The sequence below is a fragment of the Paenibacillus sp. Pae15 genome (genome assembly GCF_024519685.1).
GTDB lineage: Bacteria > Bacillota > Bacilli > Paenibacillales > NBRC-103111 > Paenibacillus_G > Paenibacillus_G naphthalenovorans.
On record NZ_JALJRM010000011.1, the window covers coordinates 1 to 56,801 of the forward strand.

The 56,801-nt window shown below is 51.2% G+C and carries 57 protein-coding genes, 1 rRNA gene and 2 pseudogenes (1 of these 60 running past the window's edge); 21 read left to right on the top strand and 39 right to left on the bottom strand.

Annotation, left to right across the window (positions count from 1 at the left end; translation table 11 throughout):
* The 8 genes from NR121_RS11215 to NR121_RS11250 form a co-directional block, all read right to left on the bottom strand.
* Positions 1-132: ribosomal RNA gene (locus tag NR121_RS11215) — 16S ribosomal RNA — on the bottom strand; the annotation flags it as partial.
* A 357-nt stretch (positions 133-489) separates the two neighbouring features.
* The gene (locus NR121_RS11220; protein ID WP_062409932.1) at positions 490-1,350 is read right to left on the bottom strand and encodes an inositol monophosphatase family protein; all 861 of its coding nucleotides are present in this window, start codon (positions 1,348-1,350) and stop codon (positions 490-492) included.
* A 155-nt stretch (positions 1,351-1,505) separates the two neighbouring features.
* Complete coding sequence (locus tag NR121_RS11225) at positions 1,506-3,179, bottom strand: putative ABC transporter permease subunit (RefSeq protein ID WP_256831200.1); 1,674 nt, start codon at positions 3,177-3,179, stop codon at positions 1,506-1,508.
* Positions 3,172-3,897, bottom strand: coding sequence for an ABC transporter ATP-binding protein (locus NR121_RS11230; protein WP_062409934.1), 726 nt, complete (start codon positions 3,895-3,897; stop codon positions 3,172-3,174). Before NR121_RS11230 ends, NR121_RS11225 begins: the two co-directional genes overlap by 8 nt.
* Positions 3,898-4,104: 207 nt before the next feature.
* A complete protein-coding gene (locus tag NR121_RS11235) occupies positions 4,105-4,620 on the bottom strand; it encodes an ABC transporter permease (protein ID WP_309144123.1) in 516 nt (171 codons plus the stop codon).
* A gap of 197 nt (positions 4,621-4,817) precedes the next feature.
* Positions 4,818-5,585 carry an enoyl-ACP reductase FabI gene (gene fabI, locus NR121_RS11240; RefSeq protein WP_054819545.1) on the bottom strand — a complete coding sequence of 256 codons (768 nt, stop codon included), beginning with the start codon at positions 5,583-5,585 and terminating at the stop codon, positions 4,818-4,820.
* 312 nt (positions 5,586-5,897) lie between these two features.
* Positions 5,898-6,215, bottom strand: coding sequence for a hypothetical protein (locus NR121_RS11245; protein WP_054819544.1), 318 nt, complete (start codon positions 6,213-6,215; stop codon positions 5,898-5,900).
* A 218-nt stretch (positions 6,216-6,433) separates the two neighbouring features.
* Entirely contained in the window at positions 6,434-7,456 is a 1,023-nt protein-coding gene (locus tag NR121_RS11250; RefSeq protein WP_054819543.1) for an amidase domain-containing protein, read from the bottom strand.
* Between the two features lie 225 nt (positions 7,457-7,681).
* On the opposite strand from NR121_RS11250, the gene acnA reads away from it, so the two are divergent.
* Positions 7,682-10,390 carry an aconitate hydratase AcnA gene (acnA, locus tag NR121_RS11255; protein WP_074727637.1) on the top strand — a complete coding sequence of 903 codons (2,709 nt, stop codon included), beginning with the start codon at positions 7,682-7,684 and terminating at the stop codon, positions 10,388-10,390.
* 113 nt (positions 10,391-10,503) lie between these two features.
* Here acnA and NR121_RS11260 read toward each other — a convergent pair whose 3' ends face one another.
* Positions 10,504-11,247: an IclR family transcriptional regulator gene (locus tag NR121_RS11260; protein ID WP_054819542.1), complete on the bottom strand. Its 744-nt coding sequence runs from the start codon at positions 11,245-11,247 to the stop codon at positions 10,504-10,506.
* 328 nt (positions 11,248-11,575) lie between these two features.
* On the opposite strand from NR121_RS11260, the gene NR121_RS11265 reads away from it, so the two are divergent.
* Both NR121_RS11265 and NR121_RS11270 read left to right on the top strand, forming a co-directional pair.
* On the top strand, positions 11,576-12,595 hold the full coding sequence (locus NR121_RS11265) for an alpha/beta hydrolase (protein WP_054819541.1): 1,020 nt from the start codon (positions 11,576-11,578) through the stop codon (positions 12,593-12,595).
* An 84-nt stretch (positions 12,596-12,679) separates the two neighbouring features.
* Complete coding sequence (locus NR121_RS11270) at positions 12,680-13,906, top strand: Fe-Mn family superoxide dismutase (protein ID WP_137670971.1); 1,227 nt, start codon at positions 12,680-12,682, stop codon at positions 13,904-13,906.
* A 125-nt stretch (positions 13,907-14,031) separates the two neighbouring features.
* Here NR121_RS11270 and folE read toward each other — a convergent pair whose 3' ends face one another.
* The 9 genes from folE to xylA all read right to left on the bottom strand — a co-directional run bounded on the left by folE (position 14,032) and on the right by xylA (position 20,711).
* Positions 14,032-14,622, bottom strand: a complete 591-nt coding sequence (gene folE / locus NR121_RS11275; protein ID WP_137670970.1) for a GTP cyclohydrolase I FolE — start codon at positions 14,620-14,622, stop codon at positions 14,032-14,034.
* Between the two features lie 70 nt (positions 14,623-14,692).
* The gene (locus NR121_RS11280; RefSeq protein ID WP_062409939.1) at positions 14,693-14,908 is read right to left on the bottom strand and encodes a YneF family protein; all 216 of its coding nucleotides are present in this window, start codon (positions 14,906-14,908) and stop codon (positions 14,693-14,695) included.
* Positions 14,909-14,997: 89 nt separating this feature from the next.
* On the bottom strand, positions 14,998-16,026 hold the full coding sequence (locus tag NR121_RS11285; RefSeq protein WP_062409940.1) for an HD-GYP domain-containing protein: 1,029 nt from the start codon (positions 16,024-16,026) through the stop codon (positions 14,998-15,000).
* A complete protein-coding gene (locus NR121_RS11290; protein ID WP_074727641.1) occupies positions 16,023-16,553 on the bottom strand; it encodes a methylated-DNA--[protein]-cysteine S-methyltransferase in 531 nt (176 codons plus the stop codon). Before NR121_RS11290 ends, NR121_RS11285 begins: the two co-directional genes overlap by 4 nt.
* Position 16,554: 1 nt before the next feature.
* A complete protein-coding gene (queG, locus tag NR121_RS11295; protein WP_249929657.1) occupies positions 16,555-17,724 on the bottom strand; it encodes a tRNA epoxyqueuosine(34) reductase QueG in 1,170 nt (389 codons plus the stop codon).
* Positions 17,724-17,975: a S26 family signal peptidase gene (locus tag NR121_RS11300; protein WP_235594170.1), complete on the bottom strand. Its 252-nt coding sequence runs from the start codon at positions 17,973-17,975 to the stop codon at positions 17,724-17,726. Before NR121_RS11300 ends, queG begins: the two co-directional genes overlap by 1 nt.
* Positions 17,976-17,995: 20 nt before the next feature.
* Positions 17,996-18,568, bottom strand: a complete 573-nt coding sequence (locus NR121_RS11305) for a DUF402 domain-containing protein (RefSeq protein WP_375162524.1) — start codon at positions 18,566-18,568, stop codon at positions 17,996-17,998.
* 189 nt (positions 18,569-18,757) lie between these two features.
* On the bottom strand, positions 18,758-19,195 hold the full coding sequence (locus tag NR121_RS11310; RefSeq protein WP_054819539.1) for a GNAT family N-acetyltransferase: 438 nt from the start codon (positions 19,193-19,195) through the stop codon (positions 18,758-18,760).
* A 349-nt stretch (positions 19,196-19,544) separates the two neighbouring features.
* Positions 19,545-20,711 carry a xylose isomerase gene (gene xylA, locus NR121_RS11315; protein WP_256831201.1) on the bottom strand — a complete coding sequence of 389 codons (1,167 nt, stop codon included), beginning with the start codon at positions 20,709-20,711 and terminating at the stop codon, positions 19,545-19,547.
* A gap of 185 nt (positions 20,712-20,896) precedes the next feature.
* On the opposite strand from xylA, the gene NR121_RS11320 reads away from it, so the two are divergent.
* Positions 20,897-21,106: a hypothetical protein gene (locus tag NR121_RS11320; RefSeq protein WP_054819538.1), complete on the top strand. Its 210-nt coding sequence runs from the start codon at positions 20,897-20,899 to the stop codon at positions 21,104-21,106.
* Between the two features lie 105 nt (positions 21,107-21,211).
* Positions 21,212-21,826 (top strand): superoxide dismutase, encoded by a 615-nt coding sequence (locus NR121_RS11325; RefSeq protein WP_074727645.1) that lies wholly within the window; start codon positions 21,212-21,214, stop codon positions 21,824-21,826.
* 59 nt (positions 21,827-21,885) lie between these two features.
* Here the strand turns inward: NR121_RS11325 and NR121_RS11330 are convergent, their stop codons facing one another.
* Positions 21,886-22,509 carry a LysE family translocator gene (locus NR121_RS11330; protein ID WP_054819537.1) on the bottom strand — a complete coding sequence of 208 codons (624 nt, stop codon included), beginning with the start codon at positions 22,507-22,509 and terminating at the stop codon, positions 21,886-21,888.
* A gap of 172 nt (positions 22,510-22,681) precedes the next feature.
* On the opposite strand from NR121_RS11330, the gene NR121_RS11335 reads away from it, so the two are divergent.
* The gene (locus NR121_RS11335) at positions 22,682-23,365 is read left to right on the top strand and encodes a Crp/Fnr family transcriptional regulator (protein ID WP_062409951.1); all 684 of its coding nucleotides are present in this window, start codon (positions 22,682-22,684) and stop codon (positions 23,363-23,365) included.
* Here NR121_RS11335 and mutY read toward each other — a convergent pair.
* Positions 23,362-24,528 (bottom strand): A/G-specific adenine glycosylase, encoded by a 1,167-nt coding sequence (mutY, locus tag NR121_RS11340; protein WP_062409953.1) that lies wholly within the window; start codon positions 24,526-24,528, stop codon positions 23,362-23,364. The genes NR121_RS11335 and mutY overlap by 4 nt on opposite strands.
* A gap of 69 nt (positions 24,529-24,597) precedes the next feature.
* On the opposite strand from mutY, the gene NR121_RS11345 reads away from it, so the two are divergent.
* The 3 genes from NR121_RS11345 (at position 24,598) to NR121_RS11355 (ending at position 26,588) form a co-directional block, all read left to right on the top strand.
* A complete protein-coding gene (locus NR121_RS11345; RefSeq protein WP_062411060.1) occupies positions 24,598-25,452 on the top strand; it encodes an AraC family transcriptional regulator in 855 nt (284 codons plus the stop codon).
* Positions 25,453-25,665: 213 nt separating this feature from the next.
* Positions 25,666-26,205 (top strand): hypothetical protein, encoded by a 540-nt coding sequence (locus NR121_RS11350; RefSeq protein WP_062409955.1) that lies wholly within the window; start codon positions 25,666-25,668, stop codon positions 26,203-26,205.
* 2 nt (positions 26,206-26,207) lie between these two features.
* A complete protein-coding gene (locus tag NR121_RS11355; RefSeq protein ID WP_082660884.1) occupies positions 26,208-26,588 on the top strand; it encodes a c-type cytochrome in 381 nt (126 codons plus the stop codon).
* Between the two features lie 114 nt (positions 26,589-26,702).
* Here the strand turns inward: NR121_RS11355 and acpS are convergent, their stop codons facing one another.
* Positions 26,703-27,131: a holo-ACP synthase gene (acpS, locus tag NR121_RS11360; RefSeq protein ID WP_062409957.1), complete on the bottom strand. Its 429-nt coding sequence runs from the start codon at positions 27,129-27,131 to the stop codon at positions 26,703-26,705.
* A 114-nt stretch (positions 27,132-27,245) separates the two neighbouring features.
* Between acpS and bioA the strand changes: the two genes are divergently transcribed.
* Positions 27,246-28,601: an adenosylmethionine--8-amino-7-oxononanoate transaminase gene (bioA, locus tag NR121_RS11365; RefSeq protein WP_256831202.1), complete on the top strand. Its 1,356-nt coding sequence runs from the start codon at positions 27,246-27,248 to the stop codon at positions 28,599-28,601.
* A 150-nt stretch (positions 28,602-28,751) separates the two neighbouring features.
* Positions 28,752-29,025 (top strand): annotated as a pseudogene (locus NR121_RS11370) (manganese catalase family protein); the annotation flags it as partial.
* Between the two features lie 101 nt (positions 29,026-29,126).
* Here NR121_RS11370 and nadE read toward each other — a convergent pair.
* The 4 genes from nadE to NR121_RS11390 form a co-directional block, all read right to left on the bottom strand.
* On the bottom strand, positions 29,127-29,936 hold the full coding sequence (gene nadE / locus NR121_RS11375) for an ammonia-dependent NAD(+) synthetase (protein ID WP_062409960.1): 810 nt from the start codon (positions 29,934-29,936) through the stop codon (positions 29,127-29,129).
* 119 nt (positions 29,937-30,055) lie between these two features.
* Positions 30,056-30,490 (bottom strand): BrxA/BrxB family bacilliredoxin, encoded by a 435-nt coding sequence (locus NR121_RS11380; RefSeq protein WP_062409961.1) that lies wholly within the window; start codon positions 30,488-30,490, stop codon positions 30,056-30,058.
* Positions 30,491-30,604: 114 nt separating this feature from the next.
* Positions 30,605-31,030, bottom strand: coding sequence for a DUF3905 domain-containing protein (locus tag NR121_RS11385; protein ID WP_062409962.1), 426 nt, complete (start codon positions 31,028-31,030; stop codon positions 30,605-30,607).
* A gap of 26 nt (positions 31,031-31,056) precedes the next feature.
* Positions 31,057-31,197 (bottom strand): hypothetical protein, encoded by a 141-nt coding sequence (locus NR121_RS11390; protein ID WP_171006001.1) that lies wholly within the window; start codon positions 31,195-31,197, stop codon positions 31,057-31,059.
* Positions 31,198-32,056: 859 nt separating this feature from the next.
* On the opposite strand from NR121_RS11390, the gene NR121_RS11395 reads away from it, so the two are divergent.
* Together NR121_RS11395 and NR121_RS11400 are read left to right on the top strand one after the other, a co-directional pair.
* The gene (locus NR121_RS11395; protein ID WP_062409963.1) at positions 32,057-33,382 is read left to right on the top strand and encodes a hemolysin family protein; all 1,326 of its coding nucleotides are present in this window, start codon (positions 32,057-32,059) and stop codon (positions 33,380-33,382) included.
* Positions 33,383-33,567: 185 nt separating this feature from the next.
* Positions 33,568-34,789, top strand: a pseudogene (locus NR121_RS11400) (BaiN/RdsA family NAD(P)/FAD-dependent oxidoreductase).
* 66 nt (positions 34,790-34,855) lie between these two features.
* On the opposite strand, the gene NR121_RS11405 reads toward NR121_RS11400, so the two are convergent.
* The gene (locus tag NR121_RS11405; protein ID WP_062409964.1) at positions 34,856-35,212 is read right to left on the bottom strand and encodes an aminoacyl-tRNA hydrolase; all 357 of its coding nucleotides are present in this window, start codon (positions 35,210-35,212) and stop codon (positions 34,856-34,858) included.
* A 171-nt stretch (positions 35,213-35,383) separates the two neighbouring features.
* Between NR121_RS11405 and NR121_RS11410 the strand changes: the two genes are divergently transcribed.
* Positions 35,384-35,677 (top strand): hypothetical protein, encoded by a 294-nt coding sequence (locus tag NR121_RS11410; RefSeq protein ID WP_256831203.1) that lies wholly within the window; start codon positions 35,384-35,386, stop codon positions 35,675-35,677.
* Positions 35,678-35,824: 147 nt separating this feature from the next.
* Here the strand turns inward: NR121_RS11410 and NR121_RS11415 are convergent, their stop codons facing one another.
* From NR121_RS11415 to NR121_RS11425, 3 genes are all read right to left on the bottom strand, one after another.
* Positions 35,825-36,703, bottom strand: a complete 879-nt coding sequence (locus NR121_RS11415; RefSeq protein WP_256831237.1) for a cation diffusion facilitator family transporter — start codon at positions 36,701-36,703, stop codon at positions 35,825-35,827.
* A 279-nt stretch (positions 36,704-36,982) separates the two neighbouring features.
* Positions 36,983-37,402 (bottom strand): hypothetical protein, encoded by a 420-nt coding sequence (locus NR121_RS11420; protein ID WP_054820244.1) that lies wholly within the window; start codon positions 37,400-37,402, stop codon positions 36,983-36,985.
* A 133-nt stretch (positions 37,403-37,535) separates the two neighbouring features.
* Entirely contained in the window at positions 37,536-38,057 is a 522-nt protein-coding gene (locus tag NR121_RS11425) for an NUDIX hydrolase (RefSeq protein WP_256831206.1), read from the bottom strand.
* A 227-nt stretch (positions 38,058-38,284) separates the two neighbouring features.
* Here NR121_RS11425 and NR121_RS11430 point away from each other — a divergent pair, with 227 nt between their 5' ends.
* Together NR121_RS11430 and NR121_RS11435 are read left to right on the top strand one after the other, a co-directional pair.
* On the top strand, positions 38,285-39,247 hold the full coding sequence (locus tag NR121_RS11430; protein WP_054820242.1) for an aldolase catalytic domain-containing protein: 963 nt from the start codon (positions 38,285-38,287) through the stop codon (positions 39,245-39,247).
* Between the two features lie 103 nt (positions 39,248-39,350).
* On the top strand, positions 39,351-40,184 hold the full coding sequence (locus NR121_RS11435; RefSeq protein ID WP_256831208.1) for an SPL family radical SAM protein: 834 nt from the start codon (positions 39,351-39,353) through the stop codon (positions 40,182-40,184).
* A gap of 94 nt (positions 40,185-40,278) precedes the next feature.
* On the opposite strand, the gene NR121_RS11440 is transcribed toward NR121_RS11435, so the two are convergent.
* Both NR121_RS11440 and NR121_RS11445 read right to left on the bottom strand, forming a co-directional pair.
* Entirely contained in the window at positions 40,279-41,682 is a 1,404-nt protein-coding gene (locus NR121_RS11440) for an NAD-dependent malic enzyme (RefSeq protein ID WP_256831210.1), read from the bottom strand.
* Positions 41,683-41,812: 130 nt separating this feature from the next.
* On the bottom strand, positions 41,813-42,862 hold the full coding sequence (locus NR121_RS11445; protein ID WP_256831212.1) for a peroxiredoxin family protein: 1,050 nt from the start codon (positions 42,860-42,862) through the stop codon (positions 41,813-41,815).
* 165 nt (positions 42,863-43,027) lie between these two features.
* Between NR121_RS11445 and NR121_RS11450 the strand changes: the two genes are divergently transcribed.
* Complete coding sequence (locus NR121_RS11450; RefSeq protein ID WP_062409969.1) at positions 43,028-43,813, top strand: C40 family peptidase; 786 nt, start codon at positions 43,028-43,030, stop codon at positions 43,811-43,813.
* Positions 43,814-43,935: 122 nt separating this feature from the next.
* On the opposite strand, the gene NR121_RS11455 is transcribed toward NR121_RS11450, so the two are convergent.
* The 6 genes from NR121_RS11455 to coxB form a co-directional block, all read right to left on the bottom strand.
* Entirely contained in the window at positions 43,936-44,397 is a 462-nt protein-coding gene (locus tag NR121_RS11455) for a DUF420 domain-containing protein (RefSeq protein WP_062411064.1), read from the bottom strand.
* Between the two features lie 45 nt (positions 44,398-44,442).
* Positions 44,443-45,315 carry a cytochrome c oxidase assembly protein gene (locus NR121_RS11460; RefSeq protein ID WP_062409970.1) on the bottom strand — a complete coding sequence of 291 codons (873 nt, stop codon included), beginning with the start codon at positions 45,313-45,315 and terminating at the stop codon, positions 44,443-44,445.
* 122 nt (positions 45,316-45,437) lie between these two features.
* Complete coding sequence (locus NR121_RS11465; protein ID WP_062409971.1) at positions 45,438-45,749, bottom strand: cytochrome C oxidase subunit IV family protein; 312 nt, start codon at positions 45,747-45,749, stop codon at positions 45,438-45,440.
* A 1-nt stretch (position 45,750) separates the two neighbouring features.
* Positions 45,751-46,374 (bottom strand): cytochrome (ubi)quinol oxidase subunit III, encoded by a 624-nt coding sequence (locus NR121_RS11470; protein ID WP_074727657.1) that lies wholly within the window; start codon positions 46,372-46,374, stop codon positions 45,751-45,753.
* On the bottom strand, positions 46,371-48,182 hold the full coding sequence (gene ctaD / locus NR121_RS11475) for a cytochrome c oxidase subunit I (protein ID WP_256831238.1): 1,812 nt from the start codon (positions 48,180-48,182) through the stop codon (positions 46,371-46,373). The genes NR121_RS11470 and ctaD overlap by 4 nt, the downstream gene beginning before the upstream one ends.
* A 69-nt stretch (positions 48,183-48,251) precedes the next feature.
* Positions 48,252-49,277, bottom strand: coding sequence for a cytochrome c oxidase subunit II (gene coxB, locus NR121_RS11480; RefSeq protein ID WP_062409973.1), 1,026 nt, complete (start codon positions 49,275-49,277; stop codon positions 48,252-48,254).
* 341 nt (positions 49,278-49,618) lie between these two features.
* Between coxB and NR121_RS11485 the strand changes: the two genes are divergently transcribed.
* From NR121_RS11485 to NR121_RS11500, 4 genes are all read left to right on the top strand, one after another.
* A complete protein-coding gene (locus NR121_RS11485; RefSeq protein WP_054820232.1) occupies positions 49,619-50,329 on the top strand; it encodes a hypothetical protein in 711 nt (236 codons plus the stop codon).
* Between the two features lie 185 nt (positions 50,330-50,514).
* Positions 50,515-51,936 carry a DEAD/DEAH box helicase gene (locus NR121_RS11490; RefSeq protein ID WP_137670964.1) on the top strand — a complete coding sequence of 474 codons (1,422 nt, stop codon included), beginning with the start codon at positions 50,515-50,517 and terminating at the stop codon, positions 51,934-51,936.
* Between the two features lie 102 nt (positions 51,937-52,038).
* Entirely contained in the window at positions 52,039-52,629 is a 591-nt protein-coding gene (locus tag NR121_RS11495) for a guanylate kinase (protein WP_062409975.1), read from the top strand.
* 104 nt (positions 52,630-52,733) lie between these two features.
* The gene (locus NR121_RS11500) at positions 52,734-53,927 is read left to right on the top strand and encodes a conserved virulence factor C family protein (RefSeq protein WP_062409976.1); all 1,194 of its coding nucleotides are present in this window, start codon (positions 52,734-52,736) and stop codon (positions 53,925-53,927) included.
* A 153-nt stretch (positions 53,928-54,080) separates the two neighbouring features.
* On the opposite strand, the gene NR121_RS11505 is transcribed toward NR121_RS11500, so the two are convergent.
* Both NR121_RS11505 and NR121_RS11510 read right to left on the bottom strand, forming a co-directional pair.
* Positions 54,081-56,168: an ABC transporter ATP-binding protein gene (locus NR121_RS11505; protein ID WP_256831213.1), complete on the bottom strand. Its 2,088-nt coding sequence runs from the start codon at positions 56,166-56,168 to the stop codon at positions 54,081-54,083.
* Positions 56,169-56,207: 39 nt separating this feature from the next.
* Positions 56,208-56,801, bottom strand: partial view of an ABC transporter ATP-binding protein gene (locus NR121_RS11510; protein WP_074727751.1) — the end only. Its footprint extends 1,158 nt past the window's final position; 594 of the gene's 1,752 nt are visible here — the last part of the coding sequence; its start codon lies off the right edge, out of view — the gene reads right to left on this strand; it ends in the stop codon at positions 56,208-56,210.

Here is a 56,801-nt window from a genome sequence, read left to right on the forward strand (position 1 = left end):
GTTGCCTACGTGTTACTCACCCGTCCGCCGCTCCAGGAGGTCTCCCCTAAGGGAGAACCCCTAGCGCTCGACTTGCATGTATTAGGCACGCCGCCAGCGTTCGTCCTGAGCCAGGATCAAACTCTCCAATAAAGAAAAGCTGATTAGCTCATCATCTACTACTGGCGAGAATCTTTCGATTCTCTATCTTTACACTCACTCGTTGTTCAGTTTTCAAAGGGCAATTTTATGCGCCGTTTTTCGACTCTGTTTTTTCAACCTCGTCGAAAGCGACTCTAATAATATACCACATTCACACACTTCAATGCAAGAACTTTTTTTATTTTTTTTACCATAACGCTTTAGCTTGTCCTCTGCATTGCCCGTCCTTATCGGCCGGAAAAATAATATAGCATGGATCGAAACCAAAATCAAGCCCTGAAAATAAAAAGCACAAACCCAAAGGTTTGCGCTAAAAACAACAACCTATAAGCCCGCGAGCCCGCGTTTTTAAAAACCGGTTGCGTTTGCCGCTCCAAGCTCCCGTACCATTTCATCATGGATATGTCCGTTGCTCGCGAGCACATGGCGAACGTTCAAGCTGTAGGGATTTCCCAGCGTATCCGTTACCCTGCCGCCGGATTCCGTAATGAGAATAGCCCCCGCAGCCATATCCCACGAGTTCAGTCCAATTTCCCAAAAACCGCTTAAGCGCCCCGCGGCAACATAAGCCATATGCAAGGCGGCCGAACCGGCTACGCGAAGATTCCGCACCTTGGGACCCATTGCTTGAATCCCCCGCATATTTACAGGCATCGCATGTGAACGATCGGCCGATAAACCGGTCGCAATAAGGCTGTGATCCAGCGTCAGCTCGGACGATACCCGCATCCGTTTTCCTTTCAGATAGGCCCCTTTGCCCTTTTCCGCAACATATAGTTCATTATGAACAGGATTGTATACCACGCCTACGATGACCTCGCCTTTATGCGCAAGAGCGATGGATACCGAAAAAAAGGGAAAGCCGTGAACGAAATTGGTTGTACCGTCCAACGGGTCCACAATCCATAAATATTCGGCATGGCTGACTTGCTCCAGCGCTTTCCGGGATGCGTCCGGTCCGGGCTCTACGCCCTCTTCACCGAGAATTTCATGATGCGGAAAATGGGTTTGAATCAAATTGCGGATCATCTTTTCCGCGCCTTTATCGACTTCCGTTACCAGATCATGCATGGAGGATTTGAGCTGCAGATTATTGAAATCTCCAAGCTTACTCACAATCCATTCCCCGGCTTTCGATGCGGTATTAATGGCAACCGCGGTAAAACTCTTGCTTCCGACAGCAGAGGATATGGGATTTTGATTTGGCATCCATAATCATTCCTTTTCTATACCGATAAATAAAAAATCTGATGATATTGTTTGTAATCGGATTGATTATTTCCAGTATAGATAATATACGAAAAATTTGCTACGAAATTCACAAAAACGTTGCTGAATGTAACAAAAGAGTGATTGGAGGCAGATTAAACCTCTATCTTCAAAAACCACTTCCGCCCTTTGGTCATCAGAAGGCGATACAGCAAGAGATCCGCGCCAATAAATAAAACCAGAAGAGCAAGTGCGGTAGAGAGCAAGCTGAGCTCCAGCTTAAAAACAACGAAAAAGATAAGGCCGGCTGCCAGAATGCCGATCAGCATATTATATATGCCGTTTAAATTTTGCTTCACCGCTTTTTGTTCATTGTCCCAATGCAGCTTCGGCATCAGAAGATCGATCAGAACGCCGGTCAAACAGCAAAACAGCGTGGCCGGAATACTCACCAGAAGCAGCAAAAGCACAAGCAGCAGCGGCAGTTGAAGCAGAAGATAGGCTAAAGCCGTAAGCAGAAATGCGCTTGAAAGCGTCAGGAGCCATCCGGCGAGCATTTTCGCCGAAATCATTTTCCCATACGCGACCGGCAAATATTTATTTACAAAGAACCCGGTGCCTTCTCTGGAGATCGAAGTGGAGGCCGTAGGGTTCGTTCCGGAGACAAAGAGAAATATACCGGCACCGCCCGCAAGAATAAGAGCCGCCATACCGTCATGATTAACTATGCTTTCCGCTGTCCTTAAACTTTCCATCAAATTCGGCTGTGTCAGAACCGGAATAAGAAAAAACACCGGCCACAAAAAAGACATCAGTACACAGTTCAGGAAGTAGGGCGGGGTTCGAAACAGAATACGAAGTTCTTTGATCAAGTAAGCTTTTAGTACAGACTGCTGCACAGTCAACTTGTCATACCGGGATGCGCTAAGCCGTTTCCGCCGCGCCGACGATTCCGAAATGCCTAACACGCCTTTAAAATACAGGCGCTGTCCAAGAAAGACAAATCCGATAAAGAACAGACAAGAAAGGCTTAAGAAAAGCGTCAGATTCGCCAACCCTGCCAATGACGTCTCCTTCAACAGTGCATCAGCCGCCAGCTTGGCGCTTGGAAATGCCCGGGCCGCCAAATCGATGAAGGCGTTATGGCCGTTCTGCAGCATGTCTTGCAGCTGTTCGGGATTCATCGATTTGTTCATCGTACGTTGAAATAAAATATTGCCCCCGACAGAAAGAATAACCGCCACAATTCCCGCCAACATCCTAAAACGGTCTTTGTTGCGGGCGATACTGGAAAAGCTCATGGTGATCATGGCTACAAGGGAAGACAACACCAGCGGAATGATAGGGAGCGCCAGGAAGATAAGCCCCGAATAGATATAGTAGACGATTCCGCTGCCATTCTTGATCCCAAAGGTCAGCAGCACGGGCAAAAGCAGAAGCAGCTGCGTCAAATACTCATAAAGCAGCGTTACGATAAATTTGGCCGTCAAGATCTGGGCAGGCTTCAATGGAAGCGGCAGCAAGTGCTCGACGTCCTGAGAGAAGTAAAAGACGTTGATGACATAAAAAACGCCGAAAATGAAGATGACTACACATGTGACTGCCAGGCCAAGACCCGGGATCATCCCTTCGAGTCCAAAAGACGCAAGTCCGTCGTACATAAAAGAGACCAACGAAACCAAAGAGAACATCAAAGGCAAGAAGGCGGCCAATAGAAGCACCGGCAAAAGAAACCGTACGGAAAGCCTGCGTTTTTTCCTGCCTGCCCCCGTTAGCTGTCCTCCGCCGTTCTTGAGCAGGATGCGTGTTAGCAGAAGCGTTTTATTCATGATTCGTCAGCTCCAAAAACAGGCTTTCCAAGGACTGATCCGATTGGAAGCGCTCCTGCATGTCCTTAAATGTTCCGCAGAACAAGATCACGCCCTTATTGATGATCGCCACACGGTCACACAGCTTTTCAGCCACCTCAAGCACATGGGTGGAGAAAAGTACCGTTTTGCCGCTGTCCGTATGCTCCCGCATCATTTCCTTCAGCGTGTACGATGATTTGGGGTCAAGACCGGTCAGGGGCTCGTCGAGAATCCATACGGCCGGGTCATGCACAAGGACACCCATAATAACGATTTTTTGCCGCATGCCGTGAGAATAGCTTTGGATCGGGTCAGATAACGCATGCAGCATATCGAAACGCCGGGCGAGCGCCTCTATACGTTCCTTTCTCAGCTCTCGCGGCACATCGTACATGTCGGCCATAAAATTCAAATATTCCAACCCCTTGAGCCGTAAAAACAAATCCGGACTATCCGGAACGTAGCCAAACTGCTTCTTCGCTTCAAGCGGCGATTGGGATATGTCCTTCCCGTTGATCCGGATCGTGCCTTTGTCCGGCTGAATAATGCCGGTGATCATTTTGATCGTTGTCGTTTTCCCGGCGCCGTTCGGTCCGAGAAAACCGAAGATTTCGCCGCCCCGGACAGTCAGCGTCAGGTTATCCACCGCTTTTACCGTACCGTTATAGCTTTTGGTCACGTCCATGAGCTCGATCATAACCATTCTCCTTCCCGATATGCCTTTATGTTCGTTAACTTAGTATCGTATTATATATGCCGGGTTTAACCGTCGCGAACAGAATCATGGTTCGCTTTTGGCGGGCCGCTTGTCCCGATCCGCACTCCCAATATCATCAGCCGGGATACGGCATAAGCCAGGCCTGTCCCGGCCGAAAGCATCAGCGGTACACCCAGCCACAACCTTTCAGGCCATGCAGTGCAAGCGAGAGCAACGCTCATGGCTAAGGTTGCCGGGAGCAGCAGCGTAAATACCGCACGGCTCATGCCGTCGGACAAATCCGCGGCCTCCCACCGGAACAGCCGGAGAACGGGAATCCAGCAGCTCCTGCCCGCTAATCCTAAGCCATGAAGCCAGCAGAAAAGCTACAACGCCCCAAAGCAGCCACTTCAACCATGAGGGCACGATCGCCACTGCATACATCACAAGCACCACAAACTGCACATAAAGCTTCATTCGCGGCCCGCTTCTGACAAACGCCTTCAAGGCCGCTTCCGCCACCCCTGTCCCCGGTGTCCGCCGGTGAAACAATCTGCCGGACCTGCGGAATAACAAGGGCCGGGAACGAGGGGTGCTCGGCGGTTTCTCTATCCCTTGGCTCAGCACAAGCGCAGCAATCTTCATCTTCTCTTTATGTTCGCGTTCGATATCGCCGAAGAAAGCCCCTTTACACGGATTCGGCGGCGAATGAATAACGATAATGTCCCCGCTGACAAGAAGCTGAGAAGCACCGGCACTACGCCGGCATCAGGCAATAAGCAAGTTTTGCCGGATACAAATGAATGGTATATTATAGTATAAATTTTATACACTTTCCCCAAGAATACCATATACCATAAAGCACAAAAAAACCACCTGTCAATAAAACAACAGGTGGTCCACTATTTGGAAATCTCGTATTACACACCAACGATGTGATACCCGCTATCTACATAAATTACTTCGCCAGTGATGCCCCGGGACAAGTTACTCATCAGGAACATAGCCGTATCGCCAACTTCGGCGGTTTCCGTCGTCCGGCGAAGAGGTGCTTTTTCCTCTACGGTTTTCAGGATGGAGTTAAAATCCTTAATCCCTTTCGCGGCAAGCGTCCGGATCGGACCGGCGGAGATGGCGTTCACGCGAATGTTGAATTGGCCCAGATCGTTCGCCAAATAACGCACGCTGGCTTCCAGAGCAGCCTTGGCAACCCCCATGACATTGTAGTTTTTCATGGCGCGTTCAGCCCCGAGGTAGGTCATCGTCATAATGCTTCCGCCCTCGGTCATGAGCGGATACAGCTTTTGTGCAACAGCAACCAGCGAATACGCGCTGATGTCGTGCGCCAGAGCGAATCCGTCCCGGCTCGTATTCACGAACAAGCCTTCAAGCTCTTCGGTCCGGGCAAAAGCAATGCTGTGCACGATACCGTGAAGCGCGCCGAAATGCTCCTTTAAGGAACCCGCCAGCTTCTCGATATCTTCATCAACGGTCACATTGCAAGGCAGCATGACCGCATCCGGAATCGTATTCACCAGTTTGCGCACGCGTTCCTCCACCCGTTCGTTCTCATACGTAAACACCAATTTGGCGCCTTGGCTCGCCAAAGACTGCGCAATCGCCCATGCGATACTCCGGTCATTAGCCACACCCATAACCACAATATTTTTACCCTCTAGCAAACTCATCCGTACGTTCCCCTCTCCATTGTCAAATAGGGCTTGGACACTTTCTTCCCTACTCAAAGTATATCATTTTACCGAATATTTCAAGCGAGCTTTTCGCCCCTGAACAGGACCGTTCACAGTTCAAAAGAAGCTTGGAACAGCACGGTTAAACCGGATTCTCCCCTCACAGATTAAATCAGCTTAAACAGCGCATCATCTTTCCTCCCGGCCTCCGATATCATATCGTGTATTCCGCCCGTCCTAAATTCGAACTTAAAAACAAAGCACCCATACCATTAAGGAATGAGTGCTCCAAACTCCGGTTTGTAGGATCTACTTTCCAGCTCCAAAAAACAATTCGTCGGCTAATGCGGTTTGAATGCGCGCTTCTTCATCCGTGAGCTTGCGGACCAGCTCCATTTCGACCTCCGTCACTTCTTCCCCCTGGAAATTGATTTCGGCGATGGAGGCGAGAATTTTCACGATGGCAATCGCCTGATTGTCCGGGGTGTAAGCAATCACCTTCTGTCCTGCGGGATAAACGCGAAAGCCTTTCTTTACCATTTTGCCGCGGCCGTATTCCAGCAGCTCGAACAGCTCCTGCTCGGACTTAAATTTGCAAACGGAATTAAATTCGGTTTGAAAACCCATAGAATTTCTCCTCCCGGCTTGTTCATTAGCCTTAGCATAATGGAAGCGGCAAGGCAAAAGCAAGCCTGGACACGCGGCACATTCCCCGCATCCGATACCGAAACCCCGGAAAATTCCGACACCGCCCGCGAATCATAAATATAGAAAAACAACGCCTCGAAGGTGCATGGACACGGTAAAATTAGCAAAACCTAATCTACGGCACGTCTCATATGCATTTAAAAAGAATCCGAAATATGTAAAAGCCGGTAACGCGTACGTTCAGTCCACGCCGGCGAATCCGTGTAGCTCCAATAACGGTGCTTGCTGCTGACCGTATTGGCGTTAACCAGCGGCATCCCGTTGGAATCTTTGGCGGCAACCACTGTCGTGTGCTGGAATCGGCCGTCGCCGTCCCAGTCATAGCTGATGACATCGCCAGGCTCAAGCTCGGCCGCGCTGGAAACCTCCTGAGCGCGAAGACCTGATCGGCTGGTCAGCAAATAAAACTGCAGGCTTTCGGCAACAGCCCAACTGAAGCTCCACAGCTCCCGCCCGCCTACACGGCCTTTGTACCACCATCCCGTATCTCTCTGGCCCGTATGCTTCATCGGAGCGCCTCCGGCAAACAGACATTGGGACACATAGTTACTGCAGTTCACTTCGAATGTCAGGTAAGCCGGGTTCCCTTTATCCCACCAGAGATCCGCGTAACGGGCGGCCTCCATTCGATTGTATATCGCCCGCGCCGCGGAATGCTGCAGCTCCGGCACAAGCTGCCGGTTCAGGAAAGGCACGGACGGCGCCCGCATCAAACCGACCGCTGCGAATTCGTCCTCCGCCTCCATAATGCCGCCGGCAACAGCCGGCTTCAAACGAAGCGCCGCTTCCGTTTGGAGCGCTTCAATCTTAGCAATGATCCAGCCGTCGGCTCCGGGTACCAGCGTCACGCGCTCCTGCTCCAGGCGTTGTTCTTCATAAGAAGAGTGGCCAATCTGGCCTACGGAGGTTCTTCGCAGCAATACATCGGCCATAACCCGGTCTTCCCGCTCTGCAGCGCGTAATATCGTAAGGCGGGTTTCGCTTTTGACCGGCATGAAATGTCTATCCTTGTCCGTCGCCGCTCTGCGGGAAAGTCGGGCGGTCTGGTCGTGGAGGTATGCTTCGTCCTCTACAATCGGCAGCATGGGATCTACGGAATAATCGATGTCCATTTGATTGCGATGATGTACATAGTCGTACAGGATCGTTTTCCAAGTCATGGCATCTGGCCCCTTTCCTTAAAAAACCTGTCGGGAGTTATTCGGCGTTTCAAACATTCATTCCATTCGTATGCATAAAACCGTACAAAAATGATTCAAATCAACCTTTACGAAAAGGGGCCGCAGCATGTATACTGTAATTAGAGCTAATTTTGAAATCTAGTTTTACTAGGTGAAACAAAATAAAAGGCTGAATAATTGTTTTATAAGGAGGAATTAGCGACGATGTCTATCAAAGACCAATTTTCAGTCCGCAAGCAGCTGAACGTAGGCAATAAATCCTATAGCTACTACAGCCTGCCGGCGTTCGAAGAGCAAGGAAACGGAACGATTTCCAATCTCCCTTTTTCCATTAAAGTTCTTCTTGAAGCAGCCGTTCGTCAATTCGACGGAAAGGCCATTACACAAGAGCATGTCAAACAAATCGCTAACTGGGCCTCCGAACGCGACGCCAACAAAGAAATTCCTTTCATTCCTGCACGTATCGTGCTGCAGGACTTCACTGGCGTACCGGTTGTCGTTGACCTCGCAGCCATGAGAGATACCATGAAGCGTGCCGGAGGAGACCCGAAACGCATCAATCCGCTCGTGCCCGTTGATCTTGTTATCGACCACTCCGTCATGGTTGACGCATTCGGCTCCAAGGAAGCGCGTGAATATAACGAGAGAGTGGAGTTTGAACGCAACGAGGAACGCTACCGCTTCCTGCGCTGGGCGCAAACCGCTTTTGACAACTTCCGCGCCGTTCCGCCGGATACGGGGATCGTCCACCAGGTCAACCTGGAGTATCTGGCATCGGTAGCCGCTACGAAAACCGTTGACGGCGAAACGTTCGTATACCCGGATTCCCTTGTAGGCACCGACTCCCACACGACGATGATCAACGGTCTCGGTATCGTGGGCTGGGGCGTCGGCGGTATCGAGGCGGAAGCCGGAATGCTTGGCCAACCGCTCTATTTTGTTACACCTGAGGTTATCGGCTTCAAGCTGACAGGTACACTGGCAGAAGGCGCTACGGCAACAGACCTTGCTTTGACCGTTACGCAAATGCTGCGCAAGAAAGGCGTTGTCGGCAAATTCGTTGAATTCTACGGTCCCGGTCTGAGCAACATCAGCTTGGCAGACCGTGCAACGGTAGCCAACATGGCACCGGAATACGGCGCAACGATCGGCTTCTTCCCGGTGGACGCAGAGTCCTTGAACTACCTGAGAGGTACAGGCCGTTCCGAAGAACAAATCGCGCTCGTTGAAGCTTACTATAAAGCGCAAGGCATGTTCCGTACCGATGATACGCCGGATCCGGTATTCAGCGACACCATTGAGCTTGATCTTGGTTCCGTCGTTCCAAGCTTGGCCGGTCCGAAGCGTCCGCAGGACCGCGTAGAGCTGACGAACATGAAAGAATCGTTCAACAGCATCATTCGCACCCCGATTGAAAAAGGCGGCTACGGTCTCTCCGAAGAAAAAATCGCCGAAGTGGTGGAAGTGAAGCATCCTAACGGGGAGACAAGCAAAATGGGCACCGGTGCAGTGGTCATTGCTGCGATTACTTCCTGTACGAATACGTCCAACCCAAGCGTTATGCTGGGCGCCGGCCTTGTTGCGAAGAAAGCTGTAGCACGCGGTCTGCGCAAACCGGGTTATGTCAAGAGCTCTTTGACACCAGGTTCCCTGGTTGTAACCGACTACCTGAAAAAAGCGGGGCTTCTCGAACCGCTCGAATCGCTTGGCTTCCACGTGGCAGGCTACGGCTGCGCTACTTGTATCGGTAACTCCGGACCGCTTCCGGACGAAGTAAGCGCGGCGATTGCCGACAACGATATGACGGTTGCTGCCGTGCTTTCCGGTAACCGGAACTTTGAAGGCCGCGTTCATGCGCAAGTCAAAGCAAACTACCTGGCTTCTCCACCGCTAGTCGTAGCTTACGCTTTGGCGGGCACGGTGAATATTGACCTGGCCAACGATCCGATCGGTTACGATCAGAAGAACGAACCGGTATACCTGAAAGACATCTGGCCAACGGCTCAAGAGATTCAAGAAGCGATCCAGTCCGCAATGAGCCCTGAATTGTACCGTGCAAAATATGCCGACGTATTCCGTTCCAACCCTCGCTTCAATGCGATCCAGGTTCCGGAAGGCGATCTGTATGAGTGGGATGAAAAATCCACCTACATTGCCAATCCGCCGTTCTTTACCAATGTTGGCGATCAGCTCTCCGACATTACGGATATCCGCGGCGCCAAAACGCTGGCCTTGCTGGGCGACTCCGTAACAACGGACCACATCTCGCCTGCAGGCAACATCAAAGTCGACAGCCCGGCGGGTAAATACCTGATCGAGCATGGCGTGAAGAAGGAAGACTTTAACTCGTACGGCTCCCGCCGCGGTAACCACGAAGTGATGATGCGCGGCACATTCGCCAACATCCGGATCCGCAACCAAGTGGCTCCGGGTACTGAGGGCGGCGTAACCACTTACCTGCCGACAGGCGAGGTCATGTCCATCTATGACGCTTCCATGAAGTATCAAGAGCAAGGCACGAACCTTGTTGTCATTGCGGGTAAAGAATACGGTACGGGAAGCTCCCGCGACTGGGCGGCCAAAGGTACGTTCCTGCTCGGCGTGAAAGCCGTTATCGCCGAAAGCTTCGAGCGGATCCACCGTTCCAACCTGGTTGGCATGGGCGTATTGCCGCTGCAATTCATCGATGGCCAAAGCTGGAAATCCCTTGGCCTCACCGGTACCGAAACGTTCGATATTGTCGGCCTGAACAACGATGTACAGCCGGGTCAAAAATTAACCGTAAATGTAACCCGCGAAGACGGCTCCACCTTCAGCTTTGAAGTGATCGCCCGTCTGGACAGCTACGTTGACGTAGAATACTACCGCAACGGCGGTATTTTGCAGACAGTTCTGCGTCAAATCATGGCTTAATTGAAAATCCTTCAATATACAAAAACCTCCGAAGCCTCTATTTTTCCAGAGGCCCGGAGGTTTTTTTCATGGTTCTTCATGCGAACAGGCGTCGAAAAGAAGCGCTGCTTCATTTACTTCAGCATTTTGCCCATGCGCCGGGCGGCTTCCATAAGAATCGGCGCATGCTCTTTCATCATCTCCAGCGTCAGCCGGTTGGAGGGACCCGAAACCGCGAGCGCGGCAACCAGCCGCTGTGCCCGGCCGAAGATCGGAGCCGCCACAGCCGCAGCGCCGGGCTCGCGCTCCTCCACGCTGGTGGCATAGCCCAGCGTCCTTACTTCCTCCAGCTGCTCCATATAAGCAGCCGTACTCACCGTTTTTGGCCAGGCAGGATCGTGCAGCAAAGCCTGCTGCTCCGCAGGGTCCGCGAAGGCGACAAGGATTTTGCTCGACGCGCCGACGTACAGCGGCAGTCTTGCTCCGATCGGCGCCACACGGCGAATGGCTTGATTGCTCTGCACCGCCTGAACGCGGACACGCTCCATCCCGTCGCGCACATACAGACTGACCGTCTCTCCCACTTGGTCGCGCAGACGCTCCAGCTCCGGCAGCAGAATCAACGCGGGGTCGTCGCTGTGCGTCAGGTTCGCCGATAGCTCCCATATGCGAAAACCGAGCCGGTAGCGCTCCGATCCGGGATTGCGGATGATGAAGCCCTTGCCTTCCAGAGAAGCGAGCAGCCGATGAACCGTACTTTTGTGCAGCCCTACCCGTCCTGCAATTTCGGTTAAGCTCAAATCCTCGGCTTCCGTAAAACAAAGAAGGATATCCAAAGCACGCTCAACGGCGCGCACGGTTAATTTTCCGTCTTCCATCAGCTTCCCACCTTCCGAAAATCCGTTTCACCAGTTGAAATATATTATAGCTTATTTCGATGTATTTTCATATCTTTAAACTGAAAATCATCGTCATTCCCATTTTTCACTTCCATTAAGCATCTTCATTATTACAGGAAGATTACAGGTAGTTTACATTTTTCGACTTTCATTGACTCTATGCGGCAGTTGCCTATAATATTAAATTAATAAAATGATCCAAGCTTCATAATAATGTATGGTTCTTTATTCCCTCTTTGGAAATCAAATTTTCCTTTTGGAATAGTATAATTACAGAAAACTCAGTTTACGTTGGGAGGGATCCATCATGGAAACGAACTCTTACTCATCCGTCCCTTTAAATCCGGCAACCGTTGAAACCGCTCTCAAACGAACCTCGTTTGCCCGACGCCACAAAGGATGGCTTATCGCACTGATGTCCGTGCTGCTCTTGCTGTTCAGTTTGACTATGGCCTTTCACGCTTACGTTGCCTGGACTCTTGCACGGCCGCACATCGACCCGCTGCGCTCCAATCCCGCTCTTGCCTTCGGAGCTCCTTACGAGGACGTGCGCTTTCCGAGCCTAAACGAATTATCGGAGCTGTCAGGCTGGTACATTCCAGCTTCCGGGGCCGCGCCATCCAAGCAAACGGTCGTTTTCTCCCACGGCTACGGGGGCAACCGTGAAGAAATTTGGGTGCCGATCTATGATCTGGCCAAAGCCGTATACCATCAGGGATATAATGTATTGATGTTTGATTATGGGTATGTTCAACCCAATTGGAACGTGACCGGAGGGCTGCGCGAATCGCAGGAGCTGCTCGGTGCAGTCAAGTACGCCAAAGACCGCGGGGCCGAACGCGTCTATGTATGGGGCTTCTCTATGGGCGCGGGTACCGCTCTGCAGGCAGCGCTTCAAACCAGGGACATCGACGGCATGATTCTCGACAGCACATTTGTACTGGAGCCCGATACGCTGTATCACAACATGAAGCAAGAAGCCAATTTGCCTAAGGTCTCCCAGTCTTTGGTTCATATGTTTTTTCCATTGATCAATGGTGTCAGCATGAACCAAATGCCGTATTCGAAAGTCAAGGAAACACAGTATGATATCCCGATCTTCTTTATTCACGGCAAGAAGGATCTGAAAGCCCCTTACGAAACAGCCCAAGAGATTTACCAACGGCAAAAAGCGGATTCCGGCTCCCAGCTGTGGCTGCTCGAAAATGATGGGCATGAGCTCATTTACCGGGCGCATAAAGAAGATTATCTTCAAATAACGACAGGCTTCCTGCGAACGCTGTCCAGCGCTCCTCCGGCTCCAGTTAAATTTAGCCATTCAAGGTAGCATAGGCAATGGCCTCCCCGAATACAATGATCTCGTACAACCGGCACAGAGTTGGAAGGACAGAACGACGGGGAGGTTTTTGTCATGCTGTATGTGTACGGAGCTTTGATGCCTTTAAGGGTGTTGGAGGAAATCCGTTTTTGGAAAATGCAGGAGAAGGAGCATACGGTCGTTATCCGCGAGCTTGTTCCGACGTTGGAACCGCAATTCGTTTTGCTGATGCAGCAATGGGAGGGCGTATTTGCCCAAACGGAGGCCGTTAGCGGACAGCTCATCGAAGCCGTGGTCCGTTCCCATCCGCCGATCAGCCCCTATTTGTCCGCACAAATCCAACAGCTGCTCTACATCTCCATCCGCCAATCGCGCGAATTCGTCAACCAGTTGTTTAACCTCATGAAACAAAGCCAGCCTGTCCGGTCAAACCCAGTCATCCAGACGGTGGTTATGCATATTATTCGCGAATCGGAGTACTTTATTGGCGTGCTTCATGCCGCCAGCCCGGGACCATTCATGGACGAATATGTCTGGCCTCGGGAATTCGCAGTTAAAGAGGGAACGCCAGCACCATCGCCGGATACGGAGGAAAAAGCCCACATCCACAGATTAAGCAGCGATGAAGAGTTAACCGCTACACAGGAAGGAACCTGGTCGTCGGGTATTAGACCTACGACACCGGCCCTGAAACCGGTGCCGATCGGTGGTCATGTGCTGCCGGCGCTCCCCTACGCTTATGATGCGTTGGAGCCGTATATCGATACGGAAACGATGAAGCTTCATCATGATAAACATCATAAGAGCTATGTGGATGGTTTAAATTATGCGGAAACGATGCTGGCCAAAGCGAGGGAAAGCAATGATTTTGCGCTGGTGAAGCATTGGGAACGCGAACTCGCGTTTAACGGTGCGGGGCATTACCTTCATACGATATTCTGGAATATCATGAAGCCCGGCGGCGGCGGACCGGCTACCGGACCGATTGCTGCCGAGATCAGGAAATCGTTCGGCAGCTTTGAAGCGTTCAAAAAGCAGTTTAGCGCAGCAGCGGATAAAGTGGAGGGTGGAGGCTGGGCTATTCTCGTATGGAGTCCGCGCAGCCATCGGCTGGAGATTTTACAGGCGGAAAAGCATCAAAATTTATCCCAATGGGATGTGATCCCTCTGCTTGTGCTGGATGTCTGGGAACACGCCTACTACCTCAAGTACAAGAATGAGCGGTCGAAGTATATCGAATCCTGGTGGCATACCATCAACTGGGATCATGTCAATGAGCGGTTCTCCGCCGCCCGGATGCTGAGGTGGCTTCCTTATTGACCGGTATATGTGAAATTATCCTTGCGGCATGAACAAAAGCACCAGCGCGCTCATCCCATGCGCCCAGTGCTTTTGTTCAACTGCGTTATCCGGTTTGGACAAACCATCGCAAACGGCCTATGTCATTACTCCTTTACCAGAGCAAGGAACTCAGCCCGCGCAGCCGCGTCATTGCGGAACAAGCCCCGAACGGCAGAGGTCACGGTCTTGCTGCCCGGCTTCTTCACACCGCGGGCGCACATGCACAGGTGCTCCCCTTCCACGACGACCATACAACCGTGCGGCTCCAGCACCTCTTCTATAATATCCGCAATCTCCGAAGTGATTCTCTCTTGTACCTGCAATCGGCGGGTCACCGCTTCCACGAGCCGGGCAAATTTGCTGAGTCCGGCAATCTTGCCGCTCGGAATATACCCGATATGAATCTTGCCGAAAAAAGGCGCCATATGATGCTCGCACTGGCTGTAGTACACGATATCCTTGACGATGACAAGCTCCTCGTGCTTTTCATCGAAAGCCACGCCCAAAATCTCCCTGAAGTCGGCCTCATAGCCCGCAAAAATTTCTTCATACATGCGCGTTACCCTCGCAGGGGTATCCAGCAGCCCTTCCCTGTCCACATCCTCGCCAATTAAACGCAAAATTTGGCGAATATGCTCTTCGATTTGTTCGCGGTTTTCGGCAACCAGACGGTTCTTATATTCCTTCGCCGGCATCGTCATTCCCCCTTCTTTTCAAATTTTCGATGGTGCAAAGAAGAAAGCCTGCGCCTTGAAGGCTTCAGGCTCACGGACGAAACTTTTGATTTTTCATCATCTGCTGCATTTTCTGCATTTGCTGTTTGTTCAAGTTATAGCCCATCTGCTTGGCCATACGCTGCAGCATTTCCGGGTTGCTCTGCATTTTTTCGAGCTGCTTGCGCAAATAGTAGACGCCGATAAAGAAACCGCCTACCCCTCCAACCAATAGCGCAATAACTCCTGTAATGATATATCCCCACATGTTGAACCTTCACCTCAAACGATGGATGTCATTTAATCATCATAGCATGTCAAGACTGCCGTTACAAATGGTTTTGCAAAGCTTTTTCATTAGGTCAGCACACCATCAATAAATATGGTCGTATGCTTAGCCAGATCGATTTCCTTGATCTCAAGGTCATCCGCGCTGCCCTTGACGACACGTACGATAGGACGGCCCGGCAGTCCGCGGTGCTGTCCTACGACTACCCCCGTTTCCCGGGTCGATAACCTGACGGAAGAGCCGGTAGGGTAAACCGACACGATGCGCAGAAATTGAATGACAATCTCCCGGTCCAGCTTGTCCCCCGCCAGCACCATCATGCGTTCACAAGCTTCATGCGGCAGCATTCTCCGTCCTTCCGACAAATCGGACAGCAGGTTGTCATATGTATTGGCTACGGCGGTGATTTTCGCATACAAATGGATTTCATCGCCTGTCAAACGCCGCGGCAGACCTTGTCCGTCCATCGTTTCATGATGCTGAAATGCCACATGGGCGATCAACAGGTTCAGCTCTCTCTTCGATTTCAGCACCTCGAAGCCCCGCCACGTATGATGCCTTTTCCTATCGGGGCTTTCGTCATCTGTGATCTTGTCCAGCTTGCCTATATCGTGCATCAGCGCTCCAATGGCCAGCTCTCTCAATTGCGGCATGGAGAGTCCCAGATTGATCCCGATCAAGGTGGACATCATACAAACATTAATGGCATGCACGTACATCTCGTTATCTTCCGTACGGATATCGGATAATTGCACCAGCACTTCCTTGTTTTGCATGATCTCTTCCAGGAGATTATCGATACTTCCAATGACGTGCTTGGTGTTAAAATCTTTACCGGACCGGATCGAATGGAACGTTTCTCCCATTTGCTTCATCACAATCTGTTTCGTTTCCTCCGATACAAGCTCGGGAATCTCGATGTCTTCAAACTGCAAATCCTTAATATAGATCATGGTGACACCGATCCGCTTGAGCGTCGTAATCATGTAAACGGTCAACTGTACGCCTTCCGATAACAGGACCGATCCGTTCGCCGAGAAAATCGTACGTCCTAAATATTGCCCTGGCTCTACATTATCAATATGCACATACCTCATGGCTGATCTCCTTCCATCGAAAAGCCTTCGTGCTGAAGCAAAAAGGTTTTTTTGTCAAGCCCGCCGCCATAGCCGACCAAGGTTCCGTTTGCGCCGATCACTCGATGGCAGGGAACGATAATCGGGACCGGGTTGCCATTATTGGCACCTCCTACCGCCCGAACCGCTTTAGGCGAGCCGATCCGTTCGGCGATATCCTTGTACGAACGAGTGCTCCCGAACGGAATCTCCGTAAGCGCCTCCCAGACTTTCACTTGAAAGGGGGTTCCCTTCAGATCCAAAGGCAAATGAAAGGAGTGCAGCGCTCCGGCAAAATAATCCCGAAGCTGTCCCGCTGCTTCGGCCAGCGACTTCGGAGCCCGCTCCCATTCTTCCGTTCCATAGCGGAGCCGGGACCACGCTCTAAGCTTAGTCTCCGTCTCCTTAAACGTTCCGAATTCAATGGAACACAAGCCTTTATCGCTCCATCCCAACGTCAACGGCCCGATGGGCGATTCCATTTCATCATATCTAATTCGACTTGTCATATCATTCCACCTGCTGCCCCTCCGCATATTGGCTTATCGCTTTGGCGAGCTCGCGCCGCACCGCTTCGTCCTGTTCCTTCCCGGCTGCCGCTTCCAGCGCCTCACGGGCTTCCGCTCCGCCGATTCGGCCCAACGCCCACACAGCCGCACCGCGAATTTCAGGACGCTCGTCGGTCCGCAGCAGATGGATCAATTCCGGGACCGCCGTCTTATCGCGGAAATTTCCGAGCGCCAGAATCGCGTTGCGCTGGATCGGCTTACGTCCTCGCCATGCAGCCGCGCTTGAGCCGAAACGCTCTTTGAATTCGCGGTTCGACAGGAACAGCAGCGGCTTAAGCAGCGGCTTCACCAGTTCCGGGTCAGGCTCAAGCTCCGGATGATGATCCGCATGCATTCCTTTGTTCTTCGGACAGACGATTTGGCAAGTATCACAGCCGTACAGCCGGTTTCCGATCTTGCGCTTCAACTCATCATCTTCGATGTGCCCCTTGGTCTGCGTAAGATACGAAACGCAGCGCTGCGCGTTGAGCTGACCCGGCCCGACAAGAGCTCCCGTCGGACAGGCATCGATGCATAGCGTGCAGTCCCCGCAGCTCTCCGTTACAGGCGTATCCGGCGGGAACGGCACATTCGTGATCAGCTCGCCCAGATACACCCAAGAGCCCCATTCCGGCGTGATGACCGAACAGTTTTTACCCAACCAGCCAATGCCGGCCCGTTTGGCCACCGCACGGTCCACCAGCGCCCCGGTATCGACCATGCTGACCGTCCGGGCTCCCGGCACCCGTTCCCGGATCCACTGCTCAAGCCGTTCAAGCCGGTTTCGCAGCACATGATGATAATCCGTTCCCCAGGCGGAACGTGACAATATGCCACGGTAGGCGCCCGGTTCCGACCTGGGCGGATTCTTCATCTTCGACGGATAGGCCACCGCGATGGAGATTATCGATCTCGGCGCTTTCAACGTTAAAGCCGGATCCACCCGTTTATCGATATCGGGCTCCTCGAACCCCGATTCATATCCTTTTTCACGATGCTTTAAGAGAATATCCTTCAACTCAACGAACGGATCTGCTGAGGCAAAACCGATTTTATCAATTCCAAGCCGGGGAGCATCCGCCCGCAGTTCTTCCTTCAGCCGGGCCCAATCCACAGCTTCATTTTTAACCATTACAGGCTCCTCCATTGTTTTGGCGGCCATACGATCATCTCTGCCCGCCCCTCCACTTTCGATAGCGGGACCGCTCCGAAGCTTCGGCTGTCGTTGCTGGCATACCGATGCCGGTTGTCCCCCATGACGAACAGATGGCCTTCCATGATGATATACGGTTCGAACCGCCCGTCTTCTATTAAACTATCCGTATAAGACTCGTGCAACCCTTGGGGAGTTGAGGCTTTCCTCCGGTTGAGGTTCTGTTTCATCGGGAGAACACAGCCGTATCCTATCCCTCCGCTCCGTGTTCTCTCCATCGCTCATAGTAAAACTTGATGTGCTCATCACGAAAAGGCGGTTCGGCTCCCTGCACCCGCGCCAGCAGCGCCTTCAATCCCTGCTTCACTTTGCCGTCGACAACAGAGGAATAATGATACAGCTGCTTGTGCTGCTCGTATTCCTCCTGATCGACAACGTATACCTCCCCGCCCGGCATCCGTATGACATCCAAATCATAATCAATATAGGTGATCACCCTGCCGTTGACATAAGGCGGAGAGGCGACATTGCAGTAATAACGAATACCGTTGTCTTCCAGCAAAGCCACAACATTAAACCACTGCTTCGGAATAAAAAACGACACGCCTGGAATTCGGCTTACCCATTCCTTTCCGTCCGCCTCGACAATTTTGGTTTGACTGTTGATGAGCACCAGCATCGCTTCTCTGCGATGATCTTCATGGAGCAGGCCTTCAGGCACAAGCCAATTTTTCAGCCACATCCGGTGCAGGTGCCCGTCGTGCTTGAAGCTTTTGATTACATACGATGAGAAAGTGTTCATCCGGTCCTGACCCTTCTGCATTTTCGGCACCCGGCCGGCATGCGCTTTGCTTGTTTGTCCCCTTAATCTTTGATCTTAGCATAAACTTATGCAGAACAGCTTTCAAGAGTCTGGTCCCGATCGGGAATACAAAAAAAGCATAACTGCGAAAGCCGCAACAGCTCCCCGTTATGCCCCATGTATTAATAAAAGCCTGATTCTGCTTGTTATTTACCCGTTAACAATGCTTAACCGGTGGGCCGTCCGGGAAAAATCGGTCGATTGGTATCCGGCCTTTTCATAAACCGGAAGCACTATTTCGTTATGCACATCAACCGTTACCATAATACGGCGCACCTTGCGTCCCAGGAATCTTTGCCGGAGCGACTCGATCAGCGCTTGACCGATTCCACGCCGCTGATGCTGCTGCTCTACCGCGATCCGGTAGTAATAGCCATTGTCATTGTCGATCGTTCCTACGATTACTCCGACAATCTTGCCCTCTTCCTCGGCCACCAGGACGAGTTCGCTATCCCACGACAACTGCCGGGCGAAAGCTTCCATCGTCTCCTGATAACAGGGTTCGGACAATACATTCTTGAAAAGCTCGGTGACCGAAACGTAATCAGACAAATAAAAAGTACGAACCTGATAGGAATTTACAAGCATATTAAACTCCCCCACCTTGTGTGCTATTTATACAGAATACCACAAATATCGCAAAATTCCTTCTAAAATTGTATAAAAAGACACATTTATTTTCATTTTCTCGGTAAAGCGCTTTATATTAAGCGGTTTCAAGGAAATAAACAAGAAGATTAACATATTTTTACTTTCATTTCTTACTACGATAGATATGCCGTTCATAGGATTCGTATTCAAAAGAATAACAAGCCTTTCCGGCTCATTATTCCTTTTTTTTCTATTCCTTCCATAAGATTAAGGAGATTTATAGACATAACGAAATGAAAAAACAAAACCGTCCTCTGCCTATGCAAAGAACGGTCATTGACATTTCTTATCTTACCCCAAACAAAATTTCGCAAGTGAGCTGGTCCAGCCTCTCATACGGTATGCCTTCCGCGCCAATGGCTGTACGGTCCACCTGATAGCTCTGGAGAGCTTTGAGGCTTTCCGGCGAGAATTTGAAGTCGAAGTCCGGAAGCTCCAGCTTCTTGCCGTTCATTTCTGCGATGAGCGCTTGAATCTCCTGGTCCGCATTAAATTGCGCCACTTTTTCCTTGAGAATCAAGTAGGTTCTCATGCAGCCCTTGGCGAACTCAATGACGCCTTGACGGTCTTCTGTACGCAGTGCATGGGCGTCAAAATGCTTCATTCCGGTGTATTGATAATCCTCCAGCAGTTTCACGAGAAAGAATGCTTCCTTAATACCGTCGGATCCGAAGCGCAGGTCTTGGTCGAAGCGGCTCATCTTCTGATCGTTCAAGTCAATGTGGAACAGCTTGCCGGCCTCCAACGCCTGGGCTACCGCATGATAGAAGTTAAGTCCGGCCATGCGCTCGTGCGCCACCTCCGGATTAACGCCAACCATGTCCGGATAATCAAGTGTGGCAATCATGCCGAGCATAGCCCCCGTCGTCGGCAGATAAATGTCGGCGCGCGGCTCGTTCGGCTTGGCTTCAAGCGCAAACTTATATCCGTACTTTTGCGACAGGTTGTATTCACACAGGTAGTTCAACGCTTCACGGTAACGCTTCATAGCCTCGACGGCATTCTTGCCTGCATCGACCTCGGAGCCCTCACGCCCGCCCCACAGTACGAACACTTCCGCTCCAAGCTCGGCGCCCAAATCCATGGACTCTATCGTCTTTTGGAGCGCATAAGCGCGGACGCGCGGATCGTTAGAGGTGAAAGCACCGTCTTTAAAGATCGGATCGGTAAACAGGCTGACCGTAACCATCGGGACCTTCAAACCGGTTTGTTCCAAAGCACATCTGAATCCGCTTACAATCCGCTGCTTTTCAACAGGCGTCGCATCGATCGGAACAAGATCGTTATCGTGGAAGTTTACGCCGTAAACTCCAAGCTCCGCAAGCATATGTACGGCTTCCACAGGAGAAAACCCATCGCGTACGGGCAGGCCGAACGGGTCGCGCCCCGGATTGCCGACAGTCCATAAACCAAATGTAAAGCGGTCTTCTTTGACGGGGATGAATTTACTCATAAAGCGCACCTCCGGATATACTTTGTTTATTTAATAAACAATCTTTCGGATTTAGTGTACCATCGAACATAAGAAAAGAAAAGAGAAAAAATTTGCGGAATTCGAGCTGATGATTCATGTATAAAAGCTGACGCAAGGTGAAACGATAATCCGGAAAACGCTGAGTATCCGAAAGGAGGAGAACGATGACGGAGCGGCTGACCGGCGGACCAGTACGCCGGATTCATGAATTGAATGACAGGAAGACGTCCGAGTGGACCTCTGAAGAACTGCATTACCATCAGAGGGCCATGAGCGACTTATCCCCATGGCTGAACGCGCAAGGTACGGCCATGCTCGGACAAATCATTACGGAAATCGAACATCGGGGCGGCGTGCAGTCTCAAGGGCCGTAACGAGACTGTAATCAATACTTAATATACATAAATGTTGATTTTATATAAAAAATAGGCGTATAATAAAACTTGGAAATTTATATATCCTAGGAGGTAGATTTGAAGATGGCACACCAATTACCGGCACTTCCTTATCCAAACAACGCGCTCGAGCCTTACATTGACGAACTGACCATGACGATTCACCACGATCGTCACCACAACACATACGTAACGAACTTGAACGCGGCATTGGAAGGGCATGCTGACCTTCAGTCCAAAAGCGTTGAAGAGCTCATTGCCGACCTGAACAGCGTACCTGAAGCTATTCGTACCGCAGTTCGCAACAACGGCGGCGGCCACGCTAACCACTCCCTGTTCTGGGAAACGATCGGCCCTAACGGCGGCGGCACTCCAAGCGGCAAGCTGGCTGACGCAATCAACAACGAGCTCGGCGGTTTCGATAAATTCAAAGAAGACTTTACCAAAGCGGCCACTACCCGTTTTGGCTCCGGTTGGGCTTTCCTTGCCGTATCCAAAGACGGCAAGCTGAAAGTATACAGCCTGCCAAACCAAGACAGCCCGATCATGGAAGGCGACACGCCGATCCTCGGACTGGACGTATGGGAGCACGCTTACTACCTGAAGTACCAAAACAAACGCCCTGACTACATTGCAGCATTCTGGAACGTTGTCAACTGGGCTGAAGTAGGCAAACGTTACGAAGCTGCTGTAAAGTAACGTTCTTTCATAATAAAGACCGCTCGGTATTTTCTCCGAGCGGTCTTTTTGCGCTGTCTTCATTTTTGGGCAAACATCAATCGCAAACCAATCACCGCATACAAAAGGGCCTTGGCCCTGTTGATCCATCGGATGGTTCCGGTTCGGGCACGCAGCTTGCTGCCGACAAAACCTGCGCCCAAGGACACCAGACTGAAAACAACGATGGCCTGGACCATAAAAATAACTCCCAATACCATCATCTGCAGAGCCGGATGGCTCCCGTCGGGCGTCACAAATTGAGGCAGCAGCGCCAGAAAAAAGAGCGACACCTTTGGATTGAGCATATTCATCAGAATGCCTCTGCGATACAGCGCTCCCGCACTTTGACGCGGCACCCGTTCAAGCGACAATTCACCTGCTCCTTCCTTAAGAGCCTGCCAGGCCAAATATAAAAGATAGGCAGCTCCCGCATATTTGACAAGCTGGAAAAGCAGCGCAGAGTTATAAAGCAAGGCAGAAATGCCCGCTGCTGCGGCAAAGGTATGGGCAAGCACACCGGTACATAAACCCAATGCTGTGGCAATCCCCGCCTTACGGCCGTTGGATACGCTCTGTGCGGCAACAAACAGAATGTCCGGCCCCGGCGCCAGCGTCAGAAGTATGGATGCCGCCGTAAAATACAGTACGATGTGAATATCCATAAGGTATGAGTCCTCCCTTAATCAGAAATCGTTTTATTCCGATATATACATCATGATGCTTCAGGGCAGCATGGACGAGTTGGCGCACAAGGCTAATCGTGCTATCATTTAGGCCGGCAATTCCGCCTATGGTGGAGAAATCAGGAAAACCGTATGAGAAAAGAGTGAGATAATGAATAGATTGATCTCTCTTCTGCAGAATGTGCCGTTGTTTCAGGATTTATCTGCAGCTGAGCTGGAGGAGATCTCTCCGTTATTTGCCGAACGCACATTTAAAAAAAATACTGTTCTGTTTGTTGAAGGCGATCCCGGCGAAGAATTTTTTCTCGTACAAACCGGGGCTGTCAAGGTTTACCGAATCGATAATGCCAAGGAAATTATCCTCTCCCTGTTCCGGGAAGGTGATTTCTTTGGAGAGATGGCGCTGATCCAGCAAGGGATGAGACGCTCCGCCAGCGTCGAAACGCTGGAGGATTGTTCCATGTATACGCTGACGCGATCCGATTTTCAACAATTCATGGAACGAAGTCCCAAACTGTGCCTGCGTCTGCTTGAAGTTACGATGGAACGACTTCGTAAAGCCAATGAGCAAATTTACGATCTGACCTTTCTCGATGTCCGTTCGCGCACCGTCAAAATGATTTGCCGGCTGTCAGAACAATACGGTACGCCGAAGCCGGGCGGCACGCTCATCAATATGAAGCTGACGCATCAGCAGCTCGCCAATATGGTAGGTACCGTACGCGAGTCGGTCACCAAGGTCCTTCAGGATTTGCAGGAGGACGGAATCATCGCCATCGACAAGAAGTATATTCTGGTCAAAGAGCCCGAATCACTGAAGAAGCAGATTTATTAAAGAACAGATTGTCTTGAATGGAGGCTGCGCCGCTCTTTTTCTTTCAACTGGAACGTACCTTTAAAATAGGTGTTCAAAATACGAAGGAATACATTCGGAAACGCATACTGCTCCATCTCCTCGCGGCTGATCCAACGATAATGTGACGGCAGCAGCTCAGGCAGCTCCGAAAGCAGCGGCGAAGGCTCGGGCCGGCATACGTATACCTGCATATCCCAGCGGATATGGCTGAATACGTGCTCCGCCTGCATAAGCAGGTGAAGCGAGTCGATGCCCAGTCCGTCGGCGGCCAGATGCGAGGCCAACGCCTCATGCGCAGCGGCCGGATCTCCGGCAGCGCCAGTGGCAAGCGTATGCGGCAGCTCCCACATCCGGGCGAGCAGCCCTTCCGCCGGACGCTGGCGGATCAGTACCTTGCCGGTATGCTCACCGGTACCCTCGACCAGCGCTGTGTATCTGCTCTCCGGACGCGGGGGCTTCGCCTTCTTTTTGATCGGGAGGGAGTCCTCCATTCCGGCGGCTCTTCCCGCGCAGTGCGCCATCACCGGACAGGTCAGGCAGTGCGGTGATTTGGGCGTGCAAACCAGCGCGCCGAGTTCCATGAGCGCTTGGTTGAAATCCCCGGCCTCCCCTTCCGGAATCAGTTCCTTTGCCAGCTTTTCCATAAGCACGCGGGTACTGCCTTTCATGATGTCCTCTTCAATGAGAAAATAGCGCGACAGCACACGCATAACATTGCCGTCTACCGCGGGCTCCGGTTTATTGTAGGCGATGCTGAGAATCGCTCCGGCCGTATAAGGTCCAACGCCCTTCAGCGAGAATACGTCCTCCTTCGTATCCGGCACGGTACCCCCGTAGCGCTCCTGTACTTCCCGTACAGCGGTTTGGAGATTGCGGGCACGCGAATAATATCCGAGTCCTTCCCACGCCTTGAGCACCTCTTCTTCCGGCGCTTCCGCCAACGCCTCTATCGTCGGGAACTTGTCCATGAAGCGTTCAAAATAAGGAATGACCGTGTCAACGCGAGTCTGCTGCAGCATAATTTCCGATACCCAGATATGATATGGATTACGGCTGCGCCGCCAAGGAAGATCGCGTTTATGCCGCTTATACCAGGACATCAGCTCTGCGCTGAAATATTGTTTTTGTTCTAAACTGTACATGATGTCTCCTTCTCTTTGCACACGTTTTCGAGATATAATAAATTTAAAAACATGAAAGGACCGATGCCGATGCTCACCCCCGGAGAGTTGGCCTCTCGCTTGAATAAGCTGGTGATATCCATTCTTATTGTCGGCCATAGAAAGTGCGAGACGGACTGGTACCAAAAAGCGCAGCCGATCAAACATCATTCCGTCTGGCTCATCATCAAGGGGAAGGGCACCTTCACCATCAATGGAACCCATTATCCGGCGGAGCCCGGCAAGCTCTTTTGGTTTGCCCCCGGTATGGTCGTGGAGCGCACCACCGATCCGGAGCATCCCCTGGAATACTATTTCATACGTTTTCATTATACGGAATGTTATGAGGATAAGGAACAGTGGGTTTACAACAACGCCTCGGAAACGCGTTTTCCCTTGGAGGGTATGTATACGGTAACCAACACCCCCCAGCTGATCTATCTGTTTGAGCAGCTGGATGTGCTGTGGAAGCGGCGGGGGCACATGACGGCGATGCGCCGCAAAATCTTGCTTCAGGAACTGCTGCTGACGCTCGTGACCGATTTTCGCGCACAAAAAATTGCGGGCGATACCACCGCCGCCATTGAGTTAACCCAGGATTATATGATAGGCCACTATCAGGAGCCGCTCACGCTGGAAGGATTGGCCCAAATGGCGGGGCTGAGCGTCAGCCACTATTCCCGGTTGTTCAAAAAATATATCGGCTACAGCCCCATCGATTACTTGACGCACCTGCGTGTTGACCGGGCCAAGGAGCTTCTCGTGCTTTCGGATTATCGTCTGAAATCGATCGCAAGCAGCGTGGGCTATACGGACGAGTTTTATTTCAGCCGCATCTTCAAAAAAGTGACCGGCGTCTCCCCTCGGGAATACGCAAAAAATCATCGGATTACTTCGGGGAACTGAGCCCTCGGAGCAACTGGCTCGTCAGGGTATACCGGCACGTTTGACTTCACTACCGAAAAAAGTGTACTCTCTCTTTAGAAAGCGCGAACTTACCATGATTGTTTAGCTGCCCTTATGACTTGTTGATCATGAGATGGCACTTCGTACGTGCGGCCGCCGGTTTTTTCAGGCGGCTAAAAAGGTTAAACCGGCTGCGGCCAAAGAGGTGTAACGATGAGTATTAATCAAGTGGAAGCCGCCTATCAAAAGGCTGCGCCATATACCGCTTTTCTGTATATCTGGGGCCTGCAATGGGCGCTGTCGGCCGGGTTGCGGTTTTTTGCGCAATGGCGGGATCTCGATCCGCTGCAGCCGGTCGTGATGTGGACGGCACTTGCGGCATCCGCGGTCCTGCTGTTTAGGACATTTCGCCACTATGGCGGGACAAGCCCTGCCTTAAGCGGAGCCGGTATAACCCTGTGCGCCGCAGTAGTGCTGGTTGTGTCGGGGCTCTATGCGCTGGCGCGCTGGAAAAGCATCGACCCGTTGGTTTGGCCGCTGTTTAAGGGCATACTGCTGACATTGGCTTACGCTTGGTTTAGCCGCTGGTTAGGACGCCCGCTGCTGTATCTAAGCTTATGGATGCTGGCTTTAACCGTAACCGTGGCTTGGTCATATTTAGGCTTTGCGCAGGTAGCTCTCGGAGTCTTCGGCGGACTCAGTATGATGGCTCTCGCATGGATGATCGGAATGTGGAACAGGGGGACGAGGTAAGAATGAAACGTATGAATACTTGGGCCGCTTTTTCAATGGCGTTAATGATGGCAGCCGTTCTCGGAGCATGCACGCCCCAAAATAGCCCTGCGCCGTTTGGCGGCGGTAAATCCTCCGGCGGCATGACGGAGGAGCAGGCGATGGCCGGAGCGAGCGATACGGTGCAATCGCTCTATAAGCAGAACTGTATGTCATGCCATGCCTCCAACCTGGAAGGAAAAGTAGGGCCAAATACAAACCTGCAGCAAGCAGGCGCACGACTGACCAAGGAGCAAATCGTCGAGCAGATCAATCGGGGCGGCAACGGCATGCCCGGCTATCAAGGCAAGCTCAAAACCGAGGAGATTGATGCGCTCGCCGACTGGCTGGCAAACAAAAAATAATCCGATGCCGGCCGCCGTTAGACGGTTTTTCAGCGTAACAGCGACCTGAACGCTTAATCAAACAAGCAGCCCCTCTTAAGAAGGGACTGCTTGTTTGCTTTTACGCTGCCGTTTTCATCCGGCCGCGCCCTCTCTGCGCTCCACAATCGCGTAAGCCATCGCGGTCGTCTCCGTATGAGTGACGCTCAGGTGAATCCAAATAGAGCCGCTTGTCCCCGCGCCCGGGAGTAATCCGGCCGCAATCATCCGCTCCATCGCTGTCTCCGATAACCGGCAAACCGGTTTGCCCTTCGGATCAGGCAGGATCTCTACATCCTGAAATGAGAGCTCTTTGCCGATGCCGCAGCCGATCGCCTTCGATACCGCTTCTTTGGCTGCAAAGCGGCCTGCCGTAAATTCAGCCAAGCGCCCCTGTTTGCCCTCAGCCAGCTCGCGCTCGCGGGGTGTGAGAACCCGCTCCAAAAATCTTCCGCCCGCGGGCTGCTCCAAAATTTTGCGCACGCGCGCGATATCCAGTAAATCGGTGCCGATGCCGATAATCATAGCGCTTGTTCCTTTCCGGTTTCGCGTTTTGCTTCTCTTGGTGGTACAATGTGATGTGGATTAATGGATTAATCGTATCCGATCCGACCATGAAGTTCAAGGAGGATGCAGTGGATGAAAGCAAATGAAAAGCAGTTGCTTTTGCAAATGGACCGTCAGCATGTATGGCACCCTTTTACCCAGATGAAGGATTACGCTGATACGGATCCCGTTCTGATCGAGAAAGCGGAAGGCGTCTACTTATATGATGCCGACGGGAATCGTTACTACGATACCAACTCTTCCTGGTGGGTTAACGTGCACGGCCATGCGCATCCGCGTATCCGGGAGGCCATAAACCGGCAGCTTGCCCAAATGGATCACGTGATGTTCGCCGGCCTTACGCATCGGCCCGGTATTGAATTGGCTCATCAATTGGTTGAGCTTACTCCGCCCGGGCTGGACCGAGTGTTTTACTCCGACAACGGCTCCACTTCCGTGGAAGTGGCGTTGAAGATGTCGTTTCAATATTGGCAGCAAACCGGACGGACCGGCAAAACCAAATTCGCCTTCGTGGAGAACAGCTATCACGGCGATACGATCGGAGCGGTCAGCGTCGGCGGCGTAGATCATTACTTCTCCGTATTCCGGCCCCTGCTGTTCGCGGCCAGCGCGGTACCGTCGCCGGACGTGCGCAAGGGGCCCAGCGCCGAGGCTTGTGTGGCGGAGGCGCTGGAGGGCGCACGCAAGCTCTTTGAATCATCGGCGGACGAGCTGGCTGCGCTGATCGTCGAGCCGATGATTCAGGCCGCGGGAGGAATGATCATATACCCCTCCGCGTATTTGCAAGGATTGCGTGAGCTGTGCACGCAATATGAAGTACACCTGATCGCCGACGAAGTGGCGGTCGGGTTCGGCCGGACAGGCCGGATGTTCGCTTGCGATCACGCAGGGATCTCGCCGGACTTCATGTGCCTGTCCAAAGGGCTTACGGCGGGCGTGCTGCCTCTGTCCGCTACAATCACGACGAATGCGATCTACGACGCATTCTATGACGACTACGTGAAGCTGAAGACCTTCACGCACGGTCACAGCTTCACCGGCAATCCGCTCGCTGCGGCTGTAGCGCTGGAATCGCTTCGCATCTTTGAGGAAGAACGCGTCTTGGACCACGTCCAGGATTCGGCGGCTCACCTTAAAGAACAGCTGAAGCGATTCGAGGCATTTTCCGGCGTAGCGAACGTGCGCAGCCTCGGCATGGTCGGCGCCTTCGAGCTGTATAAGGACCGCGCCGCCGGAGTCCGCTTCGATTTTGCCGAGCGCATCGGCTTCCGCGTATATCTGGAAGGGCTGAAGGAAGGCCTGTTCCTGCGCCCGCTTGGGGATACGATCTATTATTGGCTGCCGCTGTGCACCACCAAAGAGCAGATCGACGATATCGTCGCCCGGACGGAAACCGTGCTGAAGCGGATGGGCTTCCGAGATTTCTAAGTCTCGTCCCTGCATAAATCTCTCCTTTGTTTCATACAGCTTAATGGAGCCTTGCGCTTTAAATGCGGTTTAGGATAAGGAGGGGTTTCTTCTGTTTACACGCATCAATCAACTGTTGATCGAGCTGCCGCAGTCCCCGTATGCGGATCCGAATGCGGCGCACGGACGCACAAAATGCGCGTCTACGAGATGACCAATCATCCGGTTGCCCGTGAAATGATCGGTTACCTGCTCGTTCGAGGCGGCGTACATATCCTGGCGTATGCCAAAGCCCTGGAGGTGGCCACCGGGACGACGAAGGTGTCCCGCAAGGGGCTCCGATCCCCGAACATGCGGAGTTCCCGAAGAATTCGCCCCCGGCGTCTCCCAAGAGGATGTTCTGGAAATCGCAAAAAGGCTGCAAAATGCCGCCGGAATAAAGTAAGGCAGGCACACAGACAAACCACCTTGCAGCCTAAAGGGGCATGCTCGTACTCATACATGCCTTTTCGGTTACAAGGTGGCTATAAAGTCAACGGCCCGCCCTTAAATCCCGGGGATCGGGGCCCGCTTATGCTCGGTCTTTAAATACTGCTGTTCCAGCTTGGCCTGCGCTTGCGGCGAAATGGTCTTGCCTTCCAAATAATCGCTGTTGTCGTCATAGGTGATCCCCAGCTCGTTCTCGTCGGTCTGACCTTCCCACAGCCCCGCCGTCGGCGCCTTATCCAGAACGCTTTGCGGCACGCCCAGCTTACGCGCCAGCTCGCGTACCTGACGTTTGTTCAATGTGCTGAGAGGGGTAATATCGACTGCGCCGTCGCCGTACTTCGTAAAGAATCCCGTAATGGCTTCCGAAGCATGGTCCGTTCCGACAACAAGCAGGTTCAACTCAAATGCAAGGGCATATTGGATGACCATACGCGTTCTGGCCTTCACATTTCCTTTGCCCGCGCGGCTCAAATGCCGGTGAACCCCGATCGATTTCAAACCGTATTCGGCCTCGAGCGCGATTTCGTTCACCGCCTCTTCGATATTCGTCTCCACCCGGTACTTCAGGTTAAATGCTTCCGCTACGGCATAGCTGTCGTCGATATCCTCCTGCTTGCCATAGGGTTGGAATACGCCCACCGTTTTGTACTCCCGGCCTTTCTCCGCCGTAAGCTCATCGGTCGCCTGCTTGCATAAGCCAGTCGCCACTGCGCTGTCGATACCGCCGCTGATCGCGATAAGCAGTCCGTCCACCCCGGACTTGAGCACATACTCCTTCAAAAAATCCACTCTCTTGCGAATTTCCGCATCGGCATCAATCTTCGGCTTCACTCCGAGCTTAGCGATAATATCCTCCTGCAGGCTCACGCATCAACACTCTCCCACTTGTTTTTTTATCAGTATACCATCAGCCCCGGTTCACGTAAAAACTCCCACCAAATGTCATCTAGACACTGGCAGGAGTTCAGAGCTAAAACCGTTATTTCTTATTTACAGTATTCTTCAAAGGCATTGATCAAATCGTTGGCGATCATCTCAGCCGAACGGTCTTCAATCTGGTGACGTTGGATAAAATGTACCAGTTGGCCATCCTTCATCAAAGCAATGGATGGAGAAGACGGCGGATACGGTGCAAAATACTCACGCGCCTTAGCTGTCGCTTCCTTATCCTGGCCTGCAAATACCGTGAACAGGCGATCCGGTTTCACTTCATGCTGAAGTGCTTTGGCTACGCCTGGACGGCATTGGCCTGCTGCACAGCCGCATACAGAATTGACGACGATCAATGTCGTCCCTTTCATATCATCAAGCGCCGCCGATACTTCCTCAGGTGTGCGGAGCTCCTGCACACCGATCCGGGTCAGTTCGTCTCTCATCGGCTGAACCATATCCTTCATATAATTCTCAAACGACAGGGACATGTCACGCTTCCACTCCTTTTACCCCACATAAATGGTTATTGTACTTCATACAACCATTATACATCGGCATCGGAGGAAAGCAAAGCACACGATCGCTATCGTGATCGAATTCCGCTATTCCGCTTGGTCGTCCTTTTCCTCCGCCCCGCTTTGGAACGCCGGGTATGCTGCGTCCTTATCAGGATGCATGAAAGGAGCGCCTTGCGGTATATTGCCTTTTTCAAAAAGCTCTTTATTTTCCGTCGTATGAAAGCCTATATCCTTGTAAGGATGGACCCAGCCATCTCCCGACATGATGGCAGGATCGGTGTTCTCAGTCCACTGCTCCAGCGGCGAGTGTTCCGACTGATACTCATGATCTCCGATAAGCACCCCGTGCTCATTCACGAACGGTTCTCTTGGTCCCCGGTTTCGATCCAATCCCTTACGAAAATTGATTTCAAACGGATCAAGCTCCGAATCATTTTTCCGGTTATACGAAATATCGGTTTTCACGTGATCATACGTGGCGTCTTTCGTATCTTCAGGCTTGTCGCTCATGTATGCCATCCTCCCTCAGGTCCGCATTAGACGGACGGACGGTTCGGTCCGCTCAGCTTTTTGTCCGTGATGCCGCCGGCAGGATCGGTATGATCCGTCCCCTTATTCCGAACGGCCTGTATGCTCTGTTCTTTCGATGCGTTGGCGATGTTTTTTTGCTTAGCCACATGAATCATCTCCCTTCCTTAGGCTTTAGTATGCTTTAGCTGAATAAAAATCAGTCAGCCCCCGGGACGACGAATCAGGGAATTGAAGGAAACCAGGTGCCTCACGCGAATCAAATCATGAAAAAAGACTCCATCGGTGATTAGCCTGAACGGAGTCCCTTTTCTAAACTTTACTGCCGCCTTACCCCAAACGATATGGTAAATCCTTGCATGAAATCTGGTGATGCTGTGCAACCAAGACAATGAAAGCCCTACCTCTCTTTCATCCTTGCGGCTCCGATGACCGCGCCAGTGTGAATCAGTATTACAACAATGTCCAATCATGGGCTCCTGACGATCACGATTTGCGGGAAAAAACGTTCTTTTCGAGGAAAATCCGATGTTAGGGGTTATGCGGGGTGAATTACTCAAATTGAGTATCATAACATTATACTATGATATATAAAAAAAGGCAAGAACCATTGCCCTGCTTCGCTTGCTGCCGCGGCTATAACGGCCAGTCCTGTGTTACCCGGCGCGGCCGCCCCGAAAGATGTATTGCCTTTTTTTAACGGCTGCCCAAAAAACGGTTATGGATAACCTTCCAACTTCCTGTTCAAAATTCATGAATATTCCAACTAATCCCACCCTGATTTACACAAAAAACGGCGAAATTGAAGCATACAGATTGAAATCAGCCATTAATGCTTACAAATATAGCCCCTGCACAGCGTGCATACCCCTGAATACCCCGGCCGATGTTTGAGCGGTTACTTTCGTATCGTTTATAATACATATTATAAATTATTAATAGTTTTGACAATTTTGAACGTCTGGAGGAGGTGTACCTATCTGCCCTCACGCAGGGGATAGGGATTGATTGAGTAGTGACCCGTTACCTTTATTATTTAACGCGGTTTTGATTATTGTGTTGGTGCTGCTGAACGGTTTCTTTGTTGCTGCCGAATTTGCTATGGTCAAGGTTAGAAACAGCCGTCTCGAAACGCTCGCCCAAGGAGGCAATATCCGAGCCCGTTTTGCACAGAAGATTACGGGAAACCTGAACGCGTATTTATCGGCCTGCCAGCTTGGGATTACACTTACATCCTTAGGTCTGGGCTGGCTCGGAGAACCGGCCATCGCTGCTTTTATCGGACCGGTATTGAAGGATTGGTTTCAACTCAATGACGTTGTCATTCATACGATTTCCTTTCTGATCGCTTTTTCTCTTATTACGATATTGCACATTACGCTCGGCGAGCAGTTCCCCAAAACGTACGCGATTCGCCAATCGGAGAACGTTACCCTGTGGTCCGCGGCGCCGATTATCTTATTTTATAAGCTGATGTTTCCTTTCATATGGCTGCTGAACGGAATATCCAACTGGATGCTCAAACGTGCGGGAATCGAACCGACGACCGAGCACGAATCCGCTCATACCGATGAGGAAATACGCATACTGATGAAAGAAAGTCACAAAAGCGGATTCATTGACAACACGGAATTGACGCTTTTTGATAATATATTTGAATTTACGGAAACGAATGCGCGCGAAATCATGATTCCAAGGACAGAGATGGGATGCTTGTACGCTAACCTCACGTTCGAGGAAAATATGGATATTGCGCTGAATGAAATGCGTACCCGCTACCCGGTGTGCGATCCGGACAAGGACAATATCATCGGCTTCGTGCATATTAAGGATTTGATGAAAGCCAGCAAGGACTTGACCGATATTCGGCTGCTTGCCCGTCCTATTACCAAAGTGCCGGAGTCGATGCCGATCAGCCAACTGCTGAAGCTTATGCAGAAGAAAAAAGTACAGATCGCGCTGCTCATCGATGAATATGGGGGGACTTCGGGCATGGTAACGCTCGAGGATATTCTCGAGGAAATTGTAGGTGAAATCCAGGATGAATTCGATCCGGATGAACGTCCAAGCATAGAGAAAAAGGACGAGACCACCTATTCCATCGACGGGCGTCTTCTAATTAATGAGTTGAACGATTATTTCGGTTTGGACATCGGAACCGAAAACTACGATACGGTTGGCGGCTGGATTTATTCCCAGGTGGAAATCCCCCCGACAAAAGGGCAGACGGTGCTTTACGATGATCAATATGAGTTTATGATCGAAGAGACAGACGATCTGCGCATTGCCCGAATTACCGTTCGTAAACTGCAATCCCAGATCCAATCGGCATAATTGATTTCTTCACGAGGCCTAAGGCCTCTTTTTTTTCGGCGGTTAGAACAACTCAGTGAACATCCTGGCCCCGTACAGATATTTTTATTTTACCAGCTGGAGGGTATAATGAAACCACAAGTTTTCATTGGAGGGGCCGCAAATTGTATGATGTCATTGTGATTGGTGGAGGTTCGTCAGGACTCATGGCAAGCATTGCCGCAAGTGAACATGGCGCGAAAGTCCTGCTGATTGATAAAGGAGATAAACTTGGCCGCAAGCTTGGGATCTCTGGTGGCGGACGATGCAATGTCACTAATGCCAAGGAGATTGACGAGTTGATTAAGCACATACCGGGGAACGGCCGTTTTCTTCATAGCGCTTTGGCTAATTTCCAGCAATCGTGATATTATCTCTTTCTTTGAAGGGCTGGGGATTCGCTTAAAAGAGGAAGATAACGGACGCATGTTCCCCGTTTCAGATAAAGCCAAGACGGTTGTTGATGCTCTTGTCAATAAGGTAAGAGAGCAAGGGGTTCATATTAAGGTGAATAGTCCTGTAAAGGAAGTTCTTTACCATCATGGGCAAACTATAGGTGTTCGTCTGCGGTCCGGTGAAGAAATCAGGAGCAGCGCTGTCATCGTAGCGGCAGGAGGTAAATCCGTACCGCATACAGGCTCGGAGGGTGATGGATACGAGTGGGCGGAGAAGGCGGGTCACTCGATTACCGAACTTTACCCTACCGAGGTTCCGCTGACGTCTAATGAATCATTTATCCGTACCAAGGCATTACAAGGACTTTCATTAAGAAACATCAGTCTTACGGTCTGGAACCCGAAGGGTAAAAAGATCATTACCCATGAAGGCGACATGATATTCACTCATTTTGGGATTTCGGGTCCAACAGCATTGCGCTGCAGCCAGTTCGTTGTTAAAGCTTTGAAGCAATTCGAAATCAAGACGGTAAATGTAACGTTAGACCTGTTCCCTTCTAAGACAATTGATGAAATCTATAACGAAACATTGGAGCTTGCCAAGCAGGAATCGAAAAAAGCTGTAAAAAACGCTTTGAAGGGCTACTTGCCTGAGCGCATGATTCCAATTCTACTTGAGAAAGCCGGTTTACGTGAGGATGTTACCTATGACCATATCCCAAAACAACAATGGATGGATTTGTCCAAGCTAATCAAAGCTTTTCCTATCGCTATAAATGGAACCCTCTCGATCGAGGAAGCTTTTGTTACTGGCGGGGGTGTAAACCTTAAGGAAATTGACCCTAAGACGATGGAATCCAAGCTGATGAAGGGATTGTATTTCTGCGGCGAAATTTTAGATATTCATGGCTATACGGGAGGCTACAATATCACTGCTGCATTTTCAACTGGTTACACCGCAGGCAAAAGTGCTGCAAATGCTCAGCTGCTATAAATGAAAAGAGCCTAAAGATTTTGAAGTCCACAGGCTCTTTTCCTTGTTCAACTCGTAGAGCAAAATCTACAGCACCTTCAGTCCGGCTATCCTTTCTTCGGCAACCTTTTTATTCATTGGCGGCAGTACGACAACGGTTAAGAAGCCTTCCGGATTTTCCATAAGCCCTGCATCCCGGATAGACGGGAATCCTTCATTAGCTAATTGCCGAAGACGCTCTTCAGGGCCTTGCAGCACGACTTTCTTTTGCCCGTTGTTCAGCCAGGCTTGAAACACCTCATAATACCTGCTGTCATTTAACAAATAGTGCAGCGTCATTGTAGCAGCCGCGTGGGCTACCTGCACAGCCAATTTCCCGGGATTCGCAACGAGCTGTTCATTGACGGCATAGTATTGCACAATATCCTGATCAGTTTGTTTCATGGCACTAAAGCTCCTTCCTCAGATTAGTGAAGCCTCAAGCTTTTTATCTCCCTATATCTATGAATCTTCCAATTCAAAATATGCTTAGAAAATAATCCATGGTTGAGAAACTTATCTTGAGCCGCATACGTTAATATATATGCAGGTTGCACATACAACTGGATACATCAGATGAAACGGGGGAATTTCCCATGCCGGGATCGCGTTTACACTTCTTCCCCTCCTCCCGGGATGCTTGGTCTACGGCCCGGACATCCTGCAGAATCCGCCGCGCTGCGGTTGGAAGCTGCGGTTCGGTCTCTTACTGCGCAGGCGACAGCAGCGGCAACGGCGGGGGCGGTGGAAGCGACGGAGAAGGGTCCTCCTGCGGCTCGGGATGCTCTTCGGAACCCGCCTCTCACACTGGCCGCTGCGCTGAAAATCAACCTTACAGGGGGCATTTTACCTCGCTCGCTGTTACGCTGATTTTCAGCTTTACAGCAGCCTCTATAGTGACTCCATAAAAATTTCAAATAACCTCAATCGATCGAGGCCATTCATGGATGAACGGCCGCAATTCAGAAGCGGGTAATCTTGCATAACAAAAGCCATAAGGCTGCCTTCCGGGCAGTCTTATGGCTTTTGTTCGGAAAAAGGTTCAATATGCACGTGGACGTTCCCGATCTGGTGCTCGTCCAACATTCTTTTCTCGATCTCGTCGCTGATTTCATGGCTTTGTCCAACCGAAAGCTCGGAGCTGACCTCCACGACGACATCCAGCAGAACGCTGCTGCCGTGAACCCTGGCGCGGATATCCTTGATCCTCTTCACGCCCGGAGTCTCTTTGACCGTTTTGCGGAATACCCGCAGTCTCTCATCGTCAAAGCCGTCGGTTAAAGCGTGCGTAGCATCGGAGAATACGCTCCACGCCGTTTTACAAATCATAAGGCCTACAACGAACGCCGCAGCCGCATCGAGAATCGGAAAGCCGAGTCGGGAGCCGATGATGCCAACAGCGGCCCCAATGCTCACGAGCGCATCCGAACGGTTATCGTAGGCCGCGGCCATCAGCGCTTGATTGCGGATGCGTTTTGCAAGCCTGCTGTTATATACGTAGACCCCCCACATAATGATCGCGCAGCTCAAGGCAATCCATGCCGCAAGCATATCAGGCGCCGTCCGTTCGTCCGCCAGGAAGCTTTTGCCTGCTTGAATCACGACCTGCAGTCCCGCAACCGCCATAATGAAGGAAGCGACCATTGAAGCGATGGTTTCTGCCCGCATATGTCCGTACGGGTGATCCCGGTCCGGGGGTTTTCTCGATATTCGCAAGCCGATCAGCACGGCCAGCGAAACGATAATATCCGTTATATTGTTTATTCCGTCTGCCGTAAGCGCTTCGGAACCGGTCACAAACCCCATGCTGATTTTAAAAGCGGCTAACAGGATATATGCGACGATGCTGACCCATGCGCCCTTCTCGCCCTCTTTTAAATGTTCATAGGTTTCCACAAGCCGCTTCCCTCCATCATCCTCAATCCATCCGCATCTCATACCTATCTTCTATTTAAACCTCACTTATCATAACAAACAAAAACCGTGTGGGTCTAGAGAAACAGTGTTTTCCCCGCTTATAAAATTAGGGGTGAGGCAAATTTGTTAGTCCGGTCAAAAGTTATAGCCCTTGTCCAACAACAAAAACAGCGGCTCCCCTGCCTCGCAGGGATCCGCTGACTGGTGGACACAGGGGCTGTCGGCTCCTGCGGATGATGAGGAAGGAACGGCCTTTTGCTACATATGGATACCGGCGTCAAACCCGTTCACATCATCTCCGGACGGATCGAACTGCTCTCTTTCATCATCGTATGCTCCGCTGGAACGGTTGTCGTATGCCGAAGCGGATACGTCGGGCTGGCTATCGATTAAATCCTCGTTCACTAAATGAGCAGGAATCGGCACTTCCATGTCGTAGGCCATGGCAAAGCCTTCCGTTTCATCCGGAGAATTCCCCGCCTGAACCATTCTGCCGCCATGCGCCTGTGCGATTTCAAGCGCCGACGCTAAATCATGGCGATCCACGATAACATGAAGTACAGGCTTGTCCGAGTGCGAATGACCGCTGATCCGGTAACCGATCTCCTCCAAGGTATCCCGGGCAAGAACGGCCTCTTTTTGAGAATTAAATTGAAAACATAACGGAGTGCTGCTCATAAACACATTCCTTTCCAGTCTCAGTAAATGGGATGATATACCGCATAGCATGCCCAGACGCAGGACGCTTATTCCGCCTTTCACACCTTTTGCCCCAAGTTGCCGGCCATAAGATCACACCTCGCGGCTTGGCTTACAACACAACCTCTTCCAACGGGCGGACCTCACAGTTCAGCAGCTTGCCCTCTTGAAAGGTACACCGATATTCCGCACAATCCCTGCTTTCCAACATGGGAGGCAAAAAATGTTTGACATGTCCCGCTACACCGTGATTGTCCGGATGGATGACCCATTCCAGCGCCTTCCAGGCCAAAATACCGTCTTCCGTTTCGACGGGAGCCTCAGCTAATGCTTCAGGAGGCGCTTCACCGATAAACACATACATGCCCCCCGCCTCCCGTCCGTCCACTTCCCATGTGACAATGCCCGAGAAGCGAAGCGCCTCCTCGGCCAGCCGCAGCCCCGTTTCCTCCTTGATTTCGCGAACAACGCTGGCATAAGGTGTTTCCCCCGGTTCAAGCTTGCCCCCCACTCCGTTCCACAGCCCAAGCAGAGGCGCTTTGCTCCGGTTTAACATCAATATCCGATCTCCCTTGCAAATAAACGCAATATTATATTTCAGCATCCGCTTCACTTCCCCCATAGCTTCATTCATATCCGCCTAATTAACGCTTAAGCTACTTTTCCACACCGCCACCGAAAATCCTGCTTCCCCCTATTCTTTCCATCCCGCATGAAATTGTCATACTTTTCGTAATTTGTTATCATTGACAAAAAGACAATCGGTATGTATTATTATTAATTATTGAAGATACTTTACCACTGAAAAGCTTAAAAGCCACAAAGTACAAAAGGCCCCATTTGGGAGAGGAGCAAATGAACATGACCAGGGAAAAACACAGCATTGTAGACTGTACGATCCGCGACGGCGGATTGGTAAACAATTGGGACTTCAGCGTCCAATTCGTAAAGGACATGTACTATGGACTGAGCGAAGCCGGCGTCGAATATATGGAGATCGGCTATAAAAACTCCGCCAAGCTCTTAAAAGGCGCCGATGCGGGACCATGGCGTTTTTTGAACGAGGATTTCCTGAAGGAAGTCATTTCGCAGAAAACCGATACGAAGCTTTCCGCTCTTGTCGATATCGGACGTGTGGACGAGAACGATATCCTTCCCCGGGAGCAAAGTCAGCTCGACTTGATCCGTGTAGCTACTTATATCAAAGACGTAGACAAAGCGCTCGATCTGGTGCAAAAGTTCAATGGTTACGGCTACGAAACAAGCATCAACATTATGGCGCTGACCCATGTGATGGAGAACGACTTGAACGAAGCGTTCGAAGAAATCGCCAAAAGCCCGGTAGATGTCGTGTATATCGTTGACTCTTACGGCAGCATGGATTACAAGGATATCGATTACCTCGTTACCAAATTCCAGCGTCTTCTGCCTGACAAAAAGCTGGGCCTGCACATGCACAATAACATGCAGCTCGCTTTCTCCAACACGATCATGGGCGCAAGCAAGGGCGTTGAATTTCTGGATGCTTCTGTATACGGCATGGGTCGCGCTGCGGGCAACTGTCCTACCGAGCTGCTCGTCAGCCATCTGAAGCATCCGAAATACGATGTTCGCCCGGTGCTCGGCATCATTGAGAAGCATATGATCGCCATGCGTGAGAAGTGGGAATGGGGATATGTCATTCCTTACATGATCGCAGGGATATTGAACGAGCACCCTCGTGCAGCCATGGCGCTTCGTTCAAGCGAGGACAAAGACAAATTCACCGAGTTTTACGACAAGCTGACATCGCCGGAAGTTATGCCTGCGGGTGCGGCCGAATAATACAGCCTGTACGGTCGAGAGCCCGGTTTCCTTGGATGCGACAAGGAACCGGGCTTCTTCGTACCCTTTTCAAGCAAGCCGAAAGAAAGGAGGAGATCCGTCCATGCATCCCCGGATGTCCCTAACTGCTCCGAGGAAGCTGCTGAATCCGGCCAATGGTTATTTGGCCGGTTACAGCCATACGCTGAATCCGTATGTGGGCTGTACCTTCGCCTGCTCTTATTGCTATGTGCGAGAGATGCCCGTAGCCAAATTCCGCAAGGAACCTTGGGGCCGCTTTGTGGACGTGAAATCGACTGCGGCCAAGCTGCTCTCCGGCGAGCTTACAAGAGCCAAACGAAAGGGGCCAGTCACGATCTTCATGTCGTCCAGTACGGATCCTTATCAACCGGTCGAATTCCAAACCGGATTAACCCGGTCTCTGCTGGAAATAATGGCTGGCGCCGATTCCAATGCAGCGATTGACTTCCTTCTTGTCCAAACCCGCAGTCCGCTTGTCACACGTGATATCGACCTTCTTCTGAAGCTTGGGCAGCGCGTTCGCGTGAGCCTGACGATTGAGACGGATCTTGAAGAGATCCGCAAGACCTTCTCTCCCTCCGCTCCTCCTATTGCTGCCCGGCTTCAGGCGCTGCGCCGGCTTGTTCAAGCCGGCATCCCCGCCCAAGTCGCGATATCACCCATGCTGCCTTGCAGCGACCGTTTGGCCGGCCTGCTTGCAGAAACCGGCGTCAAGCGGCTTGTCCTGGACGACTTCTTCATGGGCGACGGCAGTCAGGGCAAACGAACGGAACGGCTCGGCATCCGCCGCATCTATGAAGCATGCGGGCTCGAAGCATGGTACGACCGTTCCGCCTATCTCAAGGTGCTGGAGCAGCTTAAAAAGACATTTGCCGCGCACCAAATTTACATCAGCCAGGCCGGTTTTTTACCTTAATGCTCCTTTGCATCGCCTATGCAAATAGCCGCTCCTTTCGTAAATCAATTTCACGAAAGGAGCGGCTTGTTATGCCGGAACTTTTTGGCTTATCTTATCTGAAATCCCGGGGAATCCGGCGGGCCTCGCCCGTCAGGATGGCGGCTTCGATGATGGCATGACGGACCTTCGAAACGACATGCTCATTAAAGATACTTGGAATAATATAATGCTCATTCAGTTCGGCTTCACTGACAACCGATGCGATAGCGCGTGAAGCGGCAAGCTTCATCGGTTCATTGATCCGCCGAGCCCGGCAATCCAAGGCCCCGCGGAAAATGCCGGGGAATACCAGGACGTTGTTAATTTGGTTCGGATAATCGCTCCGGCCTGTAGCGAAGACGCGCACGTGCGGCAGCGCTTCTTCCGGGTCAATCTCCGGATTCGGGTTAGCCATGGCGAAGACGATCCGGTCCGGCGCCATCGTTTGTACATCCTCGGCCGTCATAATGCCGCCTCTGGACACGCCGATAAACACATCCGCATCGCGAAGCACATCCTTCAGGCCGCCCGGCTCCGCCTCGACCTGCGGCTGCTCTGCAAGCCACTGCCACATCGGGTGTGAATAGGTCCCGCCACGAACGATCGCACCTTCCCGATCCACAGGCACAAGCCGCGTGACTCCTGCAGCCAGCAGCATTTTGCAGATGGAGACGCCCGCGGCGCCAATACCATTAACGACTACACGTACTTGATCGATCCGCTTGCCTACTACTTTCAATGCATTCAAAAGCCCTGCAATGACGACGACAGCCGTACCGTGCTGGTCATCATGGAATATCGGAATATCCAATTCCTCCGCCAGCCTTGCTTCGATCTCAAAGCAGCGCGGAGAGCTGATGTCCTCCAGATTGATTCCGCCGAAAATCGGGCTGATCGCTTTAATCGTACGAATGATTTCTTCGGTATCCTTCGTATCCAAGCAAATCGGAAAAGCATCCACGCCTGCCAGTTGTTTGAACAGCATTGCTTTCCCTTCCATGACCGGAGCCGCTGCATGCGGTCCGATGTCGCCAAGGCCGAGTACCGCGGTTCCGTCGGTCACAACAGCTACCGTGTTCCGTTTGATCGTCAATGAGTAAGATTTCTTGGGATTTTCATGGATGGCTGTACATACGCGCGCCACACCGGGAGTGTATACTCGGGACAAATCGTCGCGATTTTTGATCGGCAGCGTGGGCTGCGTCGTTATTTTTCCGCCCAAGTGCACCAGGAACGTCCGGTCAGACACGTTAATCAGCTTGATGCCGTTATGCTGCTTCAGTGCCTCCACCACTTGACTTTCCGCAGATTCCGCCACATCCACCGTAATGTCGCGCACCGAAGACTCCTTGCCCGGACGTATCACGTCAATCGATGTGATATCTCCCCCGGCTTTACTGATAGCCGCAGCTACGTCACCAAACGTGACTTGATCATGATTCAATTCCACACGCAAGATAATGCTCGTCTGTGCCATGCTGTTACCATCCTTTTAAATAAAATAATATAATAAATAAAGTAATATGACCTTTTAATAATTTCATGTTACACGATGAATCTCGCATGCGCAAATGAAAAACACTAAGTGCCCTTATATATTTCTTTTATCACATTCCATGATCTGCTTTCTTCTTCGCTTCCTTCAGCATTTGCATATTCATCGGTCCGGGATGCTTGTGCCGGATCACTCCGTCTCTATCAATCACAAAAGTAGCCGGATAAGAGTTTACACGATACCTGTTGATGACCTCGCCCTGTTCATCCAGCACTACGGGGAATGTGATTCCCCACTCCTTCAGCCAAGAGTCTACCACAGGCACGCTAATCTCCGTAGAGGTCGCATTGACTCCAAGGATCACCACTCCATCCTTTTCGTATTCCGAATAAAACTGCTGCATATGCGGCATTTCCTCCCGGCAAGGAGGACACCATGTCGCCCAAAAATTAAGCATGACGGTTTTTCCCCGATAGTCCGATAGTTTGACCGTTTGGCCATTCAGCATCTTCAACTCAAACTCCGGCGCTTGCTGTCCAATCTTCAGGCCGACGGACGCATCACCCGCCTGGGCTCTCCCCGCCCCATATTTGTCCCAAATATTTACAGATAAAGTCCAGATCAACGCATAGCCGATTATAAATATTGTGAACTTCTGCAGCATCGGCCGCAAATGGTTCGCTGGCTTCTTCAACATCCATGCCGCCATAAAGCCTCCCGCAAAAAGCGCGGTCATCCCCCATGTTAGCCGATTGACTTCCCCCGCCGTATACATGACGGCTCCGTATACTGCGTACCCCCCCATAATCGAGACAAGCATCGAATCTGTATATAGGGCTCTATCCATACGTTCTTTTAGAACGGTGTACCATACATACAAACCGGAAAGCAGCACGGCTAGCCAGATTCCTTGAATGCCGCCGTTATAATAGAGCAGCGACAAGGGATTCTTCAGTACACTGCGCGGTTCGAAGAGCAGCAAGCTTAGCTTCCAGCTAATGATCCAAATGACAACGGCATTCAAACCGATCGTGCTGAATGCTGTCCCCATAGCCGTTCCCTTTAAACGCAGTCTACCTATTCCGAACCCCGCCGCTACTGCAGCTATGACAAACAACATGCTTTTTTGTATGATGAATGGTCCCCATACCCAAGTGTCCATCTGATGCTCACCGTTCTCCCATTTGAAATTCTTCATTCTATTGTGAATTGAAGGGAACATGTTGTCAAATGGTGTCCCGAACACAGGTGCGGCTTCAATGATGAAGCTGTCCGCCCTTGTGTCTTGACATAAATACAACCAGAATCTGCAGGAGGGATTATCATTTTGAAAAAGCCATTTACAGCCATTCTTCTCGCCACTACAGTCACTCTGGGTTTAGGAGCATTACCGGCCAAACCAGCCCAGGCAGCAACCGATGCCGTCATTGTCAGCAGTGTCAACTTTCGGAGCCAGCCGGATGTGAACTCTAAAAGTTATGGATTCCTGAAAAAAGGTGAAAACGTCGATATCCTCAGCAAAGTGAACAACTGGTGGTACAAGGTTCGGGACGACAGCGGAAGGATTGGATATGTTTCCACCAACAGCAAATATATCCGCACCACGGACTCAAGCTCCGGAGGAAGCTCCTCCAAACCTAGCAGTACCAGCACATCCAATGGTTCAAGCAGCACCAGCTCTACCGTGAACAAGGTGATTGCAGCCGGCAAAAAATACTTGGGTACCCCTTATGAATTTGGTTCGAGCCGTTCGAACACACGAACGTTCGATTGCTCCGATTTTGTCAGACAAGCCTTTAAAGAAGGAGCAGGCATTACTTTACCAAGCGATTCACGCGGACAAGCTTCATATGTAAAATCCAAGGGCGGAACAACGACCAACTGGCGCAACCTGAAGCCGGGTGATCTGATGTTCTTCATGGAATACCGCGGTACCAGCGCTTCTTCCTATCCCAGCAACAAGGCAAATCAACGGGTGACCCATGTCGGAATCTATTTGGGAGACGGCAAAATCCTTCATACTTACTCTAAAGAATCCGGCGGCGTGCGCATCGATTCCTTTGCCGGCAAGCATTGGGAACACCGCTTTATCTTCGGCGGAAGCGCACTGTAACCATATCGCTATCAACTATGGGTGCTTTCGGCTCCGCTCACATATATAGACTTTCTCATTAAAAAAGCTTCGGCTGCTCACGTAAGAGCGGCTGAAGCTTTTTACTTCCCGTAGTCCGAAATTTATAAGCCAAAAATGGCATCGATCATCGGCTTCGTCTCTCCACCGGGATACAATAGATACAACAGAACGTAAACCGCGACGCCGGTAGGCGCCGTAAGCAGCCATATGACGGCTGTCCAGCGTCCAATTTTTCTATGCTTGGCGAATTTTTGTTTAAACGCTAACGTTAAGGTCACTATACCGAATACCGCGGCCGTTGTTGCCAAAGTAATATGAAAAAATAAAAACAAGTGATAGGCCAGCTTCAATTCCTCTGGTCCGCCAAAAGACGTATTTCCGACGAAAACGGTGCGGCTCGCATAGACCAGAAAGAAGGCCAGAGCAAAGCCGGCGCCCCACAGCATCACCTTTTGGTGCTTTTCCCGGTTTCCTTTGATAATGTGATACCACCCGATCGCAACTAGTATGGCGCTGATGATAATGAAACTGGTACTGATAGTCGGCAATATCGCCACTTTCACATCCCACCCGTTCGTTTCAGTAAAATATGATTTTGTATGAAACACTTAAGCCCGATTCGCATGTTCCGGAGAGAAATAAGCGCTATTTGTCAAATCATCTTCTTCCTTGTTGCGTTCTTTTCGGTACCATCGGAAGAAGACATACGCAAGAGCTATACCGTAGACGATTTCTTGAACGATTTTCATAATAACCCCGCCGAGCTGTTGATCATCGATCATCGGCAGTGCCCAAAAGTGTATAGATACGGAGGCATACATATCATATAACGGTTCTTTGGCGAAGATGATCAAGGCACAAGCCGGGGTCAGCAGAATGCCGTTCAGGAAAATGTACGCCATCTTCTTCAATTCGGACATCGTATTGTACTCCGGCACCGGGCAGAAGATCGGGAACCACGCCTGAAATGCAGCGAACAGGAAAATGGCCTTATATACGGTAAGAATATAAGGGTTAGCCATCAGCCAGTCCATCACCATCGGAATATGATACATAGAGAAGATAAAATTGAAGAAGAACAGGGAAAACAACGGGGCGCTCATCCAATGTAACATACGTTGGGCGCCCTTGCCTTTGAGCCCCGCCTTGAGCAGCCAGCCCGGTGTACCCAGAAGGAACATCGGCGGCATAATCAAATACAAGATCGACTGTTGAAACATATGCACACTGAACAAGTAATGGTGTCCATAATAAGAGATCGGACTTCCGTCTGCAGCATACCAAAGGGCCAGTCCGCTCCAAAACCACAGCTTCTGCTTTAGCGTTACAGGCTCACTGTCGGCAAAATCCTTGCGCCAGCGTCCTACGCATAGTGTATATAAAACACCGAGCACAATGATAAAGAGCAAAAATCCGGGACTCCACAACTGTATGAACGTAGGGACATTCCCATGGCCTGCATGGGAGACGGTAGGATCCATATCGGATAACGACTCCTTTCTGTTTCACTCTATACCGGAAGTTGTGTCGAATTCGTGAAAATTTTCCCATAGTTATACAAAAGAGAGCGGCTTTCTAAGAATAAGCCGCCTCTCTAAACCTTTTACCACCACATCCAAAATACTGCTGCCGCCACTACGGTCAGTGCAATAAAAGTACCGAACGCGAGTCCGATGATTGGGAACATATGCCCGCGATCTTTCATATGCATCCAATAAGCTAACTGGAATAAAATCTGAACGATCCCTAAACCGACAATGAAGATGATAATAAATGTACGATCCAATCCGCCGTAAAGGACAACCGCAAAAGCAAGCATCGTAAGCAGGATGGAAACGATGTAGGACAGGTAATGATTTTTAGGACCTTCTAAACGGTGACGTTCACCTGCAGATGTCTGGTGTTGGTTGCTCATGTTAAGGACCCACCTTCCCCATCAGATACACTACCGTAAAGATGAATACCCATACGACGTCGATAAAGTGCCAGTATAAGCCAGCCACATAATATTTTGGCGCAGTAACTGTAGTAAGACCTTTTTTGAAGCCCATAATGATCAACAGCGAGATCCACAGTACCCCGAACGCTACGTGCGCTCCGTGAAAACCGACCAAGGTATAGAACGATGTAGCGAAGGCGCTCTTGGAGAACGTGTGTCCTTCATGTACGTAATGTATAAACTCGTAAACTTCAATACCCAAAAACGCAAGGCCAAGCAAAACGGTTACCGCCATCCAGGCTTGCAGCTTCTGGAATTGTCCGCGATGCAGCGCCATGGTGCCGAATACGCTTGTCAAGGAGCTCGTAAGCAAGATAAACGTCGAGAGCGCGATAAGATCCAACTGGAATAGCTGCTGAGCTGTCGGTCCATCCGGCACCTGATTGCGGAGCGCGATGAAGGAGGCGAAGAGCGTACCGAAAAGCACGCATTCGCCGCCAAGGAACAGCCAAAAGCCAAGAACTTTATTTTTACCTTCCAATGTTGCTGTTTCTGCGTGAGGTGGCAGGGCACCGCCTACTTCATGATGTGCTGCACTCATGCCTTAACCCCCTTATCATTTAACTCTTCTGGTTCGATATGGAATCCGTGATCGTCAATGACGGATCGGAAGAACATAGCGATCAGAGTGATACCCAGACCGATAATGGCCACCGCATAATGATGGTACATAAATCCGTAACCGGCAACAAACAATCCTACGGACATAATAAACGGCAGAATGGAAGGATTCGGCATGTGAATCGGGCCGATCGGTTCGGCCGGCGTCATCTCTTTGTTGCCTGCCATTTTTTCTTTCCAGAATGCATCATAACCGCGAACGAGCGGAGTTTGCTTAAAGTTATATTCCGGTGGAGGAGAAGGAATCGTCCACTCCAGTGTCCGGCCGTCCCAAGGATCGGCAAGCGCGTCAACCGGTTTTCTGGCTGTGACAATAATGTTGATTACGAATACGATCGTTCCGATACCCATTAAGAACGCCCCGATCGTACTGATCAAGTTCCCTTGTTCAAGACCTACGCCAGGCTGATACGTAAATACCCGTCTCGGCATTCCCATAAGACCAAGGAAGTGCTGAGGGAAGAAAGTCATATGGAAACCGATGAAGAAGGTCCAGAAATGAATCTTGCCCAAAGTTTCATTCAGCATGCGTCCGAACATCTTCGGCCACCAGTAATAGGAAGCGGCGAACAGAGCAAGAACCAGACCGCCGACGATAACATAGTGAAAGTGCGCCACGACAAAGTACGTATCGTGGTATTGAAGGTCAGCCGCCGGTACCGCAAGCATAACCCCGGTTACGCCACCCATAACGAACGTCGGAATAAAGGACGTTGCAAAAATGTTAGCTGTCGTAAAGCGAATTTGTCCGCCCCACAGCGTGAACAACCAGTTGAAAATCTTAATCCCCGTCGGAACGGCGATAGCCATCGTTGCGACCCCAAAGATCGCGTTACCGACAGGACCAATCCCTACAGCAAACATATGATGGGCCCAAACCATGAAGCCCAGGAATCCGATCAACGCTGTCGCGAATACCATGGAGCTGTAACCGAACAAACGTTTTTTCGAGAAAGTGGCTACAACATCGGAAATGATGCCGAATGCCGGCAAAATCAAGATATATACTTCAGGGTGACCAAAAATCCAGAAAATATGCTCCCAAAGGATCGGATTACCGCCCTTGGTTATATCGAAGAACGCGCCTCCGAAAAGCCGGTCAAACATCAATTCCACAAGACCTACCGTAATGGCAGGGAAAGCAAAAAGTATAAGTAAGGATGTAATAAAAGACGCCCAAGTAAACATTGGCATTCTCATGTAAGTCATTCCCGGCGCACGCATGTTGATGATCGTTACAAGGAAGTTAATCCCCGCGATCAGCGTGCCCAAACCGGAAATCTGAATTCCGAGCACGTAGAAGTCTACACCTTTAAACGTTCCGGTGAGATCTATAATTCCGGAAAGCGGCGGATATGCCGTCCATCCGGCAGCCGGCGCGCCCCCCAGAAACCAGGATGTGTTCAGAAGTACGCCTCCAAAGAAAAACAACCAGAAGCCTAATGCATTAAGGAATGGGAACGCTACGTCGCGAGCCCCGATTTGAAGCGGGACGATAGCATTCATAAAAGCAAAGATAACCGGCATGACCGCAAAGAAAATCATGGTCGTACCATGCATTGTAGTCAATTCGTTAAACGTGTCGCCAATAAATATTTTCTGGTCGGGGTAAGCCAGTTGAATCCGAATGAGAATCGCTTCAAGACCACCGACTAAGAAAAAGAGACCGCCTGCGATCAAATATAAAATTCCGATCTTTTTATGGTCCACCGTGGTAAGCCAATCCATCAGACCAGTGTACCGTTTTGCCGAGTGTGCGTGAGCCACCGTTTTAACCTCCTTTTTCCCTGATGCTCGTTACTTCAACGAATTCAAGTATTTGATGATATCGTCGATCTCCTGATCCTTGAGAGGAGTCATTGGATTCGGTGCGTTTTCACTAAAGGCCGGCATCTTGTTGCCCGGTTTCACGGACTGCGGATCCGAAATCCATTTTTTCAAGCTCTCGTCAGAATGAGGGAGAATCCCGGCAACGAGCTCACGGGAAGCAAAACCGTTCAAGTTCGGACCGGCGCCGAGCCCTTGTGCGTTAACAGCATGACAGGCCAAGCAGTTGTTTTTGAAGAGTTCTTCTCCGCGTTTTGCTTCTGCAGGAACAGCAGCCGGCGCCTTCATCTTAGCCACCCATTGGTCGAAATCGGCTTGCTCCATAGAAACCACTTTAAAGTCCATTAAAGCATGGGATGCGCCGCAAAGCTCCGCACACTTTCCTTTAAATACATCGACATCGGATGCTTCCAAGTAGTAAACGTTCGTCGAACCCGGGTTTGTGTCCATTTTACCGCCGAGCGACGGTACCCAGAAGGAGTGTTTGACATCGGAAGCGGTTAATTCAAAAGCAATTTTTTTATTCGTAGGAATAACAAGATCCTGAGCTGTAGCGATGCCCAAGGTCGGGTATTCAAACTGCCACCAGAACGCATGCGCCGTAACCTTGACGTGAAGCGCGTCCTCGTTTTCTCTGTGATCCTCCAGCACTTTGAAGGTATACTGCACTGTCGGAACCGCCAAAATCAGAAGCAGGATGATCGGGATAACCGTCCATATGATCTCCAGCGTATGACTGCCTTCAACTTGTTTTGGAATGATATCTTTGTCGCCTTTTTTCTTTCTAAAGCGGACCAAGACATACAAATAAATAACAAATACGACCACAACAACCAGCAGCATTATACCGAAGCTGAGTTTCATCAAGAACAGCTGGTCTTCGGCTACCGGACCTCTTGGCTTCAAGGCGGAAATTGTTTCGTCTCCACACCCTGTTAACAGTGCCATCAACCCGAAGAGAGGGATGAAACGCCACAGATTTTGCCATCGAATCATCTTATTAATCCCACCTTATAAAGCAAATATTTTTCGATCAAAAAAAGGTCATTTCTTGTCAATGAACCTAATCACCATATTAACTATAAATTCGGACCTGTTTTTTGTCAATGAATCTCAGGAAGTTCACAAATTGTTCGGAAGTCAAGGTTTTTCAGAGGTTTTCCCATACAATCCCTATTAGGTTATTTCCATTTTGCGGTGTATTTATGCATGTTTTTGGCTTGCCGCAAGGACGCATAAATGCTTCTATATAATCAATCCTAAGATGAAGAAGGGATACCATGATTCGAGCGCTAACCGGGTCCCGAATTCGTCGTTGAATATGAGGAGGAATCTTGATGCGTACATTTCGTTTATTCACAGGTGTACTTGCACTCGGCATCGTCACGGCGCTGACGGGCTGTTTTTCATGGTACGATTACAACAGTGCCAACAACTACGGCAGCAAAAGGGATATGCCCAGGCAGGATACGTCGCGCGCTTACCAGACTCAACAGCAGTATGCCCCCGTTTCCCATAAAATAACCAAGCTGGAAATGAACCAGTTTCTTTCGGATCAGGTGGCCGCCATGTACGGCGTCAGCAGTGCGATCGTAATGATGGGCGATAATGTCGCCTATACGGCCATTACCATCGATAGTACGGCGAGCGGAACGCGCGGCGGGGAGGTGCGAGGCACGGAAACGAACAATTACGGACTGGTTAGAGGATTATACAATACGTACACGCCGCAAAGCGATTACGCCGACCCAAGTCAGCTCATCAGCGGAGCAAACGGAGCGGAAACCGAAATGCACCACCAGCATTTAACCCATCTGTTCAAACAAAAGATCGGAGAAAAAATCCGGTCTCTGCAGCCAACGGTTACGGATGTGTACATTACGGCGAACCGCAATATCGTGAATGAATTTACCCGTTTGGCTCAACAAAGCTGGCAGGGACGTTCACTTGAACCGTACAAGGGTCATTTTACGGAATTAATGGAAGCGACCTTTGGAACAGCGCCAACCATTCCAAACCAATCGGAATCCAACGGAAGGGAATACTGAGGTTCTTTGCATAAAGCCATGATCATATATGTTCAAGCTTTTACCCGGCTGCCTGTGCCGGGTTTTCTTTGGTTTATGCAAAAAATCTCAAGCACTCATTCAAGCCTTGGTTTCTTTTTGGTGTTACTTCCTGTAGAATGCAGTATTAATAAGTAGAATAATTCAAGCATTGAGGAGATATTATAATGAAGAAAAATGAGTTTGCTCTGCTCGGCGTCAGTACAGAATTGGCTAAGTCGCTTCAGAAGCACGGGCTTACGGAACCTACCCCTATTCAGCGGGAAGCGATTCCCACAGCACTAACCGGCAAGGACATTATTGCCCAGGCGCAGACGGGTACGGGGAAGACCCTTGCTTTTGTACTTCCGATTCTGGAAACCATTGACCCCGGTCGGCCGCATGTTCAGGCTTTGATCGTCACACCTACCCGGGAGCTGGCCATACAAATTACGGAAGAAGTTAAACGGTGGTCCCCGCTCAAAGGGGTTCGCGTGCTATCGGCTTACGGCGGGCAGGACGTCGAAAGGCAGATTCGGAAGCTTGAAGGAAGCATACATATAATTGTAGCAACACCCGGACGCCTGTTGGATCATCTGCGGCGGGGTACGGTTCAACTGCACAAGCTTTCGATACTGGTTCTCGATGAAGCTGATCAAATGCTGCATATGGGATTTTTCCCGGAAGTCGAGGAGATCATCTCAGCCACTCCCTCCCGTCGGCAGACGCTGCTTTTTTCGGCCACCATGCCTCAGCGCATCCGGGAGCTGGCCAAAGCGTATATGCGCCAGCCAGTGGAAATCGAAGTGAAAGCCAAGCGCATCACGTTAGATGAAATCGAACAAGTGGTGATCCAAACGACGGACCGCGGCAAATTTGAAGCGTTATGTAAACTCATAGAGGAAGAAAACCCTTATTTGGCGATGATTTTCTGCCGGACGAAGCTGCGGGCAAGCAAGCTGAACCATGAACTCCTTGAACGCGGCTATGCATCCGACGAACTGCATGGGGATCTTACTCAGGCCAAACGGGAGCAAGTCATGAAACGGTTTCGCGAAGCCAAGATCCAGTTATTGGTAGCTACCGATGTGGCTGCAAGAGGGCTGGATGTCGAGGGCATCACCCATGTGTTCAATTACGACATTCCGCATGAAGCGGAAAGCTACATCCACCGAATCGGTCGAACGGGCCGGGCAGGTCAAAGAGGAAAAGCGATTACGTTCGCCGCCCCTAGAGATACCACTTATCTTGAACTGATCGAAAAAGGCATTAAGAGCAGGCTGCCGAAACAATCGGGCAAAGCGCGGGACAATGAGCCCGGCGAGTTCGGCACTCCCACTCACGGGCGCAGCACGTCTGCTGCCGAAGGCCGCGGACGCAGCACAGCGGCGGGCGAACGCTCTGCCCGGAAACGTGGTCGCGGTTCAGCTTCCGAGCGCTCGACGCAAGGACGCGAACGAAGCCCTGCGCCGGGTGACCGTCGCCAGTCCCGCGGCCGTACAGCTGCAACGGGCGAACGGTCGGCCCAAGGGCGCGGGCGCGGACGCGGCGAGCGCGGTCAGGCACAGCAGCCGAAACCGCGAAACGGCGGCAGACGGCGGGGACGCTAAAAAAACGGCTGACGGCTTGGAACTTTACCTTGCATCCTGGAACATGTAGAATATGAAGTAGGCATGTTAGTATTAATTACTTTCACCTGAAGGAGGGTTTCCATGTACGAGTTGAAGGATAAGGAACTTATTTTTGTTTTTACCGGCCCTAACGGTGCCGGAAGAAGAACCGTAGCCCAAATGTCCGGCAGCACGCTGGGGATGAAGCAAGTTCTCTCGTACACGACCCGCCCTCCGCGTTCTTCTGAGGTTGACGGACAAGATTATCATTTTGTGTCGCGTGAGCAGTTCGCGGCGGCCGAGGCCAACAATGAGTTCATTGAGGTTGTGGAAATTGACGGCAACCGATATGGGATCAAAGAAAAGGATGTCGCCCAAATGCTGCAAAAACACGGGGCCATTTACCTTATTCTGAACCGGTACGGTGCGGAAATGTTAAAGAAAATTTATGGAGACCGCGTTATCCGTATTTTTATCTACGCCGACAGGGATACCGTCATGCGCAGAGAGCAGGAACGCGGGGATTCGCCGGAGCTGATCAACCGGTACATGTCGCATTATGATGAAGAAATGGCATATAAAGACTCCTGTGAGCATGCGTTCGAGAACCTGGACCTGGCGCACACCGTTTTCGATTTGACGAAGACGCTTGACGACAATTACCTTCACCGTAATTTGCTTGATCTTGACTAAGAACACCGGAAAGAAACGGAATAACAACAAAAGGACCGATTTGTCCCCGAGGGCTGACGGTCCTTTTTGCTAGTCCAAACGAGAATAGACAGGAGGAAGCGTTCATGAACATTATATCCATCGAACCTACACCCAGTCCGAACACGATGAAAATTAACGTAACAGAAAAGCTCCCCGACGGGGTGCGCCAGACGTTTACCCGGGATAAAGCGGCAGAAGCCCAGGCTCCGAAGCTGCGGCAGCTGCTTGCCATAGAAGGAGTGAAGTCATTATACCGGGCAGCGGATTTTATCGCTTTGGACCGGACTCCCAAAGGGGATTGGCCGAGCATATTGGCTGAGGCACGGGCGATCTTGGGCGAGGCCGATTCCGGTATATCCCCCGTAAGCGCACCGTCGGGCGCAAACCAGCCTGGCGAACGTATCCCTGCTAATGATGCGGAGGAGGCCGCTTTCGGCGAAGTGAAGGTGCGGCTGCAGCACTTTCGCGGCATCCCGCTTCAAGTGAGGGTGACCAACGGCCTGGAAGAACGACGCGATGCTCTTCCGCAGCGTTTCAGTGACGCTGCCATTCGTGCCGCGGCGGCCTCGCCCAACCTGATTAAGGAACGGTCGCTCGACGACTGGGATACCCGCTACGGCGAGCTACAGGAGGTATTGAATGATGTCGTTCAGGAACTGGATGCCGCTTACAGCGACGAGCAGCTGGAACAGTTAATCGCTCAAGCGCAGGAAGGACCGGCCCAAGGTGAAGCACGAGAGCTGGCCAAAACCGGCCGGAAAACACTGAGCTATGAAGAAACGGAGCGGCAGTTGAATGCACCCGATTGGAAACAGCGTTACGCTGCCTTGCAGCAGATCAAACCTTCCGACTCCACGCTTCCGCTGCTGCTGAAGGCGCTGGAGGATGAGCAAGCCAATGTCCGACGCTTGGCCGCGGTCTATCTGGGCGATCTGAAAGATCCAAAGGTACTTCCTTATCTGTATCGCGCTTTACGCGACGTCTCCTCATCCGTACGCCGAACAGCAGGCGATACCCTGTCCGACTTGGGAGACCCCGCTGCTCAAGAAGCGATGATTGAGGCACTGCAGGATCCCAACAAGCTGGTCCGTTGGCGCGCCGCCCGCTTCCTGTACGAGGTTGGCGACGAACAAGCCCTTCCAGCGCTGCGCGAGGCCCAGGATGATCCGGAGTTTGAAGTCCGGATGCAGGTACGCATGGCGCTGGAGCGCATCGAAGGCGGCCAGGCGGCGGAAGGGTCCGTATGGCAGCAAATGGCTCGCCGAAATCATTCATAACTGCGGGGGATCATGCCGGAACGTCTCTTTCTTTCCTGATGCAAGCATGATAAGGCGTTCCGGCGAAAGCTAGCCCCCGTCTCCCAACTCTGCCTGCAGCCGTTCAACGACTCGCGAGGCGGGTCATCCGATTTTGCGGAAGGCGCCGATCCTCTACGCTGTGGTGGGCGGCGCCAGTCCGCCGGATTGTAGCTGATACATACGATAATAACGACCCTCCAGCTGCATTAACTGCTCATGCGTGCCGCGCTCGACGATTTCACCGCGTTGCAGTACCAGAATTTGATCCGCATCGCGAATCGTAGAGAGCCGGTGCGCGATAATAAAGGTGGTCCGGCCCGCGCTGACGATTCTCAGCGCCTCCTGGATCAAGCCTTCCGTTTCGCTGTCGATGTTTGCCGTCGCTTCATCCAGGATAAGAATCGCCGGATCGAATGCCAATGCCCGTGCAAAAGAAATCAACTGCCGCTGCCCGGAAGACAACGTGCTCCCCCGCTCCACTACCGGCTCGTCGTACCCTCCTGGCAGCTGCTCTACAAAACCCGACGCGCCGACGTCGGCCAGCGCCTTGCGTACCTGTTCAGGGCCAATGGCCTCATTATACAAACTTACATTAAATTTGATATCACCCTCGAACAGGAAAGGGTCCTGCAGCACAATCCCCATATGCTTGCGCAGTGCCTGCTTGGACATGGATCGGATGTTGATGCCGTCGATACGAATTTCCCCCGAGGTTGGCTCGTAAAAGCCGAGCAGCAAATTCATGATCGAACTTTTGCCGGAGCCGGTATGTCCGACCAATGCTACGGTCTCCCCTTTTTTCGCTTCAAAGGAGATTCCCCGCAGGACGGGCTCTGCCTCCTGATAAGCAAAAGAAACACGGTCAAACGCCACATGCCCTTGCGGTCTGGGAACCTTCTCTGTCTCCTCCACCTCCGTCCCTTCCATATCCATCAATGCGAATACCTTTTCTGCCGACACGACGGCTCTCTGCGCATTCAGCAGCTGATCGAAAATTCCGATAATCGGCTGGAAGAAACGGCCCGTATAGTCAATAAAGGCATAAAACACACCGAAGGAAATCGAAGAGTGAAGCGACTGCCCGCCGAAATACCAAAGCACCCCTGCGGTAAATAACGCGCCGACAAGCCCGGTGAAGTTCCGTGAGGACAGGGAAAATACGCGGTTTTGCCTGATGTTGCTGCGATACCGGTCTTCATTGAGCGCATCGAATTCATCAAGGCGCCTTGCTTCCTGCCGAAAGGCCTGCAGAATCGGCATAACGGCGATCGATTCACTGATCATCGCATTCATGTCACTGAGTCTGGCCCTCATAATGGAGATGTACTTTTTGGAATATTTTAGATGAACCAGCATCACGATTGTAAATAACGGAATAAACAAAAGCGTAACCAGGGCCAACCTTATATCAAGTAAAAATAAAGCAATATAAATCCCGATAATGTTGATCATGCTGACCACAAACGTAGCCATAAAGCTCATAAACAAATCGCGGATCGCTTCCGTATCGTTAGCTATCCGGGATACGACCTGACCGATGGGCGTGTTGTCGAAATAGCGGATCGGAATCCGTTGAATATGCCGCATCAGATCCATTCGCATCCGTTGAATGATCCGTAGTGCAGTGGCTTGCAAAGTGTACCCCTGGATGTAATGCAGCACGCTTCCCAGGGCGAGAAGGCAGACAAACAACAGCAGCCAGCGAATCACCGGCACGATGTCATGCTGATAAAAGCTGCCGGCCTCCGCAGCAGTGAGCTTGCGCGCGGGAAACCGCTCGGATTCGCCGCCGGCCCCGGTCCATCTGACCTGCGCTCCCGCCGGACCGTCGCCATCCGTCTCCAGCGTCCAGGTTCCTTCGCCGCCCGGCACGTTACGAACCAGATATAGCCCGCGCTCAAGCTGTAGAATTATTGCTTCCCTCCACATCCCGTGTTCCAGATGTTCACTTTTCACCCAGTCTTCGCGAACATAGATGCGGCCGTCCAACTCGACCTGCACCATCGTGCTCCCGAGCGGAGCTTCCGAAACCTTCTCATACCAAGGAAGCTGGATGCTGCCAATATGACGGTCGATGATGGTTTTCGCTATAAAAGGTCCGGCAAGCTCCGCGCCTACTGCGCAGCAAAGTACGAGCAGAGCCGCGGCAATGCGGTATTTGAACAGCATCGCATAACCGAACAGCCTGCGAAACACGGGTGTTTGTTCCCTCTCATCCATATAAGCCCGCGCACTTCCTTCCTGTTCGCCTGTCAGACGCTAATTTGATGAATCGAGCAGCTTGGCCTCCAGCTGCTGCCGTTCAAATTGATTCCTGTACCATCCGCCCTGTTTCATCAACTGTTCATGCGTTCCTTCTTCGGCAATGCGTCCGTCCTCCAGCACAATGATCCGATCCGCATGCATGACCGTAGAAAGGCGATGCGCAGCAATCCATGTCGTTTTTCCGGTACGCTCCCTCCGAATCGCTTGAAGAATGGCGCTTTCCGTCCGAGCATCCACAGCCGACAACGCATCGTCCAAGATCAGGATATCCGGATCGGCAAGAAGGGCCCTTGCGATGCTAACACGCTGCTTCTGGCCTCCGGATAGCATAACCCCGTTTTCTCCCACGATGGTCTGAAGCCCGTGCGGCAGCAGCTCCGCATCCTTCGTGAATGAAGCCAGTTCAATCACCCGACGAATATCCCCCTCAGAAGCATAGGGGCGTCCCAGAGCAATATTATCCCTGACGGATTTGGAAAGCAGAAGATGCTCCTGCGGCACATAGCCGATCCATTCGCGCACGCGCTCCATGGCCAGTTCCTCCAAGGGGATCCCGGAAATCCGAATACTGCCCGGAGGCGCCGGGTA

Excerpts from the sequence above, each read along its gene's own strand:
- NR121_RS11220 (WP_062409932.1), bottom strand. The coding sequence starts at position 1,350 with ATGCCAAATCAAAATCCCATATCCTCTGCTGTCGGAAGCAAGAGTTTT.
- NR121_RS11225 (WP_256831200.1), bottom strand. The coding sequence starts at position 3,179 with ATGAATAAAACGCTTCTGCTAACACGCATCCTGCTCAAGAACGGCGGA.
- NR121_RS11230 (WP_062409934.1), bottom strand. The coding sequence starts at position 3,897 with ATGATCGAGCTCATGGACGTGACCAAAAGCTATAACGGTACGGTAAAA.
- fabI (WP_054819545.1), bottom strand. The coding sequence starts at position 5,585 with ATGAGTTTGCTAGAGGGTAAAAATATTGTGGTTATGGGTGTGGCTAAT.
- NR121_RS11245 (WP_054819544.1), bottom strand. The coding sequence starts at position 6,215 with ATGGGTTTTCAAACCGAATTTAATTCCGTTTGCAAATTTAAGTCCGAG.
- NR121_RS11250 (WP_054819543.1), bottom strand. The coding sequence starts at position 7,456 with ATGACTTGGAAAACGATCCTGTACGACTATGTACATCATCGCAATCAA.
- acnA (WP_074727637.1), top strand. The coding sequence starts at position 7,682 with ATGTCTATCAAAGACCAATTTTCAGTCCGCAAGCAGCTGAACGTAGGC.
- NR121_RS11260 (WP_054819542.1), bottom strand. The coding sequence starts at position 11,247 with ATGGAAGACGGAAAATTAACCGTGCGCGCCGTTGAGCGTGCTTTGGAT.
- NR121_RS11265 (WP_054819541.1), top strand. The coding sequence starts at position 11,576 with ATGGAAACGAACTCTTACTCATCCGTCCCTTTAAATCCGGCAACCGTT.
- NR121_RS11270 (WP_137670971.1), top strand. The coding sequence starts at position 12,680 with ATGCTGTATGTGTACGGAGCTTTGATGCCTTTAAGGGTGTTGGAGGAA.
- folE (WP_137670970.1), bottom strand. The coding sequence starts at position 14,622 with ATGCCGGCGAAGGAATATAAGAACCGTCTGGTTGCCGAAAACCGCGAA.
- NR121_RS11280 (WP_062409939.1), bottom strand. The coding sequence starts at position 14,908 with ATGTGGGGATATATCATTACAGGAGTTATTGCGCTATTGGTTGGAGGG.
- NR121_RS11285 (WP_062409940.1), bottom strand. The coding sequence starts at position 16,026 with ATGAGGTATGTGCATATTGATAATGTAGAGCCAGGGCAATATTTAGGA.
- NR121_RS11290 (WP_074727641.1), bottom strand. The coding sequence starts at position 16,553 with ATGACAAGTCGAATTAGATATGATGAAATGGAATCGCCCATCGGGCCG.
- queG (WP_249929657.1), bottom strand. The coding sequence starts at position 17,724 with ATGGTTAAAAATGAAGCTGTGGATTGGGCCCGGCTGAAGGAAGAACTG.
- NR121_RS11300 (WP_235594170.1), bottom strand. The coding sequence starts at position 17,975 with ATGAAACAGAACCTCAACCGGAGGAAAGCCTCAACTCCCCAAGGGTTG.
- NR121_RS11305 (WP_375162524.1), bottom strand. The coding sequence starts at position 18,568 with ATGCAGAAGGGTCAGGACCGGATGAACACTTTCTCATCGTATGTAATC.
- NR121_RS11310 (WP_054819539.1), bottom strand. The coding sequence starts at position 19,195 with ATGCTTGTAAATTCCTATCAGGTTCGTACTTTTTATTTGTCTGATTAC.
- xylA (WP_256831201.1), bottom strand. The coding sequence starts at position 20,711 with ATGAGTAAATTCATCCCCGTCAAAGAAGACCGCTTTACATTTGGTTTA.
- NR121_RS11320 (WP_054819538.1), top strand. The coding sequence starts at position 20,897 with ATGACGGAGCGGCTGACCGGCGGACCAGTACGCCGGATTCATGAATTG.
- NR121_RS11325 (WP_074727645.1), top strand. The coding sequence starts at position 21,212 with ATGGCACACCAATTACCGGCACTTCCTTATCCAAACAACGCGCTCGAG.
- NR121_RS11330 (WP_054819537.1), bottom strand. The coding sequence starts at position 22,509 with ATGGATATTCACATCGTACTGTATTTTACGGCGGCATCCATACTTCTG.
- NR121_RS11335 (WP_062409951.1), top strand. The coding sequence starts at position 22,682 with ATGAATAGATTGATCTCTCTTCTGCAGAATGTGCCGTTGTTTCAGGAT.
- mutY (WP_062409953.1), bottom strand. The coding sequence starts at position 24,528 with ATGTACAGTTTAGAACAAAAACAATATTTCAGCGCAGAGCTGATGTCC.
- NR121_RS11345 (WP_062411060.1), top strand. The coding sequence starts at position 24,598 with ATGCTCACCCCCGGAGAGTTGGCCTCTCGCTTGAATAAGCTGGTGATA.
- NR121_RS11350 (WP_062409955.1), top strand. The coding sequence starts at position 25,666 with ATGAGTATTAATCAAGTGGAAGCCGCCTATCAAAAGGCTGCGCCATAT.
- NR121_RS11355 (WP_082660884.1), top strand. The coding sequence starts at position 26,208 with ATGAAACGTATGAATACTTGGGCCGCTTTTTCAATGGCGTTAATGATG.
- acpS (WP_062409957.1), bottom strand. The coding sequence starts at position 27,131 with ATGATTATCGGCATCGGCACCGATTTACTGGATATCGCGCGCGTGCGC.
- bioA (WP_256831202.1), top strand. The coding sequence starts at position 27,246 with ATGAAAGCAAATGAAAAGCAGTTGCTTTTGCAAATGGACCGTCAGCAT.
- NR121_RS11380 (WP_062409961.1), bottom strand. The coding sequence starts at position 30,490 with ATGTCCCTGTCGTTTGAGAATTATATGAAGGATATGGTTCAGCCGATG.
- NR121_RS11385 (WP_062409962.1), bottom strand. The coding sequence starts at position 31,030 with ATGAGCGACAAGCCTGAAGATACGAAAGACGCCACGTATGATCACGTG.
- NR121_RS11405 (WP_062409964.1), bottom strand. The coding sequence starts at position 35,212 with ATGAAACAAACTGATCAGGATATTGTGCAATACTATGCCGTCAATGAA.
- NR121_RS11410 (WP_256831203.1), top strand. The coding sequence starts at position 35,384 with ATGAAACGGGGGAATTTCCCATGCCGGGATCGCGTTTACACTTCTTCC.
- NR121_RS11420 (WP_054820244.1), bottom strand. The coding sequence starts at position 37,402 with ATGAGCAGCACTCCGTTATGTTTTCAATTTAATTCTCAAAAAGAGGCC.
- NR121_RS11425 (WP_256831206.1), bottom strand. The coding sequence starts at position 38,057 with ATGAATGAAGCTATGGGGGAAGTGAAGCGGATGCTGAAATATAATATT.
- NR121_RS11430 (WP_054820242.1), top strand. The coding sequence starts at position 38,285 with ATGACCAGGGAAAAACACAGCATTGTAGACTGTACGATCCGCGACGGC.
- NR121_RS11435 (WP_256831208.1), top strand. The coding sequence starts at position 39,351 with ATGCATCCCCGGATGTCCCTAACTGCTCCGAGGAAGCTGCTGAATCCG.
- NR121_RS11440 (WP_256831210.1), bottom strand. The coding sequence starts at position 41,682 with ATGGCACAGACGAGCATTATCTTGCGTGTGGAATTGAATCATGATCAA.
- NR121_RS11445 (WP_256831212.1), bottom strand. The coding sequence starts at position 42,862 with ATGGACACTTGGGTATGGGGACCATTCATCATACAAAAAAGCATGTTG.
- NR121_RS11460 (WP_062409970.1), bottom strand. The coding sequence starts at position 45,315 with ATGGATCCTACCGTCTCCCATGCAGGCCATGGGAATGTCCCTACGTTC.
- NR121_RS11465 (WP_062409971.1), bottom strand. The coding sequence starts at position 45,749 with ATGAGCAACCAACACCAGACATCTGCAGGTGAACGTCACCGTTTAGAA.
- NR121_RS11470 (WP_074727657.1), bottom strand. The coding sequence starts at position 46,374 with ATGAGTGCAGCACATCATGAAGTAGGCGGTGCCCTGCCACCTCACGCA.
- ctaD (WP_256831238.1), bottom strand. The coding sequence starts at position 48,182 with ATGGATTGGCTTACCACGGTGGACCATAAAAAGATCGGAATTTTATAT.
- coxB (WP_062409973.1), bottom strand. The coding sequence starts at position 49,277 with ATGATTCGATGGCAAAATCTGTGGCGTTTCATCCCTCTCTTCGGGTTG.
- NR121_RS11485 (WP_054820232.1), top strand. The coding sequence starts at position 49,619 with ATGCGTACATTTCGTTTATTCACAGGTGTACTTGCACTCGGCATCGTC.
- NR121_RS11490 (WP_137670964.1), top strand. The coding sequence starts at position 50,515 with ATGAAGAAAAATGAGTTTGCTCTGCTCGGCGTCAGTACAGAATTGGCT.
- NR121_RS11495 (WP_062409975.1), top strand. The coding sequence starts at position 52,039 with ATGTACGAGTTGAAGGATAAGGAACTTATTTTTGTTTTTACCGGCCCT.
- NR121_RS11500 (WP_062409976.1), top strand. The coding sequence starts at position 52,734 with ATGAACATTATATCCATCGAACCTACACCCAGTCCGAACACGATGAAA.
- NR121_RS11505 (WP_256831213.1), bottom strand. The coding sequence starts at position 56,168 with ATGGATGAGAGGGAACAAACACCCGTGTTTCGCAGGCTGTTCGGTTAT.